Source organism: Peribacillus frigoritolerans, from assembly GCF_004358755.1.
Taxonomy (GTDB): domain Bacteria; phylum Bacillota; class Bacilli; order Bacillales; family Bacillaceae; genus Bacillus_P.
Window position 1 is genome coordinate 1 of sequence record NZ_SMZY01000007.1, and the last position, 57,214, is coordinate 57,214.

The 57,214-nt window shown below is 42.1% G+C and carries 53 protein-coding genes, 10 tRNA genes, 2 rRNA genes, 1 pseudogene and 1 riboswitch (1 of these 67 cut by a window edge); of the genes and pseudogenes, 54 read left to right on the forward strand and 12 right to left on the reverse strand.

The features are described from left to right. The 20 genes from E2R53_RS21205 to E2R53_RS21300 all read left to right on the forward strand — a co-directional run. Positions 1-107, forward strand: a 23S ribosomal RNA gene (locus tag E2R53_RS21205); the annotation flags it as partial. A 129-nt stretch (positions 108-236) separates the two neighbouring features. Next, positions 237-352, forward strand: a 5S ribosomal RNA gene (rrf, locus tag E2R53_RS21210). Positions 353-361: 9 nt separating this feature from the next. Beyond that, a tRNA-Asn gene (locus tag E2R53_RS21215) sits at positions 362-433 on the forward strand. Positions 434-437: 4 nt separating this feature from the next. Next, positions 438-510: transfer RNA gene (locus tag E2R53_RS21220), tRNA-Thr, on the forward strand. Positions 511-530: 20 nt separating this feature from the next. Then, positions 531-605 (forward strand) — tRNA-Glu (locus E2R53_RS21225). A 47-nt stretch (positions 606-652) separates the two neighbouring features. Further along, a tRNA-Val gene (locus tag E2R53_RS21230) sits at positions 653-728 on the forward strand. Positions 729-932: 204 nt separating this feature from the next. Continuing rightward, positions 933-1,008, forward strand: a tRNA-Thr gene (locus tag E2R53_RS21235). A 9-nt stretch (positions 1,009-1,017) separates the two neighbouring features. Continuing rightward, positions 1,018-1,102 (forward strand) — tRNA-Tyr (locus tag E2R53_RS21240). A 116-nt stretch (positions 1,103-1,218) separates the two neighbouring features. After that, positions 1,219-1,293, forward strand: a tRNA-Gln gene (locus E2R53_RS21245). A gap of 166 nt (positions 1,294-1,459) precedes the next feature. Then, positions 1,460-1,535: transfer RNA gene (locus tag E2R53_RS21250), tRNA-Lys, on the forward strand. A gap of 5 nt (positions 1,536-1,540) precedes the next feature. Then, a tRNA-Gly gene (locus tag E2R53_RS21255) sits at positions 1,541-1,615 on the forward strand. 16 nt (positions 1,616-1,631) lie between these two features. Then, positions 1,632-1,704: transfer RNA gene (locus E2R53_RS21260), tRNA-Ala, on the forward strand. 835 nt (positions 1,705-2,539) lie between these two features. Next, positions 2,540-3,445 carry an arginase gene (gene rocF / locus E2R53_RS21265; protein WP_133313715.1) on the forward strand — a complete coding sequence of 302 codons (906 nt, stop codon included), beginning with the start codon at positions 2,540-2,542 and terminating at the stop codon, positions 3,443-3,445. A gap of 188 nt (positions 3,446-3,633) precedes the next feature. Further along, positions 3,634-4,197: an RNA polymerase sigma factor SigW gene (gene sigW / locus E2R53_RS21270; RefSeq protein ID WP_133313716.1), complete on the forward strand. Its 564-nt coding sequence runs from the start codon at positions 3,634-3,636 to the stop codon at positions 4,195-4,197. Between the two features lie 15 nt (positions 4,198-4,212). After that, entirely contained in the window at positions 4,213-4,824 is a 612-nt protein-coding gene (rsiW, locus tag E2R53_RS21275) for an anti-sigma-W factor RsiW (protein WP_133313717.1), read from the forward strand. Positions 4,825-5,028: 204 nt separating this feature from the next. After that, positions 5,029-5,850 carry a diadenylate cyclase CdaA gene (gene cdaA, locus E2R53_RS21280; RefSeq protein ID WP_133313718.1) on the forward strand — a complete coding sequence of 274 codons (822 nt, stop codon included), beginning with the start codon at positions 5,029-5,031 and terminating at the stop codon, positions 5,848-5,850. After that, positions 5,843-7,108 carry a CdaR family protein gene (locus E2R53_RS21285; protein WP_133313719.1) on the forward strand — a complete coding sequence of 422 codons (1,266 nt, stop codon included), beginning with the start codon at positions 5,843-5,845 and terminating at the stop codon, positions 7,106-7,108. Before cdaA ends, E2R53_RS21285 begins: the two co-directional genes overlap by 8 nt. 32 nt (positions 7,109-7,140) lie before the next feature. Next, a complete protein-coding gene (gene glmM / locus E2R53_RS21290) occupies positions 7,141-8,487 on the forward strand; it encodes a phosphoglucosamine mutase (RefSeq protein ID WP_133313720.1) in 1,347 nt (448 codons plus the stop codon). 592 nt (positions 8,488-9,079) lie between these two features. After that, positions 9,080-10,882, forward strand: coding sequence for a glutamine--fructose-6-phosphate transaminase (isomerizing) (gene glmS, locus E2R53_RS21295; protein ID WP_133313721.1), 1,803 nt, complete (start codon positions 9,080-9,082; stop codon positions 10,880-10,882). A gap of 318 nt (positions 10,883-11,200) precedes the next feature. Further along, positions 11,201-12,046, forward strand: a complete 846-nt coding sequence (locus tag E2R53_RS21300) for an alpha/beta fold hydrolase (RefSeq protein WP_133313722.1) — start codon at positions 11,201-11,203, stop codon at positions 12,044-12,046. A gap of 177 nt (positions 12,047-12,223) precedes the next feature. On the opposite strand, the gene guaC is transcribed toward E2R53_RS21300, so the two are convergent. Then, entirely contained in the window at positions 12,224-13,207 is a 984-nt protein-coding gene (gene guaC, locus E2R53_RS21305; RefSeq protein WP_133313723.1) for a GMP reductase, read from the reverse strand. Positions 13,208-13,463: 256 nt separating this feature from the next. On the opposite strand from guaC, the gene safA reads away from it, so the two are divergent. From safA to E2R53_RS21320, 3 genes are all read left to right on the forward strand, one after another. Further along, positions 13,464-14,084: a SafA/ExsA family spore coat assembly protein gene (gene safA / locus E2R53_RS21310; RefSeq protein ID WP_133313724.1), complete on the forward strand. Its 621-nt coding sequence runs from the start codon at positions 13,464-13,466 to the stop codon at positions 14,082-14,084. 790 nt (positions 14,085-14,874) lie between these two features. Then, entirely contained in the window at positions 14,875-16,023 is a 1,149-nt protein-coding gene (locus tag E2R53_RS21315) for an AI-2E family transporter (protein WP_133313725.1), read from the forward strand. A gap of 132 nt (positions 16,024-16,155) precedes the next feature. Next, positions 16,156-16,581 carry an organic hydroperoxide resistance protein gene (locus E2R53_RS21320; RefSeq protein WP_133313726.1) on the forward strand — a complete coding sequence of 142 codons (426 nt, stop codon included), beginning with the start codon at positions 16,156-16,158 and terminating at the stop codon, positions 16,579-16,581. A 47-nt stretch (positions 16,582-16,628) separates the two neighbouring features. Here the strand turns inward: E2R53_RS21320 and E2R53_RS21325 are convergent, their stop codons facing one another. The 3 genes and pseudogenes from E2R53_RS21325 to E2R53_RS21335 form a co-directional block, all read right to left on the reverse strand. Then, positions 16,629-16,958 (reverse strand): hypothetical protein, encoded by a 330-nt coding sequence (locus E2R53_RS21325; RefSeq protein ID WP_165971067.1) that lies wholly within the window; start codon positions 16,956-16,958, stop codon positions 16,629-16,631. After that, on the reverse strand, positions 16,922-17,125 hold the full coding sequence (locus tag E2R53_RS21330; protein ID WP_133313728.1) for a hypothetical protein: 204 nt from the start codon (positions 17,123-17,125) through the stop codon (positions 16,922-16,924). Before E2R53_RS21330 ends, E2R53_RS21325 begins: the two co-directional genes overlap by 37 nt. Before the next feature lie 67 nt (positions 17,126-17,192). Next, positions 17,193-17,462: pseudogene (locus tag E2R53_RS21335) on the reverse strand (PadR family transcriptional regulator); the annotation flags it as partial. A gap of 196 nt (positions 17,463-17,658) precedes the next feature. On the opposite strand from E2R53_RS21335, the gene E2R53_RS21340 reads away from it, so the two are divergent. Next, the gene (locus E2R53_RS21340; protein WP_133313730.1) at positions 17,659-18,588 is read left to right on the forward strand and encodes a ring-cleaving dioxygenase; all 930 of its coding nucleotides are present in this window, start codon (positions 17,659-17,661) and stop codon (positions 18,586-18,588) included. A 12-nt stretch (positions 18,589-18,600) separates the two neighbouring features. Next, positions 18,601-19,209 (forward strand): flavin reductase family protein, encoded by a 609-nt coding sequence (locus E2R53_RS21345; protein WP_133313731.1) that lies wholly within the window; start codon positions 18,601-18,603, stop codon positions 19,207-19,209. A gap of 77 nt (positions 19,210-19,286) precedes the next feature. Here E2R53_RS21345 and E2R53_RS21350 read toward each other — a convergent pair whose 3' ends face one another. Continuing rightward, positions 19,287-19,784, reverse strand: a complete 498-nt coding sequence (locus tag E2R53_RS21350; protein ID WP_133313732.1) for a GNAT family N-acetyltransferase — start codon at positions 19,782-19,784, stop codon at positions 19,287-19,289. 184 nt (positions 19,785-19,968) lie between these two features. Between E2R53_RS21350 and E2R53_RS21355 the strand changes: the two genes are divergently transcribed. The 4 genes from E2R53_RS21355 to E2R53_RS21370 are packed head-to-tail and all read left to right on the forward strand — an operon-like array spanning position 19,969 to position 25,406. After that, on the forward strand, positions 19,969-21,717 hold the full coding sequence (locus tag E2R53_RS21355; protein ID WP_133313733.1) for a PTS mannitol-specific transporter subunit IIBC: 1,749 nt from the start codon (positions 19,969-19,971) through the stop codon (positions 21,715-21,717). Between the two features lie 29 nt (positions 21,718-21,746). Then, positions 21,747-23,828 carry a BglG family transcription antiterminator gene (locus tag E2R53_RS21360; RefSeq protein ID WP_165971068.1) on the forward strand — a complete coding sequence of 694 codons (2,082 nt, stop codon included), beginning with the start codon at positions 21,747-21,749 and terminating at the stop codon, positions 23,826-23,828. Positions 23,829-23,839: 11 nt separating this feature from the next. Further along, the gene (locus tag E2R53_RS21365) at positions 23,840-24,274 is read left to right on the forward strand and encodes a PTS sugar transporter subunit IIA (RefSeq protein ID WP_133313735.1); all 435 of its coding nucleotides are present in this window, start codon (positions 23,840-23,842) and stop codon (positions 24,272-24,274) included. A gap of 1 nt (position 24,275) precedes the next feature. Then, positions 24,276-25,406 carry a mannitol-1-phosphate 5-dehydrogenase gene (locus E2R53_RS21370; protein ID WP_133313736.1) on the forward strand — a complete coding sequence of 377 codons (1,131 nt, stop codon included), beginning with the start codon at positions 24,276-24,278 and terminating at the stop codon, positions 25,404-25,406. Between the two features lie 38 nt (positions 25,407-25,444). On the opposite strand, the gene E2R53_RS21375 is transcribed toward E2R53_RS21370, so the two are convergent. The 3 genes from E2R53_RS21375 to E2R53_RS21385 form a co-directional block, all read right to left on the reverse strand. Continuing rightward, positions 25,445-25,891 carry a DUF4385 domain-containing protein gene (locus E2R53_RS21375; protein WP_133313737.1) on the reverse strand — a complete coding sequence of 149 codons (447 nt, stop codon included), beginning with the start codon at positions 25,889-25,891 and terminating at the stop codon, positions 25,445-25,447. Between the two features lie 74 nt (positions 25,892-25,965). Beyond that, complete coding sequence (locus E2R53_RS21380; RefSeq protein WP_133313738.1) at positions 25,966-26,931, reverse strand: tetratricopeptide repeat protein; 966 nt, start codon at positions 26,929-26,931, stop codon at positions 25,966-25,968. A gap of 3 nt (positions 26,932-26,934) precedes the next feature. Then, positions 26,935-27,882, reverse strand: a complete 948-nt coding sequence (locus E2R53_RS21385) for an ATP-binding protein (RefSeq protein WP_133313739.1) — start codon at positions 27,880-27,882, stop codon at positions 26,935-26,937. Between the two features lie 189 nt (positions 27,883-28,071). On the opposite strand from E2R53_RS21385, the gene E2R53_RS21390 reads away from it, so the two are divergent. Then, positions 28,072-29,049: a ring-cleaving dioxygenase gene (locus tag E2R53_RS21390; protein WP_133313740.1), complete on the forward strand. Its 978-nt coding sequence runs from the start codon at positions 28,072-28,074 to the stop codon at positions 29,047-29,049. Positions 29,050-29,245: 196 nt separating this feature from the next. Here E2R53_RS21390 and E2R53_RS21395 read toward each other — a convergent pair whose 3' ends face one another. Next, a complete protein-coding gene (locus tag E2R53_RS21395) occupies positions 29,246-30,961 on the reverse strand; it encodes an ABC transporter ATP-binding protein (RefSeq protein ID WP_133313741.1) in 1,716 nt (571 codons plus the stop codon). 198 nt (positions 30,962-31,159) lie between these two features. Between E2R53_RS21395 and E2R53_RS21400 the strand changes: the two genes are divergently transcribed. Next, a complete protein-coding gene (locus E2R53_RS21400; protein WP_133313742.1) occupies positions 31,160-31,900 on the forward strand; it encodes a YqcI/YcgG family protein in 741 nt (246 codons plus the stop codon). Positions 31,901-31,941: 41 nt separating this feature from the next. Here the strand turns inward: E2R53_RS21400 and E2R53_RS21405 are convergent, their stop codons facing one another. Next, positions 31,942-33,192, reverse strand: a complete 1,251-nt coding sequence (locus E2R53_RS21405) for an MFS transporter (protein WP_133313743.1) — start codon at positions 33,190-33,192, stop codon at positions 31,942-31,944. A gap of 207 nt (positions 33,193-33,399) precedes the next feature. Here E2R53_RS21405 and E2R53_RS21410 point away from each other — a divergent pair, with 207 nt between their 5' ends. The 7 genes from E2R53_RS21410 to E2R53_RS21440 all read left to right on the forward strand — a co-directional run bounded on the left by E2R53_RS21410 (position 33,400) and on the right by E2R53_RS21440 (position 38,835). Continuing rightward, positions 33,400-34,014: a class I SAM-dependent methyltransferase gene (locus E2R53_RS21410; RefSeq protein ID WP_133313744.1), complete on the forward strand. Its 615-nt coding sequence runs from the start codon at positions 33,400-33,402 to the stop codon at positions 34,012-34,014. Between the two features lie 70 nt (positions 34,015-34,084). Beyond that, the gene (locus E2R53_RS21415; protein WP_133313745.1) at positions 34,085-34,276 is read left to right on the forward strand and encodes a hypothetical protein; all 192 of its coding nucleotides are present in this window, start codon (positions 34,085-34,087) and stop codon (positions 34,274-34,276) included. After that, entirely contained in the window at positions 34,266-34,754 is a 489-nt protein-coding gene (locus E2R53_RS21420; protein ID WP_286166367.1) for a cupin domain-containing protein, read from the forward strand. The genes E2R53_RS21415 and E2R53_RS21420 overlap by 11 nt, the downstream gene beginning before the upstream one ends. Before the next feature lie 115 nt (positions 34,755-34,869). Continuing rightward, positions 34,870-36,249, forward strand: a complete 1,380-nt coding sequence (locus E2R53_RS21425) for an aldehyde dehydrogenase (protein WP_133313746.1) — start codon at positions 34,870-34,872, stop codon at positions 36,247-36,249. A 142-nt stretch (positions 36,250-36,391) separates the two neighbouring features. After that, complete coding sequence (locus tag E2R53_RS21430) at positions 36,392-37,108, forward strand: ABC transporter ATP-binding protein (protein WP_133313777.1); 717 nt, start codon at positions 36,392-36,394, stop codon at positions 37,106-37,108. After that, positions 37,105-38,118: an ABC transporter permease gene (locus tag E2R53_RS21435; protein WP_133313747.1), complete on the forward strand. Its 1,014-nt coding sequence runs from the start codon at positions 37,105-37,107 to the stop codon at positions 38,116-38,118. Before E2R53_RS21430 ends, E2R53_RS21435 begins: the two co-directional genes overlap by 4 nt. 60 nt (positions 38,119-38,178) lie before the next feature. After that, positions 38,179-38,835: a TetR/AcrR family transcriptional regulator gene (locus E2R53_RS21440; RefSeq protein WP_133313748.1), complete on the forward strand. Its 657-nt coding sequence runs from the start codon at positions 38,179-38,181 to the stop codon at positions 38,833-38,835. A gap of 72 nt (positions 38,836-38,907) precedes the next feature. Here the strand turns inward: E2R53_RS21440 and E2R53_RS21445 are convergent, their stop codons facing one another. After that, the gene (locus E2R53_RS21445; RefSeq protein WP_133313749.1) at positions 38,908-40,194 is read right to left on the reverse strand and encodes a Na+/H+ antiporter NhaC family protein; all 1,287 of its coding nucleotides are present in this window, start codon (positions 40,192-40,194) and stop codon (positions 38,908-38,910) included. 80 nt (positions 40,195-40,274) lie between these two features. Then, positions 40,275-40,380, reverse strand: a riboswitch (SAM riboswitch). Positions 40,381-40,544: 164 nt separating this feature from the next. On the opposite strand from E2R53_RS21445, the gene E2R53_RS21450 reads away from it, so the two are divergent. The 9 genes from E2R53_RS21450 to E2R53_RS21490 all read left to right on the forward strand — a co-directional run bounded on the left by E2R53_RS21450 (position 40,545) and on the right by E2R53_RS21490 (position 47,362). Then, positions 40,545-41,168 (forward strand): TetR/AcrR family transcriptional regulator, encoded by a 624-nt coding sequence (locus tag E2R53_RS21450; protein ID WP_133313750.1) that lies wholly within the window; start codon positions 40,545-40,547, stop codon positions 41,166-41,168. A gap of 71 nt (positions 41,169-41,239) precedes the next feature. Then, positions 41,240-42,118 carry a GNAT family N-acetyltransferase gene (locus E2R53_RS21455; RefSeq protein ID WP_133313751.1) on the forward strand — a complete coding sequence of 293 codons (879 nt, stop codon included), beginning with the start codon at positions 41,240-41,242 and terminating at the stop codon, positions 42,116-42,118. 49 nt (positions 42,119-42,167) lie between these two features. Continuing rightward, on the forward strand, positions 42,168-42,494 hold the full coding sequence (locus tag E2R53_RS21460; RefSeq protein WP_165971069.1) for a DUF3889 domain-containing protein: 327 nt from the start codon (positions 42,168-42,170) through the stop codon (positions 42,492-42,494). Between the two features lie 147 nt (positions 42,495-42,641). Next, entirely contained in the window at positions 42,642-43,019 is a 378-nt protein-coding gene (locus E2R53_RS21465; RefSeq protein ID WP_133313753.1) for a GntR family transcriptional regulator, read from the forward strand. After that, positions 43,009-43,878 (forward strand): ABC transporter ATP-binding protein, encoded by an 870-nt coding sequence (locus E2R53_RS21470; protein ID WP_133313754.1) that lies wholly within the window; start codon positions 43,009-43,011, stop codon positions 43,876-43,878. The genes E2R53_RS21465 and E2R53_RS21470 overlap by 11 nt, the downstream gene beginning before the upstream one ends. Next, the gene (locus E2R53_RS21475) at positions 43,875-44,576 is read left to right on the forward strand and encodes a hypothetical protein (RefSeq protein WP_133313755.1); all 702 of its coding nucleotides are present in this window, start codon (positions 43,875-43,877) and stop codon (positions 44,574-44,576) included. Before E2R53_RS21470 ends, E2R53_RS21475 begins: the two co-directional genes overlap by 4 nt. Positions 44,577-44,695: 119 nt before the next feature. Beyond that, the gene (ytvI, locus tag E2R53_RS21480) at positions 44,696-45,730 is read left to right on the forward strand and encodes a sporulation integral membrane protein YtvI (RefSeq protein ID WP_286166371.1); all 1,035 of its coding nucleotides are present in this window, start codon (positions 44,696-44,698) and stop codon (positions 45,728-45,730) included. A gap of 64 nt (positions 45,731-45,794) precedes the next feature. Next, positions 45,795-46,394 carry a DedA family protein gene (locus E2R53_RS21485; RefSeq protein ID WP_070878697.1) on the forward strand — a complete coding sequence of 200 codons (600 nt, stop codon included), beginning with the start codon at positions 45,795-45,797 and terminating at the stop codon, positions 46,392-46,394. Between the two features lie 197 nt (positions 46,395-46,591). Beyond that, positions 46,592-47,362 (forward strand): class I SAM-dependent methyltransferase, encoded by a 771-nt coding sequence (locus tag E2R53_RS21490; protein ID WP_133313757.1) that lies wholly within the window; start codon positions 46,592-46,594, stop codon positions 47,360-47,362. Between the two features lie 109 nt (positions 47,363-47,471). Here the strand turns inward: E2R53_RS21490 and E2R53_RS21495 are convergent, their stop codons facing one another. Beyond that, the gene (locus tag E2R53_RS21495) at positions 47,472-47,792 is read right to left on the reverse strand and encodes a thioredoxin family protein (RefSeq protein WP_070878701.1); all 321 of its coding nucleotides are present in this window, start codon (positions 47,790-47,792) and stop codon (positions 47,472-47,474) included. 202 nt (positions 47,793-47,994) lie between these two features. On the opposite strand from E2R53_RS21495, the gene E2R53_RS21500 reads away from it, so the two are divergent. The 7 genes from E2R53_RS21500 to E2R53_RS21530 form a co-directional block, all read left to right on the forward strand. Further along, positions 47,995-49,080: a D-alanine--D-alanine ligase gene (locus E2R53_RS21500; protein ID WP_133313758.1), complete on the forward strand. Its 1,086-nt coding sequence runs from the start codon at positions 47,995-47,997 to the stop codon at positions 49,078-49,080. Positions 49,081-49,165: 85 nt separating this feature from the next. Next, the gene (locus E2R53_RS21505) at positions 49,166-50,533 is read left to right on the forward strand and encodes a UDP-N-acetylmuramoyl-tripeptide--D-alanyl-D-alanine ligase (RefSeq protein WP_133313759.1); all 1,368 of its coding nucleotides are present in this window, start codon (positions 49,166-49,168) and stop codon (positions 50,531-50,533) included. Positions 50,534-51,135: 602 nt separating this feature from the next. Next, complete coding sequence (locus tag E2R53_RS21510) at positions 51,136-51,843, forward strand: alpha/beta hydrolase (RefSeq protein WP_133313760.1); 708 nt, start codon at positions 51,136-51,138, stop codon at positions 51,841-51,843. Positions 51,844-52,008: 165 nt separating this feature from the next. Beyond that, positions 52,009-53,502, forward strand: a complete 1,494-nt coding sequence (locus tag E2R53_RS21515) for a DEAD/DEAH box helicase (RefSeq protein WP_133313761.1) — start codon at positions 52,009-52,011, stop codon at positions 53,500-53,502. 837 nt (positions 53,503-54,339) lie between these two features. After that, positions 54,340-55,308 carry a UV DNA damage repair endonuclease UvsE gene (uvsE, locus tag E2R53_RS21520; protein ID WP_133313762.1) on the forward strand — a complete coding sequence of 323 codons (969 nt, stop codon included), beginning with the start codon at positions 54,340-54,342 and terminating at the stop codon, positions 55,306-55,308. 116 nt (positions 55,309-55,424) lie between these two features. Continuing rightward, positions 55,425-55,904 (forward strand): PH domain-containing protein, encoded by a 480-nt coding sequence (locus tag E2R53_RS21525; RefSeq protein WP_133313763.1) that lies wholly within the window; start codon positions 55,425-55,427, stop codon positions 55,902-55,904. Beyond that, positions 55,894-57,214: the 5' portion of a PH domain-containing protein gene (locus tag E2R53_RS21530; protein WP_133313764.1), read on the forward strand. 125 nt of this gene lie beyond the right edge of the window; the window shows 1,321 of its 1,446 coding nt (coding positions 1-1,321); the start codon lies at positions 55,894-55,896; its stop codon lies beyond the right edge, outside the window. Before E2R53_RS21525 ends, E2R53_RS21530 begins: the two co-directional genes overlap by 11 nt.

The following is a 57,214-nucleotide window of genomic DNA, read 5'->3' on the forward strand; positions in this document are numbered from 1 at the left end:
ACGTAAGTGAGTAAGAACCCTGAAAGATGATCAGGTTGATAGGTCTGAGGTGGAAGCGCGGTGACGTGTGGAGCTGACAGATACTAATCGTTCGAGGACTTAACCACAGTCTAATAAAGTGTAACATGTAAGTGAATCTTGTTATCATACGTTATTTAGTTTTGAAAGAATAACATTCTTTCGAAAAAAAGCTTGAAATCTTCGGATTTCATAGTATAATAATTTTTGTCATTATGTCTGGTGATGATGGCGAAGAGGTCACACCCGTTCCCATGCCGAACACGGAAGTTAAGCTCTTCAGCGCCGATGGTAGTTGGGGGTTTCCCCCTGCAAGAGTAGGACGTCGCCAGGCTAGCATTATTCCGCAGTAGCTCAGTGGTAGAGCTATCGGCTGTTAACCGATCGGTCGTAGGTTCGAGTCCTACCTGCGGAGCCTTGCTTCCATAGCTCAGTCGGTAGAGCACTTCCATGGTAAGGAAGAGGTCATCGGTTCAAGCCCGGTTGGGAGCTTACATTTAAACTAATAAAACGGCCCGTTGGTCAAGCGGTTAAGACACCGCCCTTTCACGGCGGTAACACGGGTTCGAATCCCGTACGGGTCACCATTTAAACGTAAGTCTTAATATGTGAAACATTATACAATCTTTTATGCGGAGGATTAGCTCAGCTGGGAGAGCATCTGCCTTACAAGCAGAGGGTCGGCGGTTCGAGCCCGTCATCCTCCACCATTAAGACTTTGCAGCAATTAGCAGTTAAATAAAAGTTGTACTTCATACTATTAAAATGCCGGTGTAGCTCAATTGGTAGAGCACGGCCGAATAAGCTTCCTGAATGAACTTCAGCGTACTGATCGAGCTGCTGCTTGACTAGGCTTTTTGAGATCAGGACGACTTTAACAAGTTTAAAACCAAATTGTATTTCTTACTTTATATGCCGGTGTAGCTCAATTGGTAGAGCAACTGACTTGTAATCAGTAGGTTGGGGGTTCAAGTCCTCTTGCCGGCACCACTTATGTGTGGAGGGGTAGCGAAGTGGCTAAACGCGGCGGACTGTAAATCCGCTCCCTCCGGGTTCGGCGGTTCGAATCCGTCCCCCTCCACCACTTTCATTTAGACAAACTTAACTGAATAGTTCTTGTCTAGACTGTAAATAATATGTTTAGTTAACATAAACCATTTTACGGTCAATTAGAATTTTATAGATTACATATATAATTGATGGGCTATAGCCAAGCGGTAAGGCAACGGACTTTGACTCCGTCATGCGCTGGTTCGAATCCAGCTAGCCCAGCCATTATTATTTTAAAATGCGAAAATCACTAAGTGCCATTAGCTCAGTCGGCAGAGCACGACCGAGTAATCTTCGAAGCTTAGCTTCAGCACACAAATTGAGCCGCTCCTTGAATAATCTTTCTGAGATTTGGGTGTCTTGCAAAACTAAAGAGTGTTTTCTTAACTAAGTGCCATTAGCTCAGTCGGTAGAGCATCTGACTTTTAATCAGAGGGTCGAAGGTTCGAGTCCTTCATGGCACACCATTTTTGCGGAAGTAGTTCAGTGGTAGAACACCACCTTGCCAAGGTGGGGGTCGCGGGTTCGAATCCCGTCTTCCGCTCCAGAACTTTTTTTATATCGGGGCCTTAGCTCAGCTGGGAGAGCGCCTGCCTTGCACGCAGGAGGTCAGCGGTTCGATCCCGCTAGGCTCCATCATAAGTATCCTGAAAAAGCCGTCAGACTTCATGTCTGACGGCTTTTTCGTTGCTTACGAATTGAAGCCAAGTCGCAAGTATTGAATCATGATTCGATTGGGCTGGCTTAGCCTGATCAGATTTAAAATTCCCCTCCAATTCAGAACAGAATAATCTAAATCATGCTGCTATATATATTTAATTATTTTTGTACCATAATTATGGCGATTGCGAAGAAAAGTGGATCAACCATTCGCTTCCACAATTATGGTGATTGCGAAGAAAAGTGGAAACAACCATTCGCTATGATTCCACAAATATGGTGTTTGCGTAGAAAAGTGGAAACAACCGCCCGCTATGATTCCACAATTATGGCGATTGCGAAGAAAAGTGGATCAACCATTCGCTATGATTCCACAAATATGGTGTTTGCGAAGAAAAGTGGAAACAACCACCCGCAATGATTCCACAGTAAAGGTAATTGCGCAGAAAAGAGGAATCAGCCACCCGCTATGATTCCACAATTATGGTGATTGCGGAAACAACCACCCGCTTGATTCCACAGTTAAGGTAATTGCGCAGAAAAGAGGAAACAACCACTCGCTATGATTCCACAATTATGGTGATTGCGAAGAAAAGTGGAAACAACCACCCGCAAATTCCCCAATTATGGTTATGCGCAGAAAGCCGATTCAGCTTCAGCCACTGGTTACCCTATCTAAAGCTATCACTATACGGCACAAATTATTTTACTGAAAACTCTGTATATATATACACGTTTTTGTCGAGTTGAGTCATCACCCTTTTTATCAGTACAATAGAGACAGAGTTACTTACTAAGGGGGATGATTTACATGAAAGAGAGAATATCAATTATCGGGGTACCAATGGATTTAGGACAAATGCGCCGCGGTGTGGACATGGGGCCAAGTGCTATCAGATATGCAGGTGTTGTAGAGCGTCTTGAAGGGCTGCATTATGAGATTGAAGATAAAGGCGATATAAAAATCGGACGTCCAAACCGTGAAGAGGAGAGTTCTTCATCAAATAATTTAAGAAATTTGAAAGCGGTATCAGAAGGTAATCTGAAGCTTTCTGAACAGGTTGATGAAGTGATTCAATCAGGTTCGTTTCCACTGGTGCTTGGCGGAGACCACAGTATTGCCATCGGAACACTTGCAGGGGTTTCAAAGCATTATAAAGAGCTTGGAGTAATCTGGTATGATGCACATGGAGATCTTAATACGGGAGACACTTCGCCTTCAGGGAATATTCATGGGATGCCGCTTGCAGTGAGCATTGGTCTCGGCGATGAGACGTTAACGAAAATTGGCGGCTATACTCCTAAAGTTAAGCCTGAAAATATTGTGATTATCGGTGCCCGCTCTCTTGATGAGGGTGAAAAGGAATTAATCAAGGAAAAAGGAATTAAAGTATATACGATGCATGAGATTGACCGTCTCGGCATGACAAAGGTAATGGAAGAGACAATTCATTATTTGAAAGAGCGTACAGACGGTGTTCACTTGTCTCTGGATTTAGATGGGCTTGACCCGCATGATGCTCCTGGTGTGGGAACGCCGGTTATTGGCGGCATCAGCTACAGAGAGAGTCATTTAGCTATGGAGATGCTTGCAGAATCAGATATCATCACTTCTGCTGAATTTGTTGAAGTAAATCCTATATTAGATGAAAAGAATAAAACAGCTACTGTAGCAGTAGCATTGATGGGATCTTTGTTTGGCGAAAAGCTTCTGTAATTTTACAAAAAGACACAGTTTTTAAACTGTGTCTTTTATTTAAGAAAAATTTAAGGTAAACATGTTGAAAAGCCATCTACAGACAACCTAAAATTTGTTAAAATATTTTTATGCGAAAAAAATGAAACCTTTTATGCGGCTTATACGTAATAAGGGGAACCCGCACTTGCGCGGGGGTAAGGGGTATCATGGAGACGATCGTAAAAAATAGGATTAAACAAGTTAAAAAAGGCGACCAGAATGCATTTGCCGAAATCGTAGATATATATAAGGACAAAATTTATCAGCTTTGCTACCGTATGCTCGGGAACTCCCATGAGGCGGAAGATATAGCCCAGGAAGCGTTTATCCGGGCCTATGTGAATATTAACAGCTATGACATGGATAAGAAGTTCTCTACGTGGCTGTACCGCATTGCGACAAATTTAACGATTGATCGAATCAGAAAGAAAAAACCTGATTTTTACCTTGATGCCGAAGTAACCGGAACGGAAGGGTTAACCATGTATTCTCAAGTAGCAGCTGATGTAGCTCTGCCCGAGGATCAAGTGGAAACAATGGAGCTTCAGCAAATGATTCAAAAAGAAATTTTAAAGCTCCCCGATAAATATCGTTCTGTCATCGTATTAAAGTATATTGATGAGCTTTCTTTAATTGAAATCAGTGAGATTCTTGATATGCCGATCGGTACGGTCAAAACAAGAATTCACAGAGGGCGGGAAGCACTGAGGAAGCAATTAAGGCATTTATGATTTGAGGTGATAAGGTTGAAATGTTCAGAACAAATGAAAGAGCGGATCCATCACTATTTGGATAACGATATAAAGCAGGAAGATGAGCGGATCTTGAGAGAGCATCTTCAGTCATGCACGGACTGCACACAGCATTTGCATGAGCTTGAGAAGTCGATCGCCCTGGTGCAGAGCACATCTCACATTGAGGCCCCGGTGGATTTTACACAAGCCATTATGGGGCGTCTGCCTAAAGAAAAGAAAACGGTTGGGGTCAACAGATGGCTGAAGGGTCATCCGATGCTTGCTGCTGCTTCCCTTTTCGTCTTATTGATGACAGGCAGTTTATTCTCTTCCTGGTCAACTGATTCTGATTTCAGCGTTTCAAAGCAGCCTAATTTGGTTGTTGAGAATAATACAGTTACCGTACCAAAAGGTGAGACTGTTCAGGGAGATGTGACGGTAAAAGGCGGAACAATCAATATTGAAGGAAAAGTGGAGGGGAACGTCACGGTGATCAACGGAGAGAAGTATATGGCTTCTGCCGGTCAGGTGACAGGTGACGTTGAGGAAATCAATGAGGCTTTTGAATGGATCTGGTTTCAAATGAAATCTCTTTCCAAAGAGGTCGTCGACATATTTAAGTAAAAGGCCGCCTTTTATTCTAAGGCGGCCTTTTTGTTCTGTCACGTGCCGCACAAGGGCATTTAGATTAATAAAACGATATGTACCCTTATCTGCAGGCCAGCGCTTTGCTTATATGACTACAATACGTTTTAATTGCAGAATATATGGTATAATATCGTAGTTATAGTCCTATGCAAATGACTAAAACTGATGGAGGAAGAGAATATGGCATTTGAGGATTTCCCATTACTGCATTACCTCGGCATCGCCGTTGATATTCTCCTCGTTTGGTTCGTTATATATAAGTTGATTATGGTGATACGGGGAACGAAGGCCGTTCAGCTGCTGAAAGGCATCATCGTTATTATTCTCGTTCGTACACTCAGCCAGTATTTAGGGCTGCAGACCTTGCAATGGCTCATGGACCAAGCATTAACATGGGGTTTTCTTGCGATCATCATTATTTTCCAGCCTGAGTTGCGAAGGGCGCTAGAGCAACTTGGCAGAGGGAAATTATTCTCAAGAAGCGGAGCTCCAGAGGAGGAAGAACAACAAAAGATTATCGATGCTATCTTAAAGGCGACAGACTACATGGCAAAACGAAGAATTGGCGCATTAGTTACGATTGAGAAAGAAACAGGGATGAGTGATTACATAGAAACGGGCATACCGCTTCATTCAGCTCTCTCTTCTGAGCTATTAATTAATATCTTTATCCCAAATACACCTCTTCACGATGGAGCTGTTATTCTCCAAAAAAACCAGATTGCTGCGGCCGCATGTTATCTGCCTCTATCCGAAAGTCCTTTTATTTCAAAAGAATTAGGGACAAGGCACCGGGCAGCAGTTGGAATCAGTGAAGTAACCGATAGTATTACAATTGTTGTATCTGAAGAAACAGGCAGTATTTCTGTGACCAGAAACGGAGAGCTTCACAGGAATCTCACCGTTGAGGCTTTAAGTGAAATTTTGGTTTCTGAATTTGGAAAGCAGGCAAAGGCCACTTCCTCAAACCTATGGCAGTGGAGGGGAAAGAAAAATGGATAAGATGATTAATAATCATTGGGTAATGAGGATTATTGCTCTTTTAATGGCGCTCATGCTTTATGTATCTGTTAATATCGAAACGCCGGCTCCGAAAAAACAGCCGGGGCCAGTAACATCCGTATTTCCATCTGCGCCGTCTGAATCTGCAAAAGACACGGAAACGATTCCTGATGTTGAAGTGAAAACGTATTTGGATCAAGAAAATGTTGTAGTGACAGGAGTGCCTGAAACGGCAGATGTCACGCTGAGCGGGCCGACTAATTCATTATTGAAGGCAAAGCAGCTTAAAGATTTTGAAATATATGCTGAACTCTCGGATTTGTCTATCGGCTCACATAAGATCCAACTGAAGCATAAGAATATAGCGGACAATCTTGAAGTGAATTTGAACCCTTCCATTATCACTGTAAATGTGGAGGAAAAAGTTACCCGTGATTTCCCGGTTCAAGTGGATTTTATCAATAAAAACCAAATTGAAACAGGATATACCGCACAGGATCCGATTGTAAAACCGAGTGTTGTAAGAATAACCGGCTCCAAAACACTTATCGACAGCATTGCTCTCATCAAGTCGAGGGTGAATCTGCAAAATGCAAATGAAACAATTGAGCAAGAATCAAAGGTGACAGTATATGATGACGAAGGAAATATTCTTCCTGTAGAAGTTTATCCTTCGGTAGTAGATGTAACAGTGCCGATTACAAGTCCAAGCAAGAAGCTTCCTTTTAAACTTAAGAATGAAGGAGAGCTTGGAGAAGGATTAAGCATCTCAAACATTGAAGCTGTGCCGAACGAAGTGACGATATATGGACCAATGGACGTCATTGATCCGCTTGAATTTATAGATGGCGTAACGGTGGATTTGAGCAAAATCAAAGATGATACCGTACTGGATGTAGATATTCCTTTACCTGACGGAGTGACAAAAGTAAGTCCTGAAAAAATCCAAATTAAAGTTGACGTTGAAAAAGAAGAAGAAACAGTACTTGAGAATCTGCCTGTTAATATCCGCGGTTTAGGTGAAGGGAAGATTATTCAGTTCCTTGAGCCTGAATCAGAAGAGCTCGATTTAAGCGTCGTTGGAGCACCCAGTGTACTGACGAATATCAAACCGTCTGATCTTGAATTATTTGTAAATGTAACAGATCTCTCGGATGGTGAGCATGATGTTAAGGTAGAAGTGAATGGGCCGCAGGATATTAAATGGACCCTTCCTGAAGATGAAGTAAAAGTGAAAATTTCTTCTAAGCAATCATGATGATTGAAACTGTCTAAAGGAGCGATATTAGAATGGGTAAGTATTTTGGAACAGATGGAGTAAGAGGCGTTGCAAATAGTGAATTAACACCTGAATTAGCGTTTAAAATCGGTCGTTTTGGAGGTTACGTGTTAACAAAAGATGCGAACCGTCCAAAAGTGTTAATCGGACGGGATACACGTATTTCAGGTCATATGCTGGAAGGTGCGCTAGTTGCAGGGCTTCTCTCTATCGGTGCTGAGGTTATGCGTTTAGGCGTTATTTCAACACCTGGTGTTTCATATTTAACGAAAGCACTTGGAGCACAAGCGGGTGTTATGATTTCAGCCTCACATAATCCTGTTCAAGATAACGGAATTAAATTCTTTGGTCCTGACGGTTTTAAATTGTCAGATGACCAGGAATTTGAAATAGAAGGCTTAATGGATCAAGAAGAAGACTCACTGCCAAGACCTGTTGGATCTGATTTAGGTCAAGTAAATGACTATTTCGAGGGCGGACAGAAATATCTTCAATTCCTGAAACAAACAGTAGACGAAGATTTCACCGGCATCCACGTTGCACTTGATTGTGCACATGGTGCAACATCTTCTCTTGCAACACATTTGTTTGCGGATCTTGATGCCGATGTATCAACTATGGGTACAACTCCAAACGGATTGAATATTAATGATGGCGTAGGTTCTACACATCCTGAAGCGTTAGCCGGATTTCTTACGGAAAAAGGCGCCGATGTCGGGCTTGCTTTTGATGGTGACGGAGACCGCCTGATTGCTGTAGATGAAAAAGGTCAAATCGTTGATGGCGATCAAATCATGTTTATTTGTGCGAAATTCCTGAATGAGCACGGAAGATTGAAGAAAGAAACAGTTGTCTCTACAATCATGAGCAACCTTGGTTTTTATAAAGCGATTGAAGCAAACAACATGAAGAGTTCTCAAACGGCTGTAGGAGACCGATATGTTGTGGAAGAAATGAAAAAAGGGGATTATAACCTTGGCGGCGAGCAGTCTGGCCACATTATCTTCCTGGATCACAATACAACGGGTGATGGTCTGCTGACAGCTATTCAATTAGTGAATATCATGAAAGTGACAGGCAAACCGTTATCTGAGCTTGCAGCTGAAATGAAGAAGTTCCCTCAATTACTTATCAATGTAAGGGTAACAGATAAGCATAAAGTAACGGACAACATGAACGTGAAGAAAGTGATTGCAGAAGTAGAAAGTGAAATGAATGGCGACGGACGGATTCTAGTCCGCCCTTCTGGTACAGAGCCGCTTGTGCGCGTAATGGCAGAAGCGCCAACAGCAGAATTATGCGAGAAGTATGTTACGCGCATCGTCGCTGTTGTGAAAGAAGAAATGGGAACAGAATAAGGGATATGAGGGTCTGCCAATAAGGCAGGCCCTTTTTTGACTGAAATTCACAGACATAAACGTGAAGGGACCAGTCGAATACTATAAACATACCTCATTGTTTCTTGTCTTTTTTTATCTGAATCGCAGCGAGGCAGCAGCTTGGCTGCACAATGTTTAGAAGCTGATAAAATAGGGTAACTCAGTCAAGAACAATCTTTTCAAAAAAAACATATACTGAAGAGTGCATCTTTCTGTCCACATTTGCAAAGTACTGAATTGACGATTTGAAGGTTGGTATAGTATGATTACTTTTGTGTTTTTATTTTAGAATGGAAAGGGGCATTGTGAGGTTGTATTTATTATGAAAAGCGCCTGAACTAAGCGGACCGAAAACAGCTTAGTTGACGAGGATGGAGGATTATCGAAAGTTCGGCGGATGCCTCCCGGTTGATGATTACAGCCGTAAGCTCTCTCCTTAAAACAAAGAGGCAACTTTTTGCACAAAGGGAAGAACGTAATCAAACTAAAAAATATAGACATGTGTGAGGGGACAGAAAATAGTCCCCGTGGCTTGACCTGTCCCCCGCCTATTTGGGAGGATACTTTAATTATGTGCGGAATCGTTGGATATATTGGACAACAGGATACAAAAGAAATCTTATTGCGTGGACTTGAAAAGCTTGAATACCGCGGATATGACTCAGCGGGCATTGCCGTTATCAATGAAGACGGAGTGCACGTTTTCAAAGAAAAAGGACGCATTGCCATTCTTCGTGAAGAAGTGGATGCTAATGTAATGTCTACAGCAGGGATTGGACATACTCGCTGGGCGACTCATGGTGCACCAAGCAAACGCAATTCACATCCTCATCAAAGTGCATCAAGCCGATTCACACTTGTGCACAATGGTGTTATTGAAAACTATTCAAGCCTGAAACGCGAATATCTTCAGGATGTTGCGCTTGTCAGTGATACAGATACAGAAGTAGTTGTTCAGGTTATTGAACAATTCGTTAATAAAGGAGCGGACGTGGAAGAAGCGTTCAGCCAGACTCTTTCCATTTTAAAAGGTTCTTATGCAATCGCGCTTTTAGACAATCAAAATCCAGATACGATTTTTGTTGCTAAGAATAAAAGCCCATTGCTTGTTGGTCTTGGAGAAGGCTTCAACGTTGTTGCATCTGATGCAATGGCCATGCTGCAGGTAACAGATCAATATGTAGAATTAATGGATAAAGAAATCGTCATTGTAAAACGTGAAGCTGTTACAATCAAAAACCTTCAAGGTGAAACAATTGACCGTGCTCCTTATACAGCTGAATTAGATGCCAGTGACATCGAAAAAGGAACATACCCTCACTACATGTTAAAAGAAGTGGATGAGCAGCCGCTTGTTATGCGCAAAATCATCCAAAAATATCAAAACGACCAAGGCAAGCTGACAATGGACCCGGCAATTGTGGATGCGATCAATGCTTCAGACCGCCTCTATATTGTAGCATGCGGAACAAGCTACCATGCAGGCCTTGTCGGCAAGCAGTTCATTGAAAGATGGGCTAAAAAACCAGTAGAAGTTCACGTTGCAAGTGAATTCTCATACAACATGCCGATTTTATCAGAAAAGCCGTTATTCATCTTTATCTCACAAAGCGGTGAGACTGCTGACAGCCGTGCCGTTCTTGTTCAAATTAAAGAGCTTGGCTACCAGTCCTTAACCATCACTAACGTACCTGGTTCAACACTTTCACGTGAAGCGAACCACACGTTATTGCTGCATGCTGGACCTGAAATTGCTGTTGCTTCAACAAAAGCTTATACAGCACAATTAGGTGTTCTTGCTATTCTTGCAGCTGTAACAGCTGAAGCAAGAGGCGTTGAGTTAAGCTTTGACCTTGTAAAAGAGCTTGGCATCGTGGCAAATGCAATGGAAGTCCTTTGCGATCAAAAAGACGAAATGGAATACATTGCACGCGAGTACCTTTCAACAACACGCAACTGCTTCTTCATCGGCCGTTCGGTTGACTACTATGTAGGACTTGAAGGTGCGCTTAAACTGAAAGAAATCTCTTACATCCAGGCAGAAGGGTTTGCCGGAGGAGAGCTTAAGCATGGTACAATCGCGCTGATTGAAAACGGCACGCCTGTTATCGCGCTTGCAACACAAGAGCACGTAAACTTAAGCATCCGCGGAAACGTGAAAGAAGTAGCAGCACGCGGAGCTAACCCATGCATCATCTCGCTTAAAGGTCTAGAAGAAGAAGATGACCGTTTCATTCTTCCTGCTATCCATGAGGAACTGACGCCGCTTGCTTCTGTCATTCCTTTGCAGCTGATTGCTTACTATGCAGCTCTTCACAGAGGCTGTGACGTGGATAAGCCGCGTAACCTTGCTAAGAGTGTTACGGTTGAATAAATAAGTAAAAACCCCTATTCAGAAATGAATAGGGGTTTTTTGCAACCTTCCTAAGAGTGGAGGAGCTGAGTATGAAGGAGGATCTCGCCTAGTGAAATGTCTATGACTAAGGGTGCATGTAAAAATCAGGAAAATACAGTAGAATCAAAGTGTGGGTAATGCCATAAATCAATGATGAAAAGGAGGCCGTCACGCCATGATTATCAAATGGATCAAACAAAGATAATTCAAGGTGCAGGCCAAAACTCCGTTGATAGGTTATTGATCTGCGCCTCACAAAGCGCGATGTGAAAATAAAAATAACGGAGGATTTAAAACATGAACGAACAATTGTTGAAAATAAACCAGGTCGAAATTTATACAGAAAGCTTTGGAAACCCCGGTGACCCTGCGATACTTTTGATTATGGGGGCTATGTCCTCATTGGACTGGTGGGATGAGGAATTCTGTCAGCGTCTTGCTGAAGAGGGAAGATTCGTCATCCGATACGATCATCGTGATCTTGGAAGGTCAACCGTTTACGAACCAGGGACATCCCATTATACAATCACAGATCTGGCAGATGATGCCATTTGCATCCTTGATGCCTACTCGATCGAAAAGGCTCATATCACAGGCATGTCTCTAGGTGGGATGATTGGCCAGATTATAGCTGTAAAGAACCCGGAACGTGTCCGAACGCTGACGATCATCGCATCAAGTGTATTCGGAACAGAACAAGCGGAACTTCCGCAGATGGATCAGCGCATTTTGGATTATCATGCAAAAAGTGCTTCAATCGACTGGTCAAACCGGGAATCATCCATCTCTTATCTCGCAGAAGGATGGAAGGTACTCTCTGGTGTTAAGTCTTTTGAAAAAGAAAGAATGTATCTTCTGGCGGAAAGAGAGTACAGCCGGGCGAAACAAATACAAAGCCGTTTCAATTATGTTCTGCTTGGCGGCGGTGAGGATTACTTGGATCGTATGGGAGAGATAAACGTACCGTCTGTTATCATTCATGGAACAAATGACCCGGCCCTCCCGCTTGAACATGGCCTGGCTCTTGCAAAAGCCATTCCACATGCAGAAATGGTGACGCTTGAAGGAACAGGGCATGAAATTCATACGGAAGACTGGGGCAAGATCATTGAGTCAGTCATAAAGGTCAGTTCCACCCAATAAAAGAATGAAGTAAAAGTAGCGGCCATAGAGGGCGCCGGCAGCTTTTTTGCACACATGAATTTTTATAAAGCTTTTCCACCTTGTCTTTGTAAAAGGGAATCGCATGAAAAACCTGTAACAGAGATACCCGGCTAACGGAAAAAGGAGCAAGGCCACAAAGCCTTGCTCCTCTTCTTATTAATAAACCTTATCCCCATTAAAAATCGAGTTCTTAACTACTACATAATCAACTGTACGAATAGCGTCAAGTTTGGTTCCGCCCGCATACGAGATGGATGACTGCAGATCCTGCTCCATTTCAGTCAGCGTATCTTTTAAAGCGCCTTTATGCTCCACATACATTTTCTTGCCTTCTACGTTTTTCTTTTCGCCTTTTTGGAACTCGGAAGCTGATCCGAAGTATTCTTTGTAAAGCTTTCCGTCCATTTCAATTGTTTCACCAGGAGATTCCTCATGGCCCGCGAACAGGGAGCCGATCATCACCATTGATGCTCCGAATCGAACAGACTTCGCAATATCTCCATGAGTGCGGATGCCGCCGTCAGCAATAATTGGTTTCGTTGCTGCTTTTGCACACCAGCGAAGTGCAGCTAATTGCCAGCCGCCTGTACCAAAGCCGGTTTTAATTTTCGTGATGCAGACTTTACCAGGTCCAATGCCTACTTTTGTTGCATCTGCACCGGCATGCTCAAGCTCTCTTACCGCTTCTGGAGTGCCGACGTTTCCAGCGATGACAAAGCTCTCAGGAAGATGTTTCTTGATGTGCTTGATCATTTCAATGACCGCATTTGAGTGGCCGTGGGCAATGTCGATTGTAATATAGTCCGGCACTAGGTTTTCAGCAGCTAATTCCTCAATAAAGCCATACTCTTCTTCTTTTACACCAACACTGATTGAAGCGATTAAGCCGCGTGATTTCATGTCTTGAATAAATGAGCTTCTTTTTTCCGGCTGGAAGCGGTGCATGATATAGAAATAACCATTCTCCGCTAAGTTCACAGCAATTCTTTCATCTATAATCGTCTGCATATTGGCAGGTACAACTGGCAGCTTGAATGTATGGTTTCCTAAAGCAATCGTTGTGTCGCACTCTGTACGGCTGTTTACTACACATTTTGCAGGTATTAACTGAATATCTTCATAATCAAATACGTTTTCCATCTAAAATACACCCCTAAATACGAATGTTATTGTTAAATACTAATTTAATTGTTCGTCCATTTGGTACTTTACATCATTTGTATATGAATGTCAAAGATTTTTGCAGAAAAAAACGAAGAATAGTGATCTATCTTTTTCTTTTTTAGAAAGCCTTTTCAAAAAACGAACTGATCTATATTGGAGAAAAAGTCAAACGCTTTTTTTCGGTAAATACTACCGCTATTCTTCTAATCTAGTATTCGTATAAAATATAACTATGAAAACATTAAAATCTTTTTCCGTTATGTTGTTGGTTGTCGCTCTAGCCTTTGGATTCAGCAGTCAAACAAGTGCTGCAAGTACATATACCGTTAAAAGCGGTGACACGATGTGGAAAATTGCATCGAAATATCAGGTTGGCGTTTCTGAATTGATTAAAGCCAATCCAAATGTTAAGAATGCTAATATGATCTATCCTGGCCAATCTCTTAACATTCCTTCTGGAAGCGCTTATCAAAGCATGGAAAGCGAAGTGGTCACGCTTGTAAATAAAGAGCGTGCTAAATACGGCTTAAAGCCGCTTACCGCTAACTGGGAAGTTGCCCGTGTTGCAAGATACAAGTCAGAAGATATGCGTGACAAAAACTACTTCAGTCACACATCGCCTACATACGGTTCTCCATTTGATATGATGAAGAGCTTCGGCATTCAGTACAGCTATGCCGGAGAAAATATCGCAGCCGGCCAAACAACTGCACAAAGTGTTGTAACAGCCTGGATGAACAGTGAAGGACACCGCAAGAACATTCTGTCTTCTAATTTCAAAGAAATTGGCGTAGGTTACGCTAAAGGCGGATCTTACGGCCATTACTGGACGCAAATGTTTATCAGCAAATAATAAGAAGGAGGATCAGGGACAATCCGGACTGGGTTGTCCTTTTTGCTGTCTTTGAAAAGAGATCTGAATATAATTTTGGACTGTTATGGTGTATCAAAGTTGAGCGTCGAAATGGAGTTAGCAGCATCAAGAAGGCAGACACGCTGCAGGGAAGTGCGGCAAAATAGAGTTAGCAGCATCAAGAAAGCAGACAGGCTGCAGGGAAGTGCTGCAAAATAGAGTTAGCAGCATCAAGAAGGCAGACACGCTGCAGGGAAGTGCGGCAAAATAGAGTTAGCAGCATCAAGAAAGCAGACAGGCTGCAGGGAAGTGCGGCAAAAGAGAGTTAGCAGCACCAAGAAGGCAGACACGCTGCAGGGAAGTGCGGCAAAATAGAGTTAGCAGCACCAAGAAGGCAGACACGCTGCAGGGAAGTGCGGCAAAAGAGAGTTAGCAGCACCAAGAAGGCAGACACGCTGCAGGGAAGTGCGGCAAAAGAGAGTTAGCAGCACCAAGAAGGCAGACACGCTGCAGGGAAGTGCGGCAAAATAGAGTTAGCAGCACCAAGAAGGCAGACACGCTGCAGGGAAGTGCGACTAAATAGAGTTTGCAGCATCATAAAGCTCCTCCCGCAGTAGAAATATTGAGTAAACGATCAGATTTGAAGAATCAAATGAGCCCCAGTAAGTCCTCAAAATCAGATAAAGATTAATTTTATTGAGTCAGCCGCTAGTCCTATTTTCATTTTTTAAAAAAAGCCTCTATAATAAGCTTAGATAGTGTTTCGGATAGAGAGAAAAGGAGGACACTCATGAAACCGGTAAATCCCAGAGTAGGTACGTTTAAAAGGTTTATCCTTAATAATAGATTTGTTCTGTTTCTTCTGATTTTGCTTTTGATCGGATTGAACATTCTTGTCTTTATGAAAGTATCTTTTATTTTCACGCCGATTGAGGTATTAATTAAAACGATTCTGCTGCCGATTATTCTTGCGGCCATCGTATATTATCTATTAAATCCGGTTGTCGATTTTTTTGAAAGAAGAGGTATTAGAAGAATCTATACGATCCTGGTCCTTTTTCTTGTGATTATTGGATTGCTTACCATTCTGATTGTGTCAGTTATCCCGTTTCTTAAGGAACAGGTAATGAGTTTGATAAAAAGTTTTCCGCAATATACAAGCGATGTTGAGCAGCTGGTGAAAGATGTTGTCGGAAGTGATTTTGTAAATCAGGCGCAGAGGACACTGAACGTCAACGTTGCTGATCTATCCAAGCAAATCTCTGATCAGGCTTCAACCATTATAGATAATATGTTTGCTGGCATCGGGAATATCGTTGGAATCGTAAAGGATTTTATTCTTGCTCTTGTCACGCTGCCATTTATTTTGTTTTATCTTTTAAAAGACGGCAAAAAGCTGGGACCGTATGTTCTTAAGTTCATGCCTGTTACATTCCGGGGCTCAACATATAAGGTCATGCATGAAATGAATAATCAAATCAGTTCTTATATTAGAGGACAGATTATTGTGAGTTTTTGCATTGGAGCGCTGATGTACATAGGGTTTCTGATTATTGGGATGGAGTATGCCTCGCTTCTTGCTTTAGTAGCAGCTTTTACAAGCGTTGTTCCATACTTAGGACCGGCAATTGCAATCACACCTGCATTCATCATTGCGCTTGTTACATCACCGTTTATGGTGCTGAAATTAATTATTGTGTGGACAATTGTGCAATTAGTAGAAGGTAAGTTTATTTCCCCTCAAATCATGGGACGGAATCTGCATATTCACCCGATTACCATCATTTTCGTGATTCTGACTGCAGGAAATTTATTCGGAGTAGTCGGCATTATTCTTGCCGTGCCGGGTTATGCGGTATTAAAAGTGATTGTGACTCATCTGTTCGAATGGATGAAGATCCGCAGCAATATGTATGAACAAAGAGATCAAAAAAGCTGATGGTCGGGCATTTCTTCTTGAAGAAGGAGTGCTTTTTTTTAGTTCATAAACCCATTCAGACGCATATTAAGATGAAAACAGGGTAAATAAAATAGAGAAAGAAAAATTTACATATGAAAGGGAGTATGGACCATGTCAGAAGCATTGTTTACTACATCTGTTACTGCAGTAGGCGGAAGAGAAGGGAAAGTACACTCATCAAATGACGTCATCAACATGGATATTGCTATGCCGGGTTCGCCGCGAGCGGAAAAAATGCCTCAAGCTACAAATCCGGAGCAGCTGTTCGCAGCTGGTTACGCCGCATGTTTTGATGGGGCGCTGCAGCTTATGGCCAGAAATGAAAAAGTGAAATTTGAATCTGAGGTAACGGCTAATGTAAGCTTTCTAAAAGATGAGTCTGACGGCGGCTTCAAATTAGCCGTAAAACTAGACGTAAAAGGGACAGGCATTGAAAAAGGTCAATTAGAAGACCTTGTTCACAAGGCTCACGAGTTCTGCCCTTATTCTAAAGCAACAAGAGGGAATATTGATGTGACGCTTGAGGCGATTGTTTAAATAAGAGGTAAAAAGGTGTTTACCACAGGGTAAACACCTTTTGCTAGTTAAAGAGCATTCTTTCGGCTGTTTCTGAACCCTTTTGCCGCATCCACTATTGAATAGAGAATGACGATGGCAGCTGAAGCCCAGATCCATTTGGACCAAACCTCCTCATAATTATCAGGCTGTACTCCAATTAAACCCATCGACAGGCTGATAAAATCTTGATTGAAAAGCTCTGAATTCAGGAGCATGATGCAGTAAAAGCTGCAGAAAACGAGATTGCTGTGAGCATTGATCCAAGAGAGCCCTTTGTTCCATCTGCCTGAATAAAGCTTGTAGATTGCTATAAACATTTCTATTGCAAATATGACAGCAATGCCGGGGAGATACATTTTAAGAATATCTGCCTGAAATAGAGGGGCTGCAGTACCTTTTTTACATCTTCTTCGGAATAGTCCTCCGGCAGCATATCTTCAATATTTGAGCGCAGCTCAAGGGCAATATCTTCAGCGGGAAGCCTTCTTGTAACCTCATTAATATATAGATGAATCAGATTCACTGAATCATTCCTCCTCTAAAAGCTTTTTCATTTGAGTGGAAGTTCTTAGCCATTCCTCTTTTAGCTATTCGTACACCTCTTTTCCAAAATCGCTCAGTTTGTAATACTTTCTTGGTTGAGTCTCTGTCAGTTTCTCCCATTCACTTATAAGGAGTTCTTGTTTTTCCAGTCTGCGGAGTAAGGGGTAGAGAGTGCTTTGATCGATGAAAATGTTATTTTTTTCAAGAAACTGGACGAGAGAATATCCGTAATGAGGTGATTGAAGCTTGCTGAGGACTGCGATTGTAAGGGTTCCTCTTCTTAGTTCAGTGGTTAACGAGTTCAGTAATTCATTCATATGACACCTCCAATATAATAATAGTGTGCGACGTACAGTATTGTTAATAAAATAGTATCAAAATTTGGAAAATGGGCAATTCATTGACATGTATAATCAAATGAATTAAAATTATCTTGAATTCGAGATATTTATGAGAATAGGTTTTATATAGATGATTTGTGAGAAGATACAACTAAAAAAGGAGAGATTTTCAATGACTAAGAAAACAGCAGGCATTCACCATATTACGGCAATCGTTGGTCATCCCCAGGAAAATGCGGACTTTTATGCAGGAATTCTTGGTTTGAGACTGGTAAAGCAAACAATCAATTTTGATGATCCCGGCACGTATCATCTTTATTTTGGAGACGAAGCGGGTAAACCTGGAACGATTATTACGTTTTTTCCTTGGCATGATGCGTATCAGGGGAAAACCGGTGACGGTCAGGTTGGAGTCACTTCCTATGTTGTTCCAAAAGGTGCATTGAGCTTTTGGAAAGCAAGACTTGAAAAGATGAATGTATCATTTTCAAAAATGGAACGGTTCGGTGAGCAGTATCTGCTGTTTGATGATCCGCATGGTCTGCACCTTGAAATTGTTGAGCGGGAAAACGGAGAACCAAACACGTGGGAGTTTGGCGGGGTTACATCTGATGTTGCGATAAAAGGGTTTGGTGGAGCAACTCTCTTATCTGCCCAGCCTGAGAAAACGGCGGAACTGCTGGAAACCATCATGGGATTTGAAAAAATCGGCCAGGAAGGAGATTTTACCCGTTTTCGCTCAACAGGTGAGATTGGAAATGTGATTGATTTAAAAATGAGTCCAATCGGCCGCGGGAAAATGGGAGTCGGAACGGTGCATCATATTGCGTTCCGCGCAAAAAATGATGAGGATCAGCTTCAGTGGCAAAAGCATGTAGCTAACGGCGGATATCAAGTCACTCCTGTACAGGACCGTCAATATTTTAATGCGATCTATTTCAGAGAACACGGCGAAATCCTGTTTGAAATTGCGACAGATCCTCCGGGTTTTGCACATGATGAAGAGAAGCTTGGAGAAAAGCTGATGCTGCCAGAATGGTATGAGGCGCAAAGAGAAAAAATTAAAAAAGTACTTGCTCCATTTACAATTAGAGAGCTGTAAGGAGGAATGACAGTGCTGAGCATTAATCCAGCTGCCAATACAGAGAGGGAAAATTATAAGCTTTTAACAGGAAGCATTATTCCAAGACCGATTGCATTTATTACTTCACTTGCAGAAGACGGAACATTAAACGGGGCACCGTTCAGTTACTTTAACATTGTTTCCGCCAATCCTCCGATGATTTCAGTATCCGTTCAAAGGAGCGGGGGAATTCAAAAGGATACTGCCAGAAATATCAGAAGCCTGAAAGAATTTGCCGTTCACATTGTGGATGAGGGCAATGTTGAAAAAATCAATATCACGGCAGCCAGCCTCAAGCCGGACCAAAGTGAGGTAGAGTTAGCGCAATTAACGCCTGTTGAAAGCAGCAGGATTGCTGTACCGGGTATCAAAGAAGCCAAAGTGCGCATGGAATGTGTGCTGGAACAAGTGATTGAGCTCGGCGGGGACGATTTGCCAGGATGCGATTTGATCATCGGGAAAATTGTTCAATTTCATGTAGAAGACAGCATCTATGAAAAAGGAAGAATTGATCCTGATGGACTTGGCGCTGTCAGCAGACTTGCGGGAAATGATTACGCAAAAGTCGGAGAATTATTTTCAATTGAACGGCCAATATGAAAAACGGACCAAATACTGGTCCGTTTTTGTGTTGGCAAATACCTTGATTTAGGCGGATAAACAGAAAAAAAGCCAGCTCATAAAAATAAAACCATATGATCCTCATCATAATAAATGCCATCAGCTTTCAGCGCTCTTTTTTCATGCCCATAAACAGTGAAGCCAAATGATGTGTACAGCTCCTTTGCTGACTGGTTTGTGCTCACAACAGATAACTGAAGCTGCTCTGTATCCTCAAGCGCCTGTGCTTTTATTACTACTTCAGACATCAGCTTTTTTCCGATGCCGCTTCCCCGGTAAGAAGGAGAGACATACATCGCGAAAATGGAAGCTTTATGCATAAGCTTTACCTTCGTTTCTTTTACTAATGTGACGACACCGGCAAGTTCGTTATTTTTAAAAGCGCCAAATGTAAAAGCTGTATCTGATTCAAGTCTCGATTTGAAAAGATCAATCGGATAAAGTTGTTCTTCCTCGTAGCTTGATCCAAATGCTTCAGGATTGTTTTTTAAGCCTTCCAGACGAATGTTCCGGTAAAGGTTTGCGTCATGTCTGTTCAAGTGTCGGATGTTCATGGGCACCTCCAGAATTGTTTTCTTATAGTTTACTGGTCAGTAAGCGTTTGTACCAATCTTTTTATTGTTGGCAACAGTACATATGACAAAGTTGGGTTTTCTTTAAATTGTAGGGAGAAGGGATGAGTCGTAAGATAGAGATATAAAGTTTAAACGCTTTCAATTCAGCGGGGAGGTTAACGATATGTCAAACCAAAACAATTCAGATATAAAGGTTCGCATTCAGCGCTTTGGAAGTCACTTAAGCGGAATGATTATGCCGAACATTGCAGCATTCATCGCTTGGGGGCTGATCACAGCTCTATTTATTCCAACAGGCTGGTGGCCAAATAAGGAATTGGCAGAGCTTGTAGGACCGATGATCACTTATCTCCTGCCATTGCTGATCGGATTTACCGGCGGTCGCATGGTTTATGATCTGCGCGGGGGTGTCGTTGGTGCAACGGCAACTATGGGGGTAATCGTAGGTTCAGAAATACCGATGTTCTTGGGAGCCATGATTATGGGTCCTCTTGGCGGGTATTTAATTAAGAAAGTGGACCAGATGTTCAAGGATAAGGTCCGATCTGGTTTTGAAATGCTTTACAATAATTTTTCAGCAGGGATTTTAGCGGGTCTGTTAACAATTGTGGCTTTTAAAGCCATTGGACCACTGGTTTCAGGATTAACGAATATTCTTATCGGCGGAGTAGAAGCGATCGTTTCGGCAGGTCTCCTGCCGCTTGCAAGTGTTTTTGTAGAGCCGGCTAAGGTATTGTTTTTAAACAACGCCATCAACCACGGTATTTTCAGCCCGATTGGCATTGAGCAGGCATCCAAAGCAGGCAAATCAATCTTATTCCTGATTGAATCCAACCCTGGACCAGGACTTGGCATTTTGCTTGCCTATATGGTTTTTGGAAAAGGCAATGCGAAACAGTCTTCACCTGGTGCAGCGATCATTCATTTCTTTGGGGGAATTCACGAAATCTACTTCCCTTACATTTTGATGAAGCCATTGTTAATCTTAGCGGCTATTGCCGGAGGAGCAAGCGGTGTCATGACGTTCATGCTGTTTGATGCAGGACTTGTAGCCACTCCTTCTCCAGGAAGCATCTTTGCTCTATTGGCAATGACACCAAGAGGGAACTTTGCAGGTGTGATTTTAGGGGTAGTGGTTGCTGCAGCGATTTCATTCTTAGTAGCAAGTGTCATTTTGAAATCATCAAAATCATCTGATGACGAGAGCATTGAAGCAGCAACAGAGAAGATGCAGCAAATGAAAGGAAAGAAAAGCAGTGTTGCAGACTCACTAGTTGCCGAAAAGAAATCATCTGCAGTAAACGATTATCAAAATGTGCAAAAAGTTGTCTTCGCATGTGATGCAGGCATGGGTTCAAGTGCAATGGGTGCCTCTGTTCTGAAAAATAAAATGAAAAAAGCAGAGCTTGATGTTGATGTGACAAATACAGCAATTGCCCAGCTGCCAAATGATGCAGATGTGGTCATTACCCATAAGGATTTAACAAGCCGTGCAAAAGAAAAATTGCCTAATGCGATTCACCTTTCTGTAGACAATTTCTTAAACAGTCCGGTTTATGAAAAACTGGTTGGAGATCTGAAGGATGCTGAACAGCCGGAGACAGCTGAATCTCAAACCGTACAAACACCTGGTAAAAATATTGAGAAGGTCATCTTCGCATGTGATGCAGGAATGGGATCAAGTGCAATGGGAGCTTCTGTATTAAAAAATAAGTTCAAAAAAGCAGATCTTGATATTCATGTGGCAAACTCGGCGATAAATAATTTGCCAAGTGATGCGGATATTATAATTACGCATAAAGACTTAACGGACCGTGCAAAGGCTAAAGTCCCTCAAGCTGAACATCTTTCAGTTGATAACTTTTTAAACAGCCCTAAATATGATGAACTGGTTCAGCGATTAAAGAAGTAATCCGTTTGCTTAGATAAGCAGGGATGGTGATGAATGTGTATATTACGGCCAGAGAACGGGATATTTTAAAGCAGCTTTTTGAACATCCTGATTTCATTACGGTTCACAAGATTGCTCTGGATGTCGGGGTGAGTTCAAGAACCATTCACCGAGAAATGAAAAAGCTTGAAGATACGCTTTTGAATTACCGGATTGTGATCGAGAAGAAGACAGGGCAAGGAGTGAAGCTGACTGGTCTAAAGGAAGATATAGACCGGCTGCGGAGTGACTTGTCCTCGCAGTCTTCCTATGACTATCTTCAAGATGAGCGGGTGTATTTGCTGATTAGCGAATTGATTCAATCCAGGGAGCAAATGAAGCTCTATGCGCTTGCGTCAAAGCTGCTTGTTTCTGCAGCAACCATCAGTCATGATTTAGACCGGGTGGAGGAAAAAATCAAACCTTATCAGCTTGAATTAATAAGAAAAAGAGGATTTGGGGTTCAGCTTACAGGGGAAGAAACAGCAAAAAGAAGATTGCTTGAAGCGCTGTTGCTTGAGACGATTGATGAGCAGGATTTCATTCAGGTTATTGAGAAGGATCCTTTAAGGGAGCCTGAAAGCCAGACGTATTTAGGCTTTTTAAAAAGCTGTGATCTTAATAAGGCAGATGATGCATTGAAGCCAATCATCGAAATGATGCCCTATGAAATGGCGGATAACGCTTATTTTTCCCTATTGATTCATTTAAGTGTTGCAGTGAAAAGGCTGACGCAGCAAGAACCAGTGTCCTTCGTAAAAAGTGATGTGCAGGATGTGCTTCAATCTGATGAATTTCAAATGGCAGCACGGATCGGGGAGCAAGTAACGAAAGAGTTCAGCGTCTCTCTTCCAGAAGAGGAAATCACGCAGATTGCCGTTCATCTTCGAAGAGCGAGAAGACAGAATGAAGATTTCAACTTTGAACAAAGGAATTCTTTAATCTCCCTGCATGTGAAGCAGCTGATTGAATATGTTGCGGATGAACTCGGCACTCCGCTTAGAAACAATCAATCTCTTTACAATGGACTGATTTCACATCTTGAACCGGCTTATTACCGGATGAAAGACGGGATCTACACACATAACCCGTTTGCCAAAGAAACAAAGGAGAACTATCAGAAGCTCTATGAGGCTGTAAAAAAAGGACTGGAGCTCGTTTTTCCTTCGCTTGTCTTTCCAGATGATGAAACGGCTTTTGTCGTTTTGCACTTTGGTTCAAGCCTTGAGGAAAGAAGACAGGTCTTTTCATATAAAGCATTAATCGTCTGTTCAAGCGGAATTGGCTCCTCCAAGATGCTTGCAACAAGGATACACAAAGAAATACCTGAAATTACGGAAACAGCTTTATCATCGCTGATTGGCTTAAAAAAACTGAATTTGGAAGACTTTGATTTAATCATTTCAACCGTCAGTTTGCCGCTTGATTCTTCTGATTATATTCAGGTCGGACCGCTGCTCTCGGATCATGAAGCTGAAAAAATCCGCGAACGATTAAAAAGCACGCCCAAATCTAAAAAGATGACCAAACATCCAAGCTATGCAGAGGCTTTAGGCGACGTCAACCTGCTTGAAAAAATTGAAGTCTTTGATGAAGCAGCAAAAACCGTTAAAGAGATTCTCAGACATTTCAGAGTCTACCATTTTTCGAATCATGGCAGCCACCGGGACGTTTTATTTTCAGCAGCAGAGGTATTGAAGGAACAGGGTCTCATTACAGATTCGGAAACACTGACATCCGAGCTTTTAAAGAGAGAGGAGCTTGGGGGGGTTGGTATTCCGGACTCTTCGGCGGCACTTTATCATTGCCGGGATGCCTGCAATGTTAAGCCGGTTTTCGTTATTTTCAACCTTGAACATCCTTATAAAGTTCCTGGAATGGATAACGGAGAAATTGACATGAAGACCCTTGCGCTGCTGCTTGCGCCAAATGATTTTTCTCATACAGGGCTTGAGGTTTTAAGCCTGATCAGTGCGACATTGATCGAAACAGAAGAAAACCTTCAGCTTTTTCAATCAGGCAATGGAACAAAAATGACAGCCGTATTAAATGAAACTTTTCACAAATGGCTTGCACAAAAATTTATAAAATAGGAGAGTCGACAATGAAAAAAATACTGGACGAGGCAAATATCCTCCTAAATCAAATAATTGGATCAAAAGAAGAAGCGATTCGTTTAACTGGAAAACTGCTGGTTGAGAACGGATATGTAAATGAAGACTATATAGAGAAAATGCTTCAGCGTGAAGAGTTATCAACAACTTATATGGGAAATGGCGTTGCGATTCCGCATGGCACGGAAGATGCTAAAAAAGAAGTTAATTACTCTGGAATCTCGATTGTTCAAGTTCCTGAAGGCGTAGACTTCGGTACTGGAGAACATGCGAAAATTCTGTTTGGAATTGCCGGCAAGGACGGGGAGCATCTAGAGCTTCTTTCTCAAATTGCGATTCTGTGCTCAGAAGAAGAAAATGTTCAAAAAATGCTTGAAGTTAGCTCAAAACAAGAGCTGATCGCTTTATTTGAAGAGGGGAATTAAGATGATTGCCGTACATTTTGGAGCAGGAAATATCGGCCGCGGATTTATTGGAGCTTTGCTTAGCGGAGCAGGGTATGAAGTTTATTTTGCTGATATCAATAAAGAAGTTATTGACGCTTTAAATGAAAAAGGAAAGTATGAGGTCAGATTAGCTTCTGATGAAAATGATTCCTTTATTGTTTCAGGCGTAAAAGGAATCAACAGCAATGAGAATGCAGAAGAAGTCATTGCGAAGATTGCAGAAGCAGACTTGATTACAACGGCAGTGGGACCAAACATACTGAAGTTTGTTGCAAAAACAATCGCTCTTGGCCTCAAAGAGAAAAAGACAGAAGCCAATGTGATTGCCTGTGAAAATATGATTGGCGGTACGGATCATTTAAAGAGTGAAATCTTTAAACATCTAAATGAAGAAGAGCAGCACTCCGTTTCAGAATGGATTGGCTTCCCTAATTCTGCCGTTGACCGTATCGTGCCTATTCAGGAAAACACAGATCTTCTGAGTGTATCAGTAGAACCTTTCTTTGAATGGGTGATTGAGCAATCAAAGGTAAAGGGAAATATGCCTTCCATTCAAGGAGTCACTTACGTTGATGATTTGATTCCTTATATTGAGCGCAAGCTTTTCACTGTAAATACAGGTCATGCTGTGACAGCATATGCCGGGTATCAAAAGGGACTGGCTACCGTTAAGGAAGCCATTGAAGATCCAGAGGTTCGAAGTCTCGTTGAAGGTGCTCTGAGTGAGACAAGCACGCTGCTTGTAAAAGAGTACGGTTTTGACGAGGGAGAGCATTTGAACTATGTGAAAAAAATCATCGAGAGATTTGAAAATAAACACATTTCTGATGAAGTCACTCGAGTCGGACGATCACCTAAACGCAAGTTAGGCTTTGATGACCGTCTTGTAGCACCTGCACGAAGGCTGCTTGAAAAAGGAATCACACCTGATGATCTTGCAGCTGGAATTGCAGCAGGTCTGAAATATGACTTTGACAAAGATGAAGAAGCGGTTGAAATTCAGCAGCTGATTCAGGATAAGGGGATTTCGGGTGCATTGCAGGAGGTTTCACAGCTTCCTGAAAATCATCCGCTGATCAGCCTTGTTGAAGAGAAATATCATAAGCTCTAAAGTAAAAAGCCTATCATTGTCTGACAATGATAGGCTTTTTAACCATACATTTTCTGATGCTCTTTCTTTAATTCCAAATATTCCTCGTCTTCTCTCACGGCAATCCACATTTCTTTAAAAATGGCAGCAGACTTTGCTTTTTCCTCGTCAATTTCCCGTTTATGAATGTTTCCATCTTCTTTATACTTACGTCCGCCTTTATAATTGGCATATCTTCTTGCGCGTGTATATCCCATCTGCAGAAACTTCCGCGCCATGTCCATACCGACAAAGTCATCGTTATCTTTGTATTCCAGAAAAAGATGATAAATCTTTTCCGAGGATTCCTTTGCGATCTCAGGCGTTTTAAAGCGCCAATGAGGCAAGATTTCGCTTTTGTAAGGCTCTACAAGCAGGACTCCCTGTTCGCCTCTGCCCACGCGGTACTTCTCTGGATTCTTTCGGAAATCCGTGTTTTCAAAGTCCTCATCATAATTAAATGCCACACGAATCACCTCTCTTTCTTACCATACCCTCGGTGATAAAAAAGGGAAACCGCTGAATGTGCTGGAAAAGATATTTATTTCATGAAGATTGATGCGGCTCCCATTCCAGCCAAAACAATGAATACTCCAGTTAGAATGGCAGTTGAAATGCTGACCTTCTGTTTCCTTCGGGGAATGCCGAGCTTCCGTCTTACAAGCAGGCCAGTTATGAAATTGCTGACATAATAAGGACACAGTACGCCTAACAGGTACAGCCAGAAGAGCGGGTTTAAGACAAAAAAGATAAACATCATAACAATCCATAATAAGACCGCTGATTTTCTTCTCAAAAAGGAATTCACCTGTACAATACGCAGGAAGAATGTATGAATGGGATAGGCTGTTTTCAATAATTCCATGTATTGCTCTCTGTATGCTTCTTCCTCAGGCTCGATTTCGGCAGCAAGCCGGCTCAGCTCTCTGGCCTGCTTGTAGTCGCCGCGATTAAAAGCAGTACCAGCCAAGGAATAGAAGACATGCGGATCATTCTCATTTTTTTCTAAGGCAATGCGTTCGAATTCTCTGGATTCTTTTTTCTTGTTGGCAAGTAGAAGGAAGTCACTGTAAGCTGCAAGGTAAACAGGATCTTCGCTCTCATGCGCAAGAGCGCTCTCCATCAGCTTAAGGGACTCCTTGATCTTGTTTTTTTGAAAAGCTCTCATGGCTTTTAAATAATAATAATGTGCTGTGTCCGGATACAATCGCAATGCGTCTTCAACCGCAAGATCGAAAGCCTTCAAATCACCGGTCTGATAATATGAACTGACGAGCAGGAAGTTGCCTGTGTAGTCCTCAGGGTCTTTTTTTAATGCTTCTTTTGAATAGTAAATTGATGATTCAAAGTCTTCTTTATGAGAATAAACGTGTGCAAGGATTGAATAAGATTGGGCAATTTCAGGGTCTAATGAGATGAGGTTCTGTGCTTCTTCAATCGCTTCATCGTATCTTCTCCAGTCTCTGAGCTTTTGAATACGGCCCAAATGAAGATGAAAATTCATCATAGCCTACCTGATTCCGTGTGTCTTCATATAGTTAAGCACATTCTTGTAATCTTTATTTGTATCGCTGAAGGTAGCGTAATTTTTTGCGGTGGCAAACCATTCAAGGGTCGTGGGACTCCGATCTTTGGCTGACTTCATCAAATCGGTATTGGACATTGGCTGAAGGGTGCCCTGTTCAAGAGAACGCTCAATCGCTTTGGATATGGCATCGTCGATTACCTGCGTTAAATCAGCCCCTGAGAAATGGCTGGTAAGCTTTGCGATTTTAGACAGATCAAGCTTATCCTGCGGCTTATCTTTTGTTTTGATGGAAAGAATCAGCTCACGTTCCTCTTCAGACGGAGGCGGAATAAACAGCAGCGAATTGAATCTTCCTGGACGGCGAAGGGCAGGATCAAGGTACCAAGGGGTGTTAGTGGCGCCGATAATATACACCTGATCGTTGAAAGACTGGAGGCCGTCAAGCTCAACTAAAAGCTGATTGACAAGCACACGGTCATGGTGCTGGCTCATGCGGTGACGATTGCCTCCGAGCGCATCCAATTCATCGATAAACAGGACGCACGGTTTTTGCTCACGTGCTTTTTCAAAAATATCATGGAGATTGTGCTCGCTTTGTCCTACATACATAGAGAGAATGGCCTGCAGCTCCAAGTGAATGAAGCTTGCATCAATTTCACCGGCAATCGCTTTAGCAAGGAAAGTCTTTCCGCATCCCGGAGGACCATACAGCAGCAAGCTTCCTCCGCCTGTTTTTCCGTATGCCTGAAAAAACTCAGGAGATTGGATGGGCATGATAAAGTCCATGCGGATCCGCTTTTTAACGTCTTCCAGCCCCCCGACATCTTCGAACGTTTCCTTAGGCTGCAGCGTTTCAATTAAACTGTTTTTGTCCTTATCAAACTGAATGACTTTTAAGTTTTTCCGTCTCTTTTCATCTCCAGAGCTCATGAGATCCCTCCTATAAAACATTCCTCTTTGATACTAGCAAAATATGAAAGTTTTTCCAACAGTTAAAAAGGGAGAAGAAGGAATGCTTAAAAAACACAAGCCGCCTTTATTTGACATCCCAAATCAGAGCGTGTATATTGTAAGTATAGAAAATATCTCGAATTCAAGATAATATTTGGAGGGATAAACATGCAGCCGTTAAAAGGGATTCACCATGTATCAGCCATCACAGCTAAAGCGCCTGAAAATTACAAGTTTTATACAAAAACGTTAGGCTTAAGATTAATAAAGAAAACCGTAAACCAGGATGATGTATCTGTTTATCATCTATTTTATGGAGATGAGAAGGGAAATCCGGGGACGGAGCTTACCTTCTTTGAAATTCCAAATGCAGGGCGCGTACATGAAGGGGTCAACAGTATATCTTCAACATCCCTGCGTGTGAGAAATGACGATGCGCTGAGTTTTTGGAAAAAAAGATTTGAAGAACACAATGTGGAACATGGTGAGATTGTTCAAGCGGGAAACCGCCAGACGTTGTCATTCAGGGACTTTGAAGGACAGCGCCTGATCTTGGTTTCTGATGAAAAGAACGCTGGAGTTGCTGGAGGGCAGCCTTGGGATAAAAGTCCGGTTCCAGCTGAATTTGCCATCATTGGCCTTGGACCTGTTAAGTTAACAGTAGCAGTGCCTGAGAGAACGATTGAAATTTTAACAGACATTCTAGGCTTTAGAGCAAAAGGAAGCTATCCATCTGACGTGCCCGGACAGCCTGATATTTTAGTGTTTGAAACTGGCGAAGGAGGATCAGGAGCAGAGGTTCACATTGAAGAACGCCTCGATCTGCCTCAGGAACGTCTTGGCCGCGGCGGCGTCCATCATGTGGCATTCCGTGTGGACAATGAAGAAGAAATGCATAAATGGATTGAAAAACTCAAATCTGAGAGAATTCCAAGCTCAGGATTTGTAGACCGTTTTTACTTCCGTTCCCTTTACTTCAGAGAGCCGAATGGCATCCTGTTCGAGCTTGCAACAGATGGACCTGGATTTGATACAGATGAGGAACTGAATCATTTAGGCGAATCACTTGCCCTTCCCCCATTCCTTGAAAATCGCCGTGCGGAAATTGAGGCGAAATTAAAGCCTTTGAATACGAAGTTGAACTAAAAAAAGCTGATCCGGGTGACGGATCAGCTTTTTGTTTTTATTTTGGGCTTGAAAAAAATCGGCGTGGTGAAACCTCGGTTTTAATCATCGATATCGGGTTTATATCAGTGGAACCAGGGTGACTATCAGTAAACACTCCATTTTTATGTGTAAACCAATCCGTCTTTTAATCTGAAATTCACCAGCGGCAAGCGGTTCAAGATTGAAACTGCGCCTCATAAAGCCTGCGGTACCCTTTCCCTTCTGCCATCAGTTCATCATGTGAACCCTGTTCAGCAATGCCTTCTTTATTGACCACAATGATTCTGTCTGCGTTTTTGATCGTTGCGAGTCTGTGGGCAATGACAAGCGTTGTCCTGCCTGCAGACAGCTTGGCCAGAGATTCCTGAATGGCTTTTTCCGTCTCGGTATCAAGGGCGGAGGTAGCTTCATCAAGGATAAGGATCGGAGGATTCTTAAGGAACATTCTTGCAATGGACAAGCGCTGTTTTTGCCCGCCGGATAATTTGACGCCCCGCTCTCCAATGACCGTATCAAGTCCGTTCGGAAGAGAATAGATCAGTTCTTCTAACTGTGCATGCTTCGCTGCCTGCCAAATGTCTTGTTCTGTTGCATCAAGCTTGCCGTAAGCAATATTTTCTCTCATCGTTCCGGAAAAAAGGAACACATCCTGCTGGACAATGCCGATTTGCCTGCGCAGAGAGTGCAGCGTCAAGTCGCGGATATCCGTGCCATCAATCGTAATTCGTCCATCGCTTACTTCATAAAAACGGGGAAGAAGACTGCATAATGTCGTTTTCCCGGCGCCGGATGGACCTACAAATGCAATCGTCTCGCCTGCATGGATGGTTAAATTAATATCATTTAATACATTGTCCTCATTCTGATACCCAAAGGATACACCTTCATACCGGATATCCCCTGTTAACGACCCAGCGTCAGCTGCATCCGGTTTATCTTCAATGTCAGGCTCAGTATCAATCAGTTCAATATAACGCCTAAAGCCTGCAATTCCTTTCGGATAGCTTTCGATGATGGCGTTGATTTTTTCAATCGGACGGAAAAGAACATTGGTTAACAGGACAAAACCGATGAATTCACCGTAGGAAAGCTCATTTTGAATCACGAACCATGTGCCGCACACTAAGACGAAAAGGGTGACGAGCCTCATCAGGAAATAGCTGATAGATAAATTCATGGCCATAATTTTATAAGCAAGCAATTTTGACAAACGGAAGCGCAGGTTGTTTTCCTGAAACTGAGCTTTCTCGAATCTTTCATTCCCGAAAGCCTGTACAACGCGGATTCCGCTGACGTTGTTTTCAACACGCGCGCTGAAATCGGCAACGTCTGTATAGAGCTGATGAATCGCGCCTGTCATTTTATTATTAAAATAAATGGCAAGGAAAAGCAGGAATGGAATCACCAAAAACGTAAGCAAAGCAAGTTTTACGTTAATGACCATCATCACAGAAAAGGCGCCTATTAACGTCATCACGGCAATAAATAAATCCTCTGGGCCATGATGGGCAAGTTCTCCGATTTCCATTAAATCATTTGTCAGGCGTGAAATTAAATGACCGGTTTTCGTATTATCAAAAAAGCGGAAGGAAAGCTTTTGAATATGCTCAAACAGCTTTTTGCGCATATCAGTCTCAATGTTGATCCCAAGCATGTGCCCCCAGTAGGTGACGACATATTGAAGGACTGTGTTTAATATGTACAGCAAAAGCAATCCTGCGCACGCCCAGATAATCAGGTTCCAGTCTCCGCCTGGAAGGAGACGGTCAATAAAGGCATTAACGACAAGCGGGAAGCCGAGCTCGAGAAGTCCGGCAATCACCGCACATGAAAAATCAATCAAAAATAACCCTTTATAAGGGCGGTAATAGGTGAAAAAACGCTTCAGCATGCGACCACTCTTTCCATTTCCATTTTCTATGATAAGTATAGCGACTGGACCCCTGTAAAAACAATGAAATTTTTATCTTATGGCACCTGGTCTTAATTAAACGTTTGTTTAATAAATATAAAAAGGGTTTAAGCGGTTGTTTGCAGGGTATTTAATGAGGTATGAATGTTTTCTCACAATCTCTCAAGGAGTGAAAAGATGATAACGAAACCTAAGTTCCTTTTAGAAAAAGAAGATATGACAAACCCTGAGATTGTCCCTGAATGGCTTATTCGGGAATATAAAAATTTTCATAATGTCGTAACAGATAAAACCTTTCCATGTTATTTCGGGATGGCAGCCGAAAAAAAGGGAGAGCTCAGATATGCATACGTTTCAAAGAAAGACTGGTCAAATCTGCCTGAAGCTCTGATTGCTTTCAAGCAATTATTTGATGATGCACCTAGACTGATCCGCCACGGATTATTTGTTTTCGTTGAACCGGAGGAAGACGAAAAATCAATTCCTTATTACCGGGAGTACTTCTGGAATGTTCTTCAATATCTCCATGATCATGACAAGGAACCGTGGCCGGAAGATTACCCTCATGATCCGGATCATCATCTGTGGGCTTTTTCTTTCGCAAATGAGCCGTACTTTGTTTTTGGAAACGCTCCAGCCTATAAACAGCGGAAAACGAGAGATTTGGGAAACAGCTTAGTGCTTGGTTTTCAGCCCCGCCGCATTTTTGAAGGACTAGAAGGAACCTCAGAAGGAGGAAGCATGTCCCGCGAAAAAGTGAGAGAGCGCGTGGAGAAGTGGGATCAGCTTCCGAAGCATCCTAATATCAGCCATTACGGAGACCCTGATCACAGGGAGTGGAAGCAATATTTTATCGGGGATGACATCGAGCCGATCGAGGGGAAATGTCCATTCAATCACGGAAACATGAATAAATAAAAGACAGCTGCTTGTTGATCAAGCAGCTTTTTTGTATGCACTTATTTATAATTCTTAATATCTTTTAAAAGCACCCAGCAGACAAGTCCGATTACAAATAGCGAGAGACCGCAAACAAAGAGGACCCGTCCTCCGCCAAACTCATCTGTGAAAAAGGAAGCAACAGCTAATCCTGCCGGCGGCAGAACACTTGTGAGTGCCCCAATCATTCCGAATACTCTGCCCTGAAGATCACTTGAGACTTCTATTCTAAGAATGACATTTACCAGCAGTGTACAAAAAGAAAACATGAAGCCAACCAATAGAATAAGCGGTATGCTCCAAGCAGCGGAGTTTATCCCTCCAAGCAGCATGTAAAGCGGTCCAAGTCCGATCATGCTGGTGATAATGAGGACACCGCGGTGCACCAGTTTTTTCCCTAGTAACATAATGAGTCCGGCACCTGCCATGTATCCAAGCGGAATGCTCGCTTCAATCAGTCCGAACTCGATCGGGCTTGCTTTCCATTCTTTGATTGCCATGACCTGAATAATCATAAGAGTGGTTGTGAAAAACAAGATAAGAGTAGGAGAGAGGATTGTAATGGCTCTTGCAAACGGCTCTTTCCATATATAAGTCAAACCAGTGATAAAATCCTGCTTGAATGTAGTCCTTGCTGCAAACGATGCCCTATGTTCAGGGAAATCCTTTACGATGACGACTAGAATGACTGATAAAAGAAACATTAAAGCATCGATTAAAATAGCGGTTACCCCGCCAAAAGCAGCCACGATGACTCCGCCAGCTGCAAACCCGAGTGTTCTCGCAATATTGTCTGCAAGACTCATGGCTCCTGTAGCGGTTTGGATGTTTTCCTTCCCGACTACATCGATGAGAGAGGCGTTAAATGCCGGAGCTTTGAATAACCCCGATAACGCAGTTAAAGCGGTTAAAAGAATGATGACCCAAAAAGGAGTCTGCACAGAAATCGCAGCGGCAAGCCCGACGACGAGCCCGCAACGGATCATGTCAGCGATCCACATCATTTTTTTCCGGTTCATCCGGTCTGCTGCAGTCCCTGCAATGGAGGCAAAACATGTGCTGACGAGGAGATGAGTAATTAAAATCGCTGACATCAATGTCGCACTGTCATACGTCTTCAGCACCCAAATATTCAAGGCAATCGTGTGAAAGGTGCCTCCAAAAATCGAGAGCGTGTATGCTGCAAAAAGAGATAAAAATGTACGGTTGCGCCACAAGCTTAACGGCTTCCCAACTATTGAATCTAACTGAACGGACTGGGGACTTTCCAAGGCAGTCACCTCCTTTGCTTAATCGTTTAAGTATACACATTTGTATAAATATGGAATAAATTTTAAAAAGCAACTTAAACGTTTAAGTTAAGTTTACGTTCAACCTGCAATCCTGTCAATACAGCAAATTATCTTTCCGAGAGAGTTTAACAAACTGTGTTTGGTGATAAAGATAAGAACAAGACGAATCCGTAAGAGGTGTCAGACATGTTTTCAGCATTCACAAAAAATTTCAGCAAGCCAAAAGGTTTTTTTGGAATCATTGCCGGCAAAATTATGGCACTTGAAAATCAAACGATCAATAAATGGACGATTTCAAAATTACGCATTAAGCGGGGTAATCATATTTTAGAAATTGGTTTTGGCCCTGGTTACAGTATGGGCTATATGCTTAAGAACTACCGAGGAATTAAGATTGATGGCGTGGATGTTTCAGAAACAATGAAAGAACAGGCTGAGAAGCAATTTGCATCTGACATTGAAGAAGGGAGAGTAAAGCTCATGAAAGCTGACGCAGAGAAGGTTCAATTATCGGAGCGTACCTATGACCGGATCCTTTCCGTTAATAACTACACCATTTGGAATGATCCCCGCGCAGGACTGGAGAACATCACAAGATCTTTAAAGCCGGGCGGAGTAATCGCCATCACGATGCAGCCAAGGGAAGAGGATGCAAGTGCAGAAAAGACAAGAATGTTCGGCCGCCAAATCCACGATGACATGCTTGCATGCGGGTATGAAAATATAAAAGTCTCGTATAAAAAAGTCCGTCCTGAGCTTACGGTTTGTGTAACTGCCAGAAAAAAGACGACTCAGGTTTAAGATAACTTTAAGATAAGAGGTTCATCCATCCTTGTTATAATGGAAAAGGAAAAATAAGGATGGTGATTGTGTGATAAACCGCAATAATATCGGTATGATTCTCTTTTTGACTGCCTGTGTCATTGGGTTATGCTATGTATTTATCTTTAAAGATACATCCTATGGAATCTACATCAGAAGGTTTGCCAGTATCCTCGGGTTGGCAGGCTGTCTGCTCATACCGGGAACGATAAACAAAGGAGTGGAAAAAAGTGAACGTTAAAACATACATGTTCAAGGACGACGGCAGCATCCCCAATAACCCGAACCTGCCTCTTCTCATTTACGAAGGAGCCTTTCCATCAACAGAACAGTTCGAGTCAACGATTCTTGAGCACGGCTGGACGGGAACATGGGTAGACGGTGTATATGACTACCATCATTATCACAGCACCTCCCATGAAGTATTAGGGGTAGTCAGCGGAACAGCCGAAATCCTTTTCGGCGGGGAAAATGGGACGGCCGTTTCGGTTAAACAAGGAGATGTCGCAGTTATTCCGGCGGGCGTTGGACATAAATGCATTGGAAAAAGCTCGGATTTTCAAGTGATGGGAGCCTATCCAGACGATCAGGAAATGGATATGTGCACCGGTAAGAAAGAAGAGCGGCCGCAGGCATTAAATCGTATTCAAAACGTACCGTTGCCTGAAAACGATCCTTTATTAGGCAAAGGCGGACCAATGTTTGATTATTGGAAGTGAAAGCAGGCTCGTTGTCCTGCTTTACATTCCATATTAATTGACAGGTAATCCTATCATTATGTATTATATGTTTATAAGATTAAACACATAAACACTTTAAGAGGTGGTAAAATAAATGACTGCAGAAGAACAAATACAAGCTCTTCTCTCCAATCAAAGAGCCTACTTTTTAAAAGGATACACTAGAAGTGTGCAGGGAAGATATGATCAGCTCGGCAAGCTTCGTCTAGCTATAAAGGAAAAGGAACGTGCGATCATGGATGCATTGAACAAGGATTTAAACAAATCCGAGTTCGAAGCCTATTCAACCGAGATCGGCATCCTTCTCGAGGAGATTTCTTTCTCTCAAAAGAATCTTAAAAAATGGGCTGCTCCTAAAAAGGTGAAAACAGCCATGACCCACATTGGTACAACTGGGAAAATTGTTCCGGAGCCTTTTGGAACAGCCCTTATTATTGCGCCTTGGAATTATCCGTTTCAGCTCGCAATATCTCCGCTTGTTGGCGCGATTGCCGCAGGAAACACAGCGATTCTGAAACCGTCTGAATTTGCACCGAATGTATCAAAGCTTCTGAAAAACCTGGTAGAAGAAATCTTTCCTGCAGAACTTGTCGCAGTGGTTGAAGGCGGTATTGAAACGAATCAACTGCTGCTCGCTGAGAAATTCGATACGATTTTCTTTACAGGAAGTGTGCCCGTCGGAAAAATCGTGATGGAGGCAGCATCCAAGCACCTTACACCGGTCACATTGGAGCTTGGCGGAAAAAGCCCGTGTATTATCCATAAAGATGCTGATTTGAAGCTCTCTGCAAAAAGAATTGCCTTCGGAAAATTTACGAATGCGGGTCAAACCTGCATCGCACCAGATTATCTGCTTGTTCACAGTGACGTAAAGAAAGAATTTTTATCGCTGCTTCAAGCTGAAATAACGGAAATGTTCAGTGAGAATCCGCTTTTGAATGAAAATTACAGCAGGATGATCAGTGAGAAGCACTTCAATCGATTAACGGAATTCTTCTCAGACGGTAAGGCAATTTTAGGCGGAACAGCCGATCGTGATTCTTTGAAAATTGCTCCAACGATTTTAGATGAGGTAAAAGCAGATGCAGCTGTTATGCAGGAAGAGATCTTCGGTCCGATTTTACCGGTTATGGAATATGCCGATTTAGATGAGGCCATTACCTTTATTCAAGTTCGCCCTAAACCACTTGCTCTTTACCTGTTTACTTCAAGTAAACAGACGGAGCAGCAGGTCATTGAACAAGTTTCCTTTGGCGGCGGATGCATAAACGATACGCTCATGCACATTGCAACCCCGCATCTTCCATTTGGGGGAGTAGGGGAAAGCGGGATGGGCAATTATCATGGCAAGTACAGCTTTGAAGCCTTTTCTCATTACAAAAGTGTTCTCCATCAAACAACAAAATTTGATTTCAGCTTCAGATATCCTAACGCAAAAAACGGACTGAAATTGATAAGAAGGTTGCTTAAATAAAAGAAAGCAGCGGACTGTTCAAGGTTCGCTGCTTTTTTAGCAAAGAAAAAAGTGATTACTCACTTTACAAAAGAATATATATAGCTTAAGGTATAAATGAGTGATTACTCACTTTTATTTAGGAGGTTTTCATATGAGTGAAATGAGCATCGTACTCCAATCAGTTTCAAAATCATTCGGTAAAAAAGAAGTGATAAAGAATGTTTCATTTTCAGTAGGAAAAGGGGAAATCTTTGGCCTGCTGGGACCTTCAGGGTCAGGAAAAACAACGTTAATTAAAATGATAGTTGGCATTGAAGAAGCAAGCACGGGGGAAGCAAACGTGTTAGGGGTGAAAATGCCGGACTTAAAATCTCTGAAAAATATCGGATTCATGGCACAGTCAGATGCTCTTTACGGAGAGCTTACCGGAAAAGAAAATATCGCTTTTTTTGCCGCTCTCAGCGGTCTAAAAGGAAAGAAGAAAAAAGAGAGAATTCAGTATGTGATGGATCTTGTTAACCTTTCTGAACATGCATCTAAACGGACAGGAGATTATTCAGGGGGAATGAAGCGCCGTCTGTCGCTTGCGATTGCCATGCTTCATGAACCGCAGATCCTTGTGCTTGATGAGCCGACGGTGGGGATTGATCCAATCCTGCGCCAGTCGATTTGGGAGGAGCTTCAAAACATCAGGCGTACAGGAACGACGATTGTTGTGACAACGCATGTAATGGATGAAGCTGAAAAATGTGACAGGATTGGCTTCATTCGGGAAGGAATCCTTATCGCTTCAGGAACGCCTGAACAATTGAAATCACACTCTGAGTCAAACACCATTGAAGAGGCATTTTTAGCTTATGGAGGTGCAAAAGAATGAGGGTGCTTGCGATTGTGATTCGGATCATTCAGCAATTTGTCCGGGATAAGCGAACTCTGGCGCTGATGCTTATTGCCCCTCTGTTTATCCTTACATTAATGAACTTTATTTTTGACAGTGAGGCGTACTCACCTAAAATTGGCGTGCACGGAGCCCCGGAGAAATTGGTGACAGTTCTCAAGGAGAATGATAGTAAAGTCATAGAATACGATGAAAATGCACCGGGAAAATGGGTGAAAGCAGACAGTCTGGATGCTTTTGTTTCTTTTGATAAAGGGGAAACAGAGATTACATTAGAAGGCTCTGATCCGAGTGTAAGCCGGGCGGTGCTTGGTCTTATGCAAAAAAGCGTAAAACCGGATCAGCAATCAGAGCCTGCTGTGAACTACCTGCACGGATCAAGTGATATGACATCCTTTGATAACATCGGGCCAATTCTTATAGGCGTATTTATCTTTTTCTTTGTTTTCCTGATTGCAGGTGTTTCTTTTCTGCGTGAAAGAACAAGCGGAACATTGGACCGGATCATGGCGACACCGCTTAAGCGCTTTGAACTGGTTCTTGGGTATGTGATCGGATTTGGAATTTTTACTACGTTTCAGGCCATTTTGATATCGGCATTTTCCATAAGTGTGCTGGACATGATGATGGAAGGGTCTTATTTCTATGTTCTTCTTATTACGTTTCTTCTTGCTATGACCTCTTTAACACTAGGCACCTTGCTGTCTGCATTTGCAAATAACGAGCTGCAGATGTTTCAATTCATACCGCTTGTCATTGTGCCGCAAATTTTCTTTTCAGGTCTTTTTAAATTGGAAACGATGGCGGATTGGCTGCAGTCCATCAGTTATGCCATGCCGCTTAAATACGGTGCGGATGCTCTGAAGGGAATTATGATTAAAGGATATGGGTGGGGGGATATTGCACAAGATGTCTATATTCTGCTTGGATTTTCCCTCGCTTTCCTGATTCTTAATATCTTCGCGTTGAAAAAGGTGAGGAGGCTGTAATGCTGTTGATTGCTTTTTCATTTATAATAGGACATATAGATGAATGAGGAGTTTTATAAAATGAGCAATCAATTTTCCATTGAAGAGCTGCTTAAGCTGACAGATGAAGATGTTAAGATGAGTGAAAAACAAAAAAAGGTAGTAGAAGCTGCCATTGAAATATTTGCAGATAAAGGGTTTGCAGCCGCATCAACCAGCGAAATTGCTAAAAAAGCGGGAGTCGCAGAGGGCACAATTTTCCGTCATTATCAAACGAAAAAAGACCTGCTGTTTTCGATTGTCATGCCGACCATAACAACATTTATTGCCCCATTTTTAGTGAGGAATTTTCTTCAGGATGTAACAAAACAGAACCATCAGGACCTTGAACAAATGCTGAGATTCATTCTTGAAAACCGCTATGAGTTTATCAAGAAAAATCATCCTGTGATTAAGATTTTACTTCAGGAAGTTTTTTTTCATGAAGAGTTCAGGGGGGAGCTCCGCAAGGTTGTTTTGGAACATGCAGTTGAGAAGCTGAAGCAGCTGATCACGCACTTCCAGGAAAAAGGCGAGATGGTTGAGATGCCTCCTGAAACGGTTCTTCGAATGATTATCACCACGATTATGGGGTTCTTGATTGGAAGGTTCATCATTATGCCGGACCTGGACTGGGATGATGAAGCGGAAAAAGAATATACGATCCAGTTTCTTTTGCATGGATTGATGAAGAGGTAAGGCTGCTCATAGAATGAGCGGCTTTTTTCTCCTAAAAAACAGAGTCCGATTATCGGACTCTGTCAATAAAATTTACCGGGATTCTTTAAATCTCGGATAGCCTATAATTATAGCAACAATACCCATGATGGCTATTAAGAATGGGTAAAAAGAGAATGGCAGGATATCAGTTGGTGAAATCTTGGCAAATTGAGCGGCAGTCAGCATTTGAGCACCGTAAGGAATTAACCCCTGTATACTGCAAGAGAAAATATCTAAAAGGCTCGCAGATTTCCGTTTATCAATCTCATACTTATCCGCCATATCTTTTGCGAGAGAACCTGCTGCAATAATAGAGATCGTATTATTCGCAGTTGCAAGGTTTGTCGTGCTGACAAGACCGGCAATGGCAAATTCTGCTCCTTTTTTAGAAGATATTCTTCGCGTCATTGCTTCTAAAATAAAGTGAATGCCGCCGTTTCGTTTAATTAATTCAACCATTCCGCCGATTAAGAGTGAAAGAATGACTAATTCGGCCATCCCCATAATACCATCTGTTATTTTCTGAAGAAATGCCGTTAACGTGTAGCTGCCATCAGAAAGGCCGATGATTCCGCTAAGCAGGATACCTCCAGTTAAAACAACGATTACATTCATTCCAAGAAGCGCTGTTACAAGAACGGCTATATATGGCACCATTTTAATGAAACTGAATTCTCCGGGAGAAACTGGTGATTGATTGCCGAGAGTAATGACAATTAAAACGACACTAGTTATAATGGCAGCCGGCAAAACAATGAAGAAGTTTACCTTGAACTTGTCTCTCATTTCCGTTTGCTGTGTCCGAACGGCTGCAATCGTTGTATCCGATATAAAAGACAGATTATCCCCGAACATTGCACCGCCAATTACGGCAGCCATAGCAAGAGCTGCTGAAATATCAGCTTCTGCACTGATGGCAACGCCAATTGGAGCAAGGGCAGCAATTGTTCCCATTGAAGTACCCATTGCAAGTGAAATAAAAGCCCCAATGATAAATAATCCAACAATCAAAAAGCTTTGCGGCAAAAAGGTAAGAGCAAGATTGACAGTTGATTCAACTGCTCCCATTCCTTTGGCCACTTCTGAGAAAGCCCCAGCCAAGATAAAAATAAACACCATGATCATTAAATCAGGATGACCTGACCCTTTAGCAAAGCTCTCCACTTTTGAAGTGAATGTTTCTTTCCGATTCATCATTAGTGCAGCGCCTGCTGCAATGATGATGGCAACAAGAATCGGCATCTTATAAAAATCGCCTGTTATAATACCAGACCCTACAAATAGGGCAAGAAATATGATTAATGGCAATAATGCCAGTCCATTTCCTTTTGTCTCCATGTGTACCACCTTTCTTTCTATAAAAAAAAAATCTCTTCTAAAATAAGAAGAGACCTTATATCCGGAATGGAAATAAGCTCTTCTCATTTTTCAAGCACAAGGCTTGCTGGAATTGGCACAGCACTCGGAACCGAGTCCGCTGCCGAGGCATCACAGGGCCAGTCCCTCTGCCTCTCTTAATAAGAAGATATATGTGTGTTTTTAAAAAAGTCCTTTCCTACATTAAGGGGTTATTGTGTAAAAGTCAAATGGTAGATTTAACAAATATTTTTTCGAAATTGTTTGAATTTACCGTCATCAGTGGAATAAAATAAACTATATAGTCGGTTTTTAAAAAAGGCGGTGTAAAAGTGGCTCCAATTGTTTCAAATGAATACAAGGAGAAAAAAAAGCGTCATATTCTTGAGAGTGCCCTGAAGGCTTTTGGCGAAAAAGGATTTCAGCTTGCAACAATAGACGACATTGTTGCTGAATCCGGGTTAAGCAAGGGGGCGATCTACAACTATTTTAAAAGCAAGGAAGAAATTTATCTTCAGCTGATGCAGATGCGGACAGAGGAGAATATCGCCAAGCTGAAAAATACCTTTCAAGAGAGCGTGACTGCAAAAGAAAAACTTCACCAGTTTTTCAAAAACTACGCAGAAATCGAGCTGTCTCAAAAGTGGCAGAGAATGATCGGTGTTCACCTTGAATTCTGGATTCACTCAGGCAGGGACGAAGAGCTGAAGCAAGTCATGACAGACCGTTATGCCAATGTCTATCAGGCGCTGCTCATTGAGATCATCGAAGAAGGCATCAGACAAAATGAATTCAACAAAGACACAGATCCTTCACTCGTATCATCTATGGTGTGGGGAACCATAGATGGCATGTGTCTTCACTATTCAGTAATAGGCGGGAGTTACCCTTATCAAAAACAAATTCGCGCTTTAGAAGAAATGATCTTCTTGTACTTGGAAAAAGGGAGAGCTTAAGTTTTTAAAAGGAGAATTGCAGACACTAAGAGGTTAGAAAGCTTACAGTCTGCTGAGAAAAGGGGTACGTTATGATCACCATTAAAAGATTGTCTCAATGTACGCTTGAAGAAGCATTAACAGCATGGAATAAAGGCTTTGAGGGATATTATTTTGATATGACGCTGTCTCTTGAGAATTTTTTTAATCGAATGGTGCTTGAAAACCTTTCGCCGGCATTATCTGTAGTTGCTTTTCACGGCTCCAAGCCGGTTGGGCTTGTTTTGAATGGAATCAGAACCATAGACGGCAAAAAAATTGCATGGAACGGCGGAACTGGTGTTGCTCCTGAGTACCGAAGCAAAGGGGTCGGGGTCAAGCTGATGGAAGAGGTTTTATCCCTTTACGAAAAAGAAAATGTTGACACAGCTACTCTTGAAGCCGTTTCTCATAATGATCGTGCGATCAAGCTTTATGAAAAAATGGGCTATAAGGTAGTAGACAGGATTGCACACCTCGGACATTCAGCTCCGCTTAAGCTCGAACAACCAAAAGGGGGATTCCGTGTTCAGGTCAAAAAGCCGCGGGACGTACAGAATATCCCTTTTTATAACAAGCTGGCGCCATGGCAGGTCCAGTGGCAAAACATCAGGGATGGTGAATCCATTCTTGCTGTAGACGCAAAAGGGGAAACCATCGGATTCGCCCTGTCTAAACGGAAATATGAGGATGACGGAACGCTATCTGGCATCCTTTTATTTCAATGTGAGGCACACCCTGAACATCAGGAGAAAGAAGCACTTGTGCGCTCGCTGCTGCATGAAGCATTCGCATTCTCTAACACGGAAGAGGTTCAAAGAACGGCTGTCAATCTATCTAAATCCAATCAGCTGGTCCATGAAATCTTAGAAAAAGAGGGATTCATCGAAAAAGCAGAACAGGTGTTTATGATCAAAGAGATGTCTGCATAGAATCCGTTCATTTACAAACCCTATGAAAAAGAAAGAAGGGATTGTAAAAATGAAGAGATGGCTGAACATCTTGCTGATTTTCTGTTTGGCAGGAAGCAGTATGACCGCGTTTTCTGTTCAAGCTCATGCAGAAACCAAAGTGCTTTCCTATGAAGAGTTTGGAAGAGTTGCGATGCGCAAGACCATGGAAAAATACCCTGATGCTCAAATCACTGACTATCTTCATGTAGGAAAAAAGAGAAAAGCAGCAACTTCAATTGAAACGTTCAAGCTTACGCTGAAGGAAAAGAATAAAACGTTTCAACTATTTGTTTTCGTTGAATATAATGAGAAAACCAAAAAAGTGGTCAAGGTTACATTTAAAAAGGCAGCTTGAATGTAGGCGGTCCCCCTAAGGGATTGCCTTTTTTTATTTGGAATTAGTCCATTTTCAGGTTTTGTATTGACAATGTTTTACAGCGTGGTATATAGTTAATTACATAAGTAACTAACCAATTAACAAGTGAACCGAAAGAGGGGTCATATGTATCCATTTTTAGATACCGACAGACCGATTTTCCAGCAAATAGCGGAGCAGATAGAAGATGACATCATCAACGGCATGATTCAGGAAGGAGAGAGAGTTCCATCGACAAATGAGTTCGCGGCACATTATCAAATTAATCCTGCAACAGCAGCAAAGGGGATCAATCAGTTAGTGGAGAAAGGCATTCTTTTTAAGAAGAGAGGAATTGGGATGTTCGTAGCTGAAGGGGCAAAGGGGATATTAACCGGCCAGCGGAAAGAGCAATTTTACGAAGCCTTTATTTTGCCGCTGAAGAAGGAAGCGGCAAAATTGAATATCAGTGTGAACGATCTAAAAGATATGCTTGAAAAAGGGAGCGGTCATAATGAAGGTTAATATGAAGGAATTAACGAAGGTTTATGGCAAGAAAAGCGCGCTTGACGGCATTACACTGGAACTTGAAGAAAATAAGATTTACGGCCTGCTCGGGCGGAATGGAGCCGGTAAAACGACATTGATGCAGATTCTTGCCGGTCAGATCCTGCCAACGGGTGGTTCGGTGTTAATAAATGACCAAAAACCTTTTGAAAATCAAGAGATAACGGAGTCGATCTGTTTGATCAATGAAAGCGAAAATTTTAAAAAAGGATTAAAGATAAAAGATGTCCTAAAAATCGCACGCTGCTTTTACCCGAATTGGAGCCGTGAAACAGCTGAAAAACTGCTCGAGGATTTTTATCTTGATGAAAATATGAAAGTCAAAACATTATCAAAGGGAATGGAATCTGCACTGGGAATTACGGTTGGTCTTGCAAGCCGGGCGCCAATTACGATATTTGATGAGCCATATATCGGTCTCGATGCTGCAGCCAGAAGCAGATTTTACGATCTGCTATTGGAAGAGTACGAAGAATATCCGCGTACGTTTATTTTATCTACTCATCTAATAGATGAAGTCAGCCGGCTGCTGGAAGAAGTGCTCATTGTATCTGATGGAAGGCTGCTGATGCAGAAAAATGCAGATGAACTTAGAGAGGAATCGTTTTTGGTCAATGGATCTTCAGCAGCAGTTGCTGAATTTGTGAAAAACAAAAACGTCATTTACCGCAAATCATTTGGAAGCATGGAACAGGCCGTCCTGTATGGTGAAAACCGCATGGAGGCTAAAAAGGCGGGATTGCAGGTCGAACATGTGCCTGTTCAGGATTTAATGGTTTATTTAACAGCAAAACCGAAAGGCGGGATTTCTGCATGATAAGACAATGTCGCGGCATCTTATTGTTTGAAGTATTGGATATCCGAAATTCTCTTACGATCTTCTGGGCCATTCTGATCAGCTGCATGGCTTTATCCTTTGGCATTCAGCTTACAATTGGAGGAAACCTGACAGTCTCAAGCTCAGCCGCGGTCTATATTTTCAGCGCAATCGCAGGATTTATGACTGTAAAAGAAACATATCCGTTCAGCATCAAAAGAGGGGCTACAAGAAAAAATTACTATGTGGCCACGATTCTCTTTCTCCTCATGCTCGCTATGTTTTTGGCGGCTGCTCATACTCTATTAATCATGGTGCTTGAAGGAATGGGTTCCATGATGGTGAATGAAAATTTCAAGATTCAATACATGGCGAAATTTCTAGGGCATGAAAATCTGTATCTGGTCAATTTCTTTATTGACGGGGCTATCAGATTCTTCTTATTATCAGGCTTCTTTCTCCTAGGCAGTTTGTTTTACCGGTTTGGTTTATTAGGAGGGTATGCTGCGATTGGATTGGGTGCTGTCCTTTTGTTCATTCCTGCTGTCCGCAATGAATTTATCAAAACAGGATTTGAGTTTTTAGGCGATCAGGCCCTCCTACATTTTGGCTATTTGATTGGAATCGGAGCGGTCTTTCTGGCAATAGGCTGGTTTGTCCTGATAAAAGCGGCCGCAAAGACAGTTTCCTCGCGATAAAGGACTTTAAAAGCAGGCTGAATTTGGCTTGCTTTTTTATTTTGGCATATAACTTGATTTGCTTTTAATAGATTATAATGAGAGAAACACGCATATATATTAAAAGGAGAAACAAAAAGGTGAACAAGAAAAAATGGATTTTGCTCTGTATTTTAATTGTCGTGGTCACGTTCCTTTTGCCGCTAAGCCTATCTCTTCTATTTGCATTGGTTACTGCTCTTCTATTGGAAGGGGCTGTGCAGAGGCTGCAAAACCATTTGAAGTTTGGACGGGGTCTTGCCGTTTTTACCGCATTTACAGCCTATGCTGCAATGCTTGTGATGATTGGCTACTTTACAGTTAAGGTTGTCTTTGATCAATTTGTTGCATTTGCATCAAATCTCCCTGAAATTATTGAAGAGGTTTATGCAAGCATTATCCAGCCCACTTTAACGAAATGGGAACAAGTGCAGGAAACCATTCCAAGAGGGGTTGTCCAATCGCTTGAAGAATCGTTTACAGCTGGACTAAAGTCGTTTGAAGAAGGGGTGAATGGATTTTTAAACAGTTTGATCGATTTTATTGCCTTTCTGCCCGGTTTTATGTTTGAAATCCTGATCTATCTCATTGCTTTATATTTATTCAGCCTTGAGCTTTCTCGATTAAAAAGGATGATAGCAGACAGTTTAACAGTGAAAACAAAGGAGAAACTCGTTCTTGTTCTGGAAGAATTAAACAAAGCAGGGATTGGTTTTGTCAAAGCCCAGATTTTTTTAAGCGCCCTGACGTTTGTGATGGCGTTTGCGGGGCTATCTATCCTTTCAGTTCCTTACACGGTGGTCTTGTCTCTCCTGATTGTCATTGTGGATATTCTGCCGATCCTCGGAACTGGATCCTTCCTCGTTCCATGGGCGATTTACGCATTTTTTCAAAATGACCAAGCTTTATCGATTGGATTGGTGATTCTCTTTTTAGTCATCACGGTGGTCAGAAGGGTCATTGAACCTAAAATCTTTTCAAGCAGCATGGGCATTACGCCTTTAGCAGCTCTGATCAGCCTGTTCATAGGATTTAAACTCCTTGGATTTATCGGATTATTCGCAGGCCCTGCCCTTGTCATTGTTTTTGACACGCTTAGAAAAGCACGTATGATTCGGACGGACTTTAAGTTCTGACCCGAGTTTTGATGAGCGGTCAGTGCTGTTTTCTTTTTAGAAAATACAAAGCAGAGGAGCAATTATGAAGGAATTCATTTATTCACTCTTAGAGATTCTGGCTGATTTAGGCTATTACGGGATTGCACTGGGATTAATGATTGAGGTGATTCCGAGTGAAATTGTTCTGGGGTATGGGGGCTATTTAATTTCTCTTGGACAAATTGAATTTGCAGGAGCGGTTGTTGCGGGAGTGATTGGAGGAACGCTTGCTCAAGTTTTCCTTTATTGGATGGGGTATTATGGCGGAAGACCCTTTCTTGAAAAGTTCGGGAAGTTTTTATTTATTAATAAACATCATCTGGATCTTTCAGAAGCCTGGTTTGAAAAATATGGGGCCGGAGTTATTTTTACAGCAAGATTCATTCCGGTTGTGAGACATGCCATCTCCATTCCGGCAGGAATCGGGAAGATGCCGTTATGGAGGTTTACTGTTTATACAGTGGCTGCCATGATTCCATGGACGATCTTCTTCTTGTATTTGGGGATTCAGCTTGGCACGAATTGGACAGAGATTAAATATGCTGCTGAACCGTATATTATTCCCATTGTCATTATTATGGCGCTTGCGGGAATCGGCTACTATATTGTAAAGCGCAATGATCCGCGCACAAAGAGGATTTAAAGGTTAAACAAACGTTTGATTAAATCGATAGCAAGAGGAAGCTCAAGCTTTTCGTCCAAAGTAAATCCAGCAAAAAAAGTCAAACCCGGACTTATCTGTCATGCCTGAGTTAAACGGGTGATTCCTCATTTCCAATGTATGAGCAACTGAATTAAGGCTATAAATAATAACATCATTCTACTGGGGAGGCGGGTTTTATGTTCAGCAGCTACAGCAGGCTTGCAACGGAAGTTTATGATATCGATAAGCCGGTCGGCCATTCTTTTGGAGACATTGACTATTACAGGGAGCGTCTGAAGGAAGTGAAAGGACGTATTTTAGAGCCGGGAACAGGTTCAGGAAGAATCTATATTCCTTTACTTCAGGATGGACTGAACATAGAAGGGATTGATCAATCACCGGAAATGCTTGATTCATGCAAAATGCGCTGCGAGGAAAGGGGGCTGTCTCCTGTCCTCCATGAAATGGATATGAGTGAGATGAAACTGCAGCGGACTTACGAGGCCATTATCATTCCTGCAGGAACGTTTTTGCTGATTGAAGACAGAAAGAAATCGATACTTGCCCTCAAGAATTTTTATGATCATCTGGCTGCAGGCGGCCGTCTGATTCTTGATCTTTATTTGCAGCCTGAAGCAGCCTTAAATGAAGTCAAAACAAAAACGTGGGTTACACCTGAGCAAAACGTGATTACAATGGAATCAAAGCGGGTGGAAGTGAATTTCCTTGAGCAGTATTCAGTAAGCTATTTGAAATATGAAAAATGGCAGGACGGAAAGCTGATTGACACTGAACTGCAGAGATTTGCGATGAGATGGTACGGTGTACGGGAATTTAAACTGGTTTTAGAGCGGCTTGGATTTACAGACATTGTGATTTCAGCTGATTATACATATGGAAAAGCACCGGTTCATGCTGATCAAACCATTACATTTGAAGCAAGAAAACCAGAAAGCACGTACTCATGAAGAGTATGTGCTTATTGGTTTTCTTTTTTCTTCAACAAGCGGAATCACGCGCTTTGAGCTGCGTTCAGCTCCACATAAAACGTTTGGCTAATCTGTCAATTCTAAAAACTTATCCGAGCTTTTCTTGAAGGAATTCCGTCACTTGCTCTGGAGATTTCGCATTAGCGCTGTGAAGATGTCCAAGTTTTTCTCCGTTTTTGAAAATCAGAATGCTTGGAATGCCCATTACTTGATACGTTTCTGCAAGTTCAGGGAACTCATCTTTATTGATTTCGTACCACTCATATTTAGAATAAGCCTCAATGATTTCATCAATGAACATATTCATTCTCGTACAGTCAGGGCACCAGTCTGCGAAAAATTTGATTAGCACCTCTTGATCTTGGGTAATTAACTCTTGAAACTGTTCTTTAGATGTAATTTGCTTCATGATTTTGCCTCCTTGCTCTTATTTTAATACATAATCAGGATTTTGCATTCACCAATTGCTTATGCAGGTCCAAATAAACTTTTAAGCGGACGCAAAAAGGTGTGCCGCTCGAATGTTATAAAGAATTGCATGATGGGCTATAACAATTTGATTTGAAAATGATAATATAGAAGAGATGAACTTTCTTTAGGGGGATATCCACATGAAAATTAAAGTCGGATTATTATACGGCGGCAAGTCAGCAGAGCATCAGGTTTCTTTGCAGACAGCACTTGCTGTTATAAAAGCGTTAGATACAAACAAATTTGATATACATCCAATCTATATTTCAGATAAAGGCGAATGGATCCGGGGAGCGAAATTGCATGAGCCTGTTGAAAACGTTGCTGCTCTTCAGTTTAAAGACGGAGGCACAGCTGTTTCGCCGGTTGCTTTGAATCAGGATCTCTTTCCTTCAAAGACCGACAATGAGCATGAGCAAATCGATGTCGTGTTCCCGCTTCTGCATGGACCAAACGGTGAAGACGGAACGGTTCAGGGAATGCTTGAACTTCTGAATCTTCCTTATGTAGGGAATGGCGTTCTCGCTTCTGCAGCCGGAATGGATAAAGTGATCATGAAAAACTTGTTTGCACAGGCAGGACTTGAGCAGGCTAACTACGTTTCATTCATTAAGAGCGACTGGAAGAAAGCTCCGGAAAAAGCATACGAGACAGTTGAGCAGGAGCTTGGCTACCCTTGTTTTGTAAAACCTGCAAACCTTGGATCAAGTGTCGGCATCAGCAAATGCAAAGACCGTGAATCCCTTGTAAAAGCTTTTGATGAAGCATTCAACTATGACCGCAAAATTATTATTGAAGAAGGCATCATCGGCCGTGAAATCGAAATCGGCGTTATTGGAAACGATGAACCAAGCTGCTCTGTAGTCGGAGAGGTTGCACCTAAAAAAGAATTTTACGACTACAATTCGAAATACGTTGATGGCGATACAGATATGATGATCCCGGCACAAGTTACAGAAGAAGAATATGCTCTGATCAAAGATTTAGCGATTAAATCATTTAAGGCCATTGACGGATCAGGTCTTGTGCGTGCAGATTTCTTTTTAACAGAAGACGGAAGAGCATTGATCAATGAAGTAAACACAATGCCTGGGTTTACGCCTTACAGCATGTTCCCGCTGCTTTGGAAGCATGCAGGTGTCGAGTACCCTGAGCTTATTGAAAAATTAGTTGAGCTTGCGCTTGAACGCCACGAAGGAAAACAGCAAATTAAACATACGTTTTAAGAAAGCATGGAAACACTATTCTCAGGGATAGTGTTTCTTGGTCTACATATGATGAAATAACATGGATTTGAAAGGAGCAAAACAAATGATACGACGTTCGTTAGTGGATATTCAAACGATGGCAGGCGGATCAGGGTTATCTGCTGAAAAAGAAAATGAATTCATTCATGGAATTACAACGGATTCCAGGAAGATTGAAGCGGGAACTCTATTCATTCCGATTGTCGGCGAAAATTTTGACGGGCATGAGTTTGCCGGCAAAGCACTTGAGGAAGGTGCAGCTGCAACTTTATGGGACCGCTCAAAACCTAATCCTCCTGCAGGTGCCGTTATTTTAGTTGAAGATACGTTAAAGGCATTGCAGAAATTAGCAAGCAGTTATTTAGAACAGCTTCAGCTTAAGGTAATCGGCGTAACAGGAAGCAATGGGAAAACAACTACTAAAGATATGGTAGCTGCTCTGCTTTCAACGACGTACAAAGTACATAAAACCAAAGGGAATTTTAACAATCATATTGGGCTGCCGCTTACGATTCTGAGTATGACTGAGGACGTAGAAGCAGCGGTGCTCGAAATGGGCATGAGCAACAGGGGAGAAATTGAGCTCTTATCAAATCTCGCTAAGCCGGATGCAGCAATCATCACAAATATCGGCGAGTCCCATTTAATGAATTTGGGTTCAAGAGAAGGCATTGCAGAAGCGAAGCTTGAAATCGTCAGCGGGCTAAAGCCTGACGGCGTGCTTATTTATGACGGAGAGGAACCTTTGCTTACTGAACGGGTTCAATCTTATTCGTTTAAAACGATTTCTTTTGGCGGGTCAAAACGGAATGCCTATTCTCCTTCAGAGATTGAGCAAACAGAAAACGGCACATTCTTTAAAATCAGCGGGCGGGAAGAGAAGTTATTTTTGCCTGTGCTTGGGAAACATAATGTGAATAATGCGCTTGCCGCCATCGCTGCAGCAGAATTCTTGGGTGTGACACAAGAGAAAATCAGTGAAGGTTTGAAAGCGATCCAAATGACTGGCATGCGTCTTGAATTAACGAAAACAAAAGAGAATCTTGCTGTAATCAATGATGCATACAATGCAAGCCCGACTTCAATGAAAGCTGCCATCAGACTTGCCTGTGATATGCAGGGATACAATCAGAAAATTTTAGTTCTTGGAGACATCCTTGAACTTGGCGATGAGATGCAGGTGAAGTTTCATCAAGAGGTAGGAGAATCAATCGATTCAAAAGAGATTGATTATCTCTTCACGTTCGGAAAACTGGGTGCGGAAATTGCTGCAGGAGCACAAAAGAAAATGGATTCATCCCTCATTCACGTTTATCAGGATAAACAAGAGCTTGTTAACCATTTAAAACAAACGGCAAAATCCGGAGATCTCGTATTAGTAAAAGCTTCACGCGGCATGAAGCTTGAAGAAGTCGTCAATGCGCTGCTTTAAGGGGTAAGTCCGCATAAACGAAAAAAACTTAAGATTTTGCAGCACAAAAAATTCTGGTGTTAAATGCACCAGAATTTTTTTTTGTAAGATGTCGCTCCGCTCCATACTTAAGTATAACTTTGTACATTTAAAGGCTTGGATAATTTAATGAATGAGGGACTTGCAGGGGTTCTGCCCGCAATTAATCCGATAGAAGACGATGGGGTTAAACAGAAAAACCGCTTATAATACGGGCTCATCAAAAAAGAGTTCATTCTTCTTACAAACGATCTTATGTAGAATGGATCACGAGTAGTGTTAAACGTCTGGAATCACATAATAAAAGATTGGGGTCAAACAACCTTAGCAACAGCTGCTGAATAGCCCTTATATTCATTAAAAAATAAATGGTGCAATCACTAAAACAACTAATCCAATACCCACTGAATATGGTGTTAATTCACTCAATACTTCTACTGCGCTATCTTTTAAGACTGTCATGATGAACGCTCCTTTTTGTTTTAAAATATAGTAACCCAGGGTACTTTTTATATACCCAGGGTTTTTTTATTTAAAACTACAACTGGCGCAGTTTAAAAAAATGACATTTGGGAGAGAGCGACATGAAAGGATGCCTATGTATTCACGGATTTACTGGTGCCCCGTATGAAGTGGAACCTCTTGTCCGCCATTTGAAGGAAGAGACGGACTGGGTGCTTAAAGTGCCCACTCTTCCAGGGCACGGAGAAACCTTGAGTCTGAGAGGGATTGGGTTTAATCAGTGGATTGCCCATGCTGAAAATGAATTAAGGGACCTATTAGAGGAATGCACGGAAGTCTATATCATTGGATTTTCAATGGGGGGATTAATTGCTGCGTATCTTGCATCAAGGTATCCGGTAGCAAAACTGGTCCTGTTAAGCGCGGCTGCTTATTACCTTAATCCCCGGCAGATGCTCGTTGACGTAAAAGATCTCATTGCAGATGCCATTCGGGGTAATGGAGCAAACAATGAAATTTATATAAGATACAGAAAAAAAGTGCTGGAAACGCCGATCGCAGCGACTCTCGAATTCAGGAAATTAGTCAGGTACATTCGCCCAATCTTGGATAAAATAACTATACCGGTCCTCATCGTTCAAGGTGAATGTGATGGAATTGTACCTGTAAAAAGTGCAAGATATATTTATGAGAGAATCACTTCAGAGCAGAAGGAGCTTTGTTTTCTGCCCTGTTCGAAGCATCTCATTTGCCATGGGGATGATTTCCCAATGCTTGTTGAAGTTATAGAATCCTTCCTGATGACACAAAATAAAATGAGTGTAAAATGAACCACATCTCTAAGGCTTGTTGTAAAAGCATAAAAAAAGTGATATGATTAAAGTTAAGTGTTTACGGGCTTTTATAAAGCTAACGTTTTGCCCGATGGGGCGTTTTTTGATTCACCATACATGAAAGTCTGTGAAAGCTATAGAGATTAAAAGGAGTAGAACAAATTGACAAATACGTTTCAAGAACTAGGTATCAGCCCATTATTAATGGAAGCTATTAATAAAATGGGGTTTGAAGAAGCTACACCTATCCAAGCACAAACCATTCCACTGGGGCTACAGAATAAAGATGTGATCGGCCAAGCACAAACTGGAACTGGTAAAACAGCTGCATTCGGTATTCCGCTTATTGAAAAAATCGATGTTAAACAAGATAAGATTCAAGGGATCATCATTGCACCGACTCGCGAACTTGCGATTCAAGTATCTGAAGAGCTTTACAAAATCGGTTCAGCTAAACGCGTTCGCGTTCTTCCGATTTACGGAGGACAGGATATTAACCGCCAAATTCGCTCATTGAAGAAGTTTCCTCATATTATCGTTGGTACTCCGGGCCGTCTAATTGACCATATCAACCGTAAAACATTGAAATTATCTGACGTTCAAACAGTTGTAATGGATGAAGCAGATGAAATGCTTAACATGGGATTCATTGAAGATATTGAAAACATTCTTTCAAATGTTCCTTCAGAGCATCAAACATTGCTGTTCTCAGCTACAATGCCTGATCCAATCAGACGCATCGCTGAGAAATTCATGACAAACCCTGAGCTTGTTAAAGTGCAAGCGAAGGAAATGACTGTTTCTAACATTCAGCAGTTCTTCATTGAAGTACAGGAAAAGAAGAAGTTTGATGTATTAACACGTCTTCTTGACATTCAATCACCTGAGCTTGCGATCGTTTTCGGACGCACAAAGCGCAGAGTAGATGAGCTTTCTGAAGCTTTAATGCTAAGAGGATATGCAGCTGAGGGAATTCATGGCGACTTAACTCAAGCTAAACGTATGTCTGCTCTTCGCAAATTTAAAGAAGGCGCAATTGAAGTGCTTGTAGCTACTGACGTTGCTGCGCGCGGACTTGACATTTCTGGTGTAACTCATGTTTACAACTTTGATGTTCCTCAAGACCCTGAAAGCTACGTTCACCGTATCGGCCGTACTGGCCGTGCAGGCAAAACGGGTGCTGCGATGACATTCGTAACACCAAGAGAACAAGATATGCTTAAAATCATTGAGCGTACAACTAAACGCAAAATGGACCGCATGAAAGCACCGACTCTTGATGAGGCGCTTGAAGGTCAGCAATCTGTTTCAATTGATAAAATCCGTCAGACAATTACTGATGATAACTTGTCATTCTATAAGCGTACGGCTGAAGCATTGCTTGAAGAATTCGACCAAGTATCAGTCCTTGCTGCTGCAATTAAATTAATGACAAAAGAACCGAACCAAACTCCGGTTAACTTAACGGATGAGGCTCCTATGTATGCGAAAAGAGGCGGAAAACGTTCTTCTTCTTCTTCTTCAAGCAACCGCAACAGAAGAGACGGCCAGCGCCCGCATTCTAAGAGCAACAACAAACGTTCTTACGGACAACAAGGCGGCAAGCCGAACAGAGACAACAAAAGACGTTACTCAAACTCATCTTCATCTAACTAATAGATGATGACTCAAAACACACCGTGCATGTATGTACGGTGTGTTTTTTTTGTGCTTTTTGGCGGATTAAGTCTTGTTTAGCGCACTTCGGGTGAAGGGGTATCCACTCTATGTGCTCTTAACTCCTGTTTAGCGCACTTCAGAAGGAGCGGTATACTCAGTTTGTGATGTTAACTCTTGTTTAGCGCATTTCGGGTGGAGCAGGTTCGTCAGTTTGTGCTCTTAACTCCGGTTTAGCGCACTTCAGAAGGAGCGGTCTCCTCACTTAGTGCAGTTAACTCTTGTTTAGCGCACTTCGGGTGAAGGGGTATCCACTCTATGTGCTCTTAACTCCTGTTTAGCGCACTTCAGAAGGAGCGTTCTCCTCACTTAGTGCAGTTAACTCTTGTTTATCGCACTTCGGGTGGAGCAGGTTCCTCAGTTTGTGCTGTTAACTCCGGTTTAGCGCTCTTCAGAAGGAGCGTTCTCCTCACTTAGTGCAGTTAACTCTTGTTTAGCGCACTTCGGGTGGAGCAGGTTCCTCAGTTTGTGCTGTTAACTCCGGTTTAGCCCCCTTCAGAAGGAGCGGTATCCTCACTTAGTGCTGTTAACTCTTGTTTAGCGCATTTCGGGTGGAGCAGTTTCATCAGTTAGTGCTCGTAACTCCGGTTTAGCCCCCTTCAGAAGGAGCGGTATCCTCACTTAGTGCTGTTAACTCTTGTTTAGCGCATTTCGGGTGGAGCAGTTTCATCAGTTAGTGCTCTTAACTCTTGTTTAGAGCATACTGCTAAAGCTGCCGCACTTATTTTCCTGCATCCCGGGCAACCTATAGGTATCTTAGAAAAGAAGGTGAGTTCTATGACAATCGTCCGTTTAGGTTATGTTGCAATGAGTGTAAATCTGAAAAATTGTTCTCCTTCCCAAACGATGACATATGCACAATTTCAGCGGTTAAAAGATCGCGAAGCTGCCATAGAAAAGCTTGAACGAATTTCAGCGGCAAATCTGGAAAATTGCCTTCGCCTTATTAAACACAATGTCGGTCACGATGTTCATTTCTTCCGTTTCAGTTCAAAATTAATTCCCCTGGCAAATCATCCTGAGATAAAAGATTTTAACTATTTACGTGCGCTTAGAGAACCTCTGCAGGAGCTTGGCGAGTGGATTTCAAAATCAAAAATGAGAGTGGATTTTCATCCGGATCATTTTGTCCTGCTGAATTCGCCAAAGCCTGAAATTCTTAATACATCACTCAGGACATTAAGCATGCATGAAGCGCTGCTGAGAGGGATGAATGTGCCTCACGAACACAGATGTGTCATTCACGTAGGAGGTGCATACAACGATAAAGATAAAGCCCTCGAACAATTCATTCACAATTGGGGGTATGTACCCGTCAAGATCCAGAATATGCTGATGTTAGAGAATGATGATACAACCTTCACTCTTCAAGATGCCCTTTACTTATGCGAGAAATTGGCTATACCGCTGGTTTTTGATTATCATCATCACTTGGCCAATCATGAAAAAGATTCGAATTGGGCCGAACATTGGGAGCGTGTGGCTGCAAGCTGGCAGCATTCCTCCCTTCCTGTGAAAATGCATATATCGAGCCCGCGAAGTGAAAAGGAGTTTAATGCTCACGCTGATTTTGTGGATCCAGCGCTTTTCATGGCCTTTCTTTCAGAAATAAAAGGAAGTGTACCGCAGATTGACTGTATGATTGAAGCAAAGCAAAAAGATGCTGCTCTTTTTCAATTAATGGAGCAGATGTGCTTGTTTCCGGATGTTGAAAAAATAGACGGAGCATCGTTTTTGCTGAAGTAGTGTTCAAGCAAGGTTCAATTCTTTATAATGTAAATGGAATGATTTTCTAAAAGATGAAACAAATGAGCCGTTCATCCGTATATAAAGAGAGAGCTGCTAGTTCAGGGGGAACAGAGATGAGAGAAGCACCTAAGTATCAAATCAGTCAAAAAGCACTAAAGGTATGGAAGCTTTCAGCACTGATCCAATCATTGATTTTTTTGGCTGTATCCGGAGGAATTGCGTTTGCTGTTTATTACTTTGAGTGGCCAATATGGATTGCCGTTGCCGTCCTCGGAACATGGCTGATCTTTTCCATCATATTTATTTTTATTACTCCGAAAATACAACACCGCACTTGGCGGTATGAGGTACATGAAAATGAAATTGACATTCAGTCCGGCTTATTTGTGGTGAAAAGAGTGCTGGTTCCAATGGTCAGAGTGCAGCATGTCAATACAAAACAGGGGCCATTGCTCAGGAAAAATGACCTTGCAACTGTAACAATACATACAGCTGCAACCATTCATGAGATTCCTGCACTTGATGTAATTGAAGCCGATCAGCTTCGTGACTTTATATCGAAGCTTGCGAGGGTGACCGAAGATGATGTCTGAGCCGAAAAGACTGCATCCCGCTTCCGCTATATTAACCTTTGTCAAACAATTGAAAGATGGAATCTTCCCTGTCATTGTTCTTTTCTTCGTTAACGACTATAAGATCTATTTCTTTATTGGACTTGCGGTGATTCTGATTGTAATGATCATCTACAGTATCATCAGCTGGTTGAAATATACATACCGCATTGAAGACAATGAACTGCGGATTGAATTCGGTTTACTTATAAAAAAGAAAAGATATATTCCGATTGAAAGAATCCAATCAATTAATGAAAGTGCCGGCATCATTCAGCAGATTTTCGGACTTGTGAAGCTCCAGCTTGAAACAGCCGGAGGAGGCGCAGAGGCTGAAGCTGTTCTTACAGCCGTTACAAAAGAGGAAGCCCGCAGGATTCATTCAGTTTTAGCGGAAAGAAAAAAGGAACTGGATCATGATGAGATCATTGAGACAGTAAAAGAAGAAAAACCCTATTTAACATATAAAATTGGTGCAAAAGAACTGATGGTTGCTGCATCGACATCGAGCGGAATCGGAGTTGTTCTGTCTGCTGCATTTGCTTTTTTCTCACAATTTGACGAGCTTATCCCGTTTGATGACATTATCGATCGTTTTTCTTTTCTTTCAAACGCAAGCATTACCGTTTATGCTATTCTTGTTTTCATTGCATTTTTCATCGCATGGATCCTGAGCATAATCGGCGTTTGTCTGAAGTTTGCCAACTTTACAGTGGTAAAGAAAGAAAAGGATCTGGTCATCTCGCGAGGTTTGTTTGAAAAGCACCAGCTGACGATTCCGCTTGAGAGAATACAGGCTATGAAAATCAGCGAAAACCTGATTCGCCAGCCGCTCGGGTATGCAACTGTGCACATTGTCAGCGCAGGTGGAAGCGCTAAAGATGAAAATGTTTCAGCCGTCCTTTTTCCGCTGATTAAAAAAACGAAAATTAAGCAGATCCTAACGGAATTTACACCTGACTTTTCTTTAGCAGATCAATTAAACCCGCTTCCAAAGAGAGCGAGAAGAGGATATGTTCTCGTCTATACCATTCCTTTCTTAGTGATCTCATGCATTCTGAGCTACTTCTTTCAGCCGTGGGGTTACCTTGCACTGCTGACAGTTCCTGCAGGACTTCTGATTGGTCTCGCGTCATTTAAAGATGCAGGATGGGCCATCCATGCTGAGCAACTTACGCTTTCATCAAGAAATCTGGTGAAGTCCACCTTTGTTGTAAAACGAAAAAGAATTCAGGTCATTGAAGCAAGACAATCCTTTTTTCAGCGCCGTTTAGACCTTGCATCGATTCAAT

What these genes read in the sequence shown, in the direction of transcription:
- rocF (WP_133313715.1), top strand. Translation starts at nt 2,540, where the DNA reads ATGAAAGAGAGAATATCAATTATCGGGGTACCAATGGATTTAGGACAA.
- sigW (WP_133313716.1), top strand. Translation starts at nt 3,634, where the DNA reads ATGGAGACGATCGTAAAAAATAGGATTAAACAAGTTAAAAAAGGCGAC.
- cdaA (WP_133313718.1), top strand. Translation starts at nt 5,029, where the DNA reads ATGGCATTTGAGGATTTCCCATTACTGCATTACCTCGGCATCGCCGTT.
- E2R53_RS21285 (WP_133313719.1), top strand. Translation starts at nt 5,843, where the DNA reads ATGGATAAGATGATTAATAATCATTGGGTAATGAGGATTATTGCTCTT.
- glmM (WP_133313720.1), top strand. Translation starts at nt 7,141, where the DNA reads ATGGGTAAGTATTTTGGAACAGATGGAGTAAGAGGCGTTGCAAATAGT.
- glmS (WP_133313721.1), top strand. Translation starts at nt 9,080, where the DNA reads ATGTGCGGAATCGTTGGATATATTGGACAACAGGATACAAAAGAAATC.
- E2R53_RS21300 (WP_133313722.1), top strand. Translation starts at nt 11,201, where the DNA reads ATGAACGAACAATTGTTGAAAATAAACCAGGTCGAAATTTATACAGAA.
- guaC (WP_133313723.1), bottom strand. Translation starts at nt 13,207, where the DNA reads ATGGAAAACGTATTTGATTATGAAGATATTCAGTTAATACCTGCAAAA.
- safA (WP_133313724.1), top strand. Translation starts at nt 13,464, where the DNA reads ATGAAAACATTAAAATCTTTTTCCGTTATGTTGTTGGTTGTCGCTCTA.
- E2R53_RS21315 (WP_133313725.1), top strand. Translation starts at nt 14,875, where the DNA reads ATGAAACCGGTAAATCCCAGAGTAGGTACGTTTAAAAGGTTTATCCTT.
- E2R53_RS21320 (WP_133313726.1), top strand. Translation starts at nt 16,156, where the DNA reads ATGTCAGAAGCATTGTTTACTACATCTGTTACTGCAGTAGGCGGAAGA.
- E2R53_RS21325 (WP_165971067.1), bottom strand. Translation starts at nt 16,958, where the DNA reads ATGTATCTCCCCGGCATTGCTGTCATATTTGCAATAGAAATGTTTATA.
- E2R53_RS21340 (WP_133313730.1), top strand. Translation starts at nt 17,659, where the DNA reads ATGACTAAGAAAACAGCAGGCATTCACCATATTACGGCAATCGTTGGT.
- E2R53_RS21350 (WP_133313732.1), bottom strand. Translation starts at nt 19,784, where the DNA reads ATGAACATCCGACACTTGAACAGACATGACGCAAACCTTTACCGGAAC.
- E2R53_RS21355 (WP_133313733.1), top strand. Translation starts at nt 19,969, where the DNA reads ATGTCAAACCAAAACAATTCAGATATAAAGGTTCGCATTCAGCGCTTT.
- E2R53_RS21360 (WP_165971068.1), top strand. Translation starts at nt 21,747, where the DNA reads ATGAATGTGTATATTACGGCCAGAGAACGGGATATTTTAAAGCAGCTT.
- E2R53_RS21365 (WP_133313735.1), top strand. Translation starts at nt 23,840, where the DNA reads ATGAAAAAAATACTGGACGAGGCAAATATCCTCCTAAATCAAATAATT.
- E2R53_RS21370 (WP_133313736.1), top strand. Translation starts at nt 24,276, where the DNA reads ATGATTGCCGTACATTTTGGAGCAGGAAATATCGGCCGCGGATTTATT.
- E2R53_RS21380 (WP_133313738.1), bottom strand. Translation starts at nt 26,931, where the DNA reads ATGATGAATTTTCATCTTCATTTGGGCCGTATTCAAAAGCTCAGAGAC.
- E2R53_RS21385 (WP_133313739.1), bottom strand. Translation starts at nt 27,882, where the DNA reads ATGAGCTCTGGAGATGAAAAGAGACGGAAAAACTTAAAAGTCATTCAG.
- E2R53_RS21390 (WP_133313740.1), top strand. Translation starts at nt 28,072, where the DNA reads ATGCAGCCGTTAAAAGGGATTCACCATGTATCAGCCATCACAGCTAAA.
- E2R53_RS21395 (WP_133313741.1), bottom strand. Translation starts at nt 30,961, where the DNA reads ATGCTGAAGCGTTTTTTCACCTATTACCGCCCTTATAAAGGGTTATTT.
- E2R53_RS21400 (WP_133313742.1), top strand. Translation starts at nt 31,160, where the DNA reads ATGATAACGAAACCTAAGTTCCTTTTAGAAAAAGAAGATATGACAAAC.
- E2R53_RS21410 (WP_133313744.1), top strand. Translation starts at nt 33,400, where the DNA reads ATGTTTTCAGCATTCACAAAAAATTTCAGCAAGCCAAAAGGTTTTTTT.
- E2R53_RS21425 (WP_133313746.1), top strand. Translation starts at nt 34,870, where the DNA reads ATGACTGCAGAAGAACAAATACAAGCTCTTCTCTCCAATCAAAGAGCC.
- E2R53_RS21430 (WP_133313777.1), top strand. Translation starts at nt 36,392, where the DNA reads ATGAGCATCGTACTCCAATCAGTTTCAAAATCATTCGGTAAAAAAGAA.
- E2R53_RS21435 (WP_133313747.1), top strand. Translation starts at nt 37,105, where the DNA reads ATGAGGGTGCTTGCGATTGTGATTCGGATCATTCAGCAATTTGTCCGG.
- E2R53_RS21440 (WP_133313748.1), top strand. Translation starts at nt 38,179, where the DNA reads ATGAGCAATCAATTTTCCATTGAAGAGCTGCTTAAGCTGACAGATGAA.
- E2R53_RS21445 (WP_133313749.1), bottom strand. Translation starts at nt 40,194, where the DNA reads ATGGAGACAAAAGGAAATGGACTGGCATTATTGCCATTAATCATATTT.
- E2R53_RS21455 (WP_133313751.1), top strand. Translation starts at nt 41,240, where the DNA reads ATGATCACCATTAAAAGATTGTCTCAATGTACGCTTGAAGAAGCATTA.
- E2R53_RS21460 (WP_165971069.1), top strand. Translation starts at nt 42,168, where the DNA reads ATGAAGAGATGGCTGAACATCTTGCTGATTTTCTGTTTGGCAGGAAGC.
- E2R53_RS21465 (WP_133313753.1), top strand. Translation starts at nt 42,642, where the DNA reads ATGTATCCATTTTTAGATACCGACAGACCGATTTTCCAGCAAATAGCG.
- E2R53_RS21470 (WP_133313754.1), top strand. Translation starts at nt 43,009, where the DNA reads ATGAAGGTTAATATGAAGGAATTAACGAAGGTTTATGGCAAGAAAAGC.
- E2R53_RS21475 (WP_133313755.1), top strand. Translation starts at nt 43,875, where the DNA reads ATGATAAGACAATGTCGCGGCATCTTATTGTTTGAAGTATTGGATATC.
- E2R53_RS21485 (WP_070878697.1), top strand. Translation starts at nt 45,795, where the DNA reads ATGAAGGAATTCATTTATTCACTCTTAGAGATTCTGGCTGATTTAGGC.
- E2R53_RS21490 (WP_133313757.1), top strand. Translation starts at nt 46,592, where the DNA reads ATGTTCAGCAGCTACAGCAGGCTTGCAACGGAAGTTTATGATATCGAT.
- E2R53_RS21495 (WP_070878701.1), bottom strand. Translation starts at nt 47,792, where the DNA reads ATGAAGCAAATTACATCTAAAGAACAGTTTCAAGAGTTAATTACCCAA.
- E2R53_RS21500 (WP_133313758.1), top strand. Translation starts at nt 47,995, where the DNA reads ATGAAAATTAAAGTCGGATTATTATACGGCGGCAAGTCAGCAGAGCAT.
- E2R53_RS21505 (WP_133313759.1), top strand. Translation starts at nt 49,166, where the DNA reads ATGATACGACGTTCGTTAGTGGATATTCAAACGATGGCAGGCGGATCA.
- E2R53_RS21510 (WP_133313760.1), top strand. Translation starts at nt 51,136, where the DNA reads ATGAAAGGATGCCTATGTATTCACGGATTTACTGGTGCCCCGTATGAA.
- uvsE (WP_133313762.1), top strand. Translation starts at nt 54,340, where the DNA reads ATGACAATCGTCCGTTTAGGTTATGTTGCAATGAGTGTAAATCTGAAA.
- E2R53_RS21525 (WP_133313763.1), top strand. Translation starts at nt 55,425, where the DNA reads ATGAGAGAAGCACCTAAGTATCAAATCAGTCAAAAAGCACTAAAGGTA.